Origin of the sequence: Brevundimonas sp. (assembly GCF_044239655.1) — a bacterium.
Taxonomy (GTDB): Bacteria; Pseudomonadota; Alphaproteobacteria; order Caulobacterales; family Caulobacteraceae; genus Brevundimonas.
Genome location: NZ_JBIIAY010000011.1, coordinates 1 through 41,872 on the forward strand (window position 1 = coordinate 1; position 41,872 = coordinate 41,872).

44 protein-coding genes are annotated in these 41,872 nt (G+C 68.2%); 18 read left to right on the forward strand and 26 right to left on the reverse strand.

Annotated elements, in window-relative coordinates; genetic code table 11:
• Positions 1-13: 13 nt before the first annotated feature.
• Positions 14-2,068 carry a TonB-dependent receptor gene (locus tag ACILQR_RS02735; protein ID WP_395649979.1) on the reverse strand — a complete coding sequence of 685 codons (2,055 nt, stop codon included), beginning with the start codon at positions 2,066-2,068 and terminating at the stop codon, positions 14-16.
• A gap of 102 nt (positions 2,069-2,170) precedes the next feature.
• Here ACILQR_RS02735 and ACILQR_RS02740 point away from each other — a divergent pair, with 102 nt between their 5' ends.
• Both ACILQR_RS02740 and ACILQR_RS02745 read left to right on the forward strand, forming a co-directional pair.
• The gene (locus tag ACILQR_RS02740) at positions 2,171-2,653 is read left to right on the forward strand and encodes a Fur family transcriptional regulator (RefSeq protein ID WP_395649980.1); all 483 of its coding nucleotides are present in this window, start codon (positions 2,171-2,173) and stop codon (positions 2,651-2,653) included.
• A 46-nt stretch (positions 2,654-2,699) separates the two neighbouring features.
• Positions 2,700-3,587, forward strand: coding sequence for an alpha/beta fold hydrolase (locus ACILQR_RS02745; protein ID WP_395649981.1), 888 nt, complete (start codon positions 2,700-2,702; stop codon positions 3,585-3,587).
• Positions 3,588-3,852: 265 nt separating this feature from the next.
• Here ACILQR_RS02745 and lpdA read toward each other — a convergent pair whose 3' ends face one another.
• From lpdA to ACILQR_RS02775, 6 genes are read right to left on the reverse strand one after another with little or no spacing between them, the layout of a single operon-like run.
• Positions 3,853-5,256: a dihydrolipoyl dehydrogenase gene (lpdA, locus tag ACILQR_RS02750; protein WP_395649982.1), complete on the reverse strand. Its 1,404-nt coding sequence runs from the start codon at positions 5,254-5,256 to the stop codon at positions 3,853-3,855.
• Entirely contained in the window at positions 5,253-5,708 is a 456-nt protein-coding gene (locus ACILQR_RS02755; protein WP_395649983.1) for a hypothetical protein, read from the reverse strand. Before ACILQR_RS02755 ends, lpdA begins: the two co-directional genes overlap by 4 nt.
• Positions 5,705-6,199 carry a hypothetical protein gene (locus tag ACILQR_RS02760; protein WP_395649984.1) on the reverse strand — a complete coding sequence of 165 codons (495 nt, stop codon included), beginning with the start codon at positions 6,197-6,199 and terminating at the stop codon, positions 5,705-5,707. Before ACILQR_RS02760 ends, ACILQR_RS02755 begins: the two co-directional genes overlap by 4 nt.
• A gap of 1 nt (position 6,200) precedes the next feature.
• On the reverse strand, positions 6,201-7,958 hold the full coding sequence (locus ACILQR_RS02765) for a 2-oxo acid dehydrogenase subunit E2 (protein ID WP_395649985.1): 1,758 nt from the start codon (positions 7,956-7,958) through the stop codon (positions 6,201-6,203).
• Positions 7,958-9,025: an alpha-ketoacid dehydrogenase subunit beta gene (locus tag ACILQR_RS02770; RefSeq protein ID WP_395650018.1), complete on the reverse strand. Its 1,068-nt coding sequence runs from the start codon at positions 9,023-9,025 to the stop codon at positions 7,958-7,960. Before ACILQR_RS02770 ends, ACILQR_RS02765 begins: the two co-directional genes overlap by 1 nt.
• A gap of 53 nt (positions 9,026-9,078) precedes the next feature.
• Positions 9,079-10,332 carry a 3-methyl-2-oxobutanoate dehydrogenase (2-methylpropanoyl-transferring) subunit alpha gene (locus ACILQR_RS02775; RefSeq protein WP_395649986.1) on the reverse strand — a complete coding sequence of 418 codons (1,254 nt, stop codon included), beginning with the start codon at positions 10,330-10,332 and terminating at the stop codon, positions 9,079-9,081.
• A gap of 171 nt (positions 10,333-10,503) precedes the next feature.
• On the opposite strand from ACILQR_RS02775, the gene ACILQR_RS02780 reads away from it, so the two are divergent.
• The 4 genes from ACILQR_RS02780 (at position 10,504) to ACILQR_RS02795 (ending at position 13,959) form a co-directional block, all read left to right on the forward strand.
• A complete protein-coding gene (locus ACILQR_RS02780) occupies positions 10,504-10,992 on the forward strand; it encodes an Lrp/AsnC family transcriptional regulator (RefSeq protein ID WP_271145167.1) in 489 nt (162 codons plus the stop codon).
• A 61-nt stretch (positions 10,993-11,053) separates the two neighbouring features.
• Positions 11,054-11,839 carry a class I SAM-dependent methyltransferase gene (locus ACILQR_RS02785; protein ID WP_395649987.1) on the forward strand — a complete coding sequence of 262 codons (786 nt, stop codon included), beginning with the start codon at positions 11,054-11,056 and terminating at the stop codon, positions 11,837-11,839.
• Positions 11,827-13,431, forward strand: coding sequence for a 2-polyprenylphenol 6-hydroxylase (ubiB, locus tag ACILQR_RS02790; protein ID WP_395649988.1), 1,605 nt, complete (start codon positions 11,827-11,829; stop codon positions 13,429-13,431). The genes ACILQR_RS02785 and ubiB overlap by 13 nt, the downstream gene beginning before the upstream one ends.
• 21 nt (positions 13,432-13,452) lie before the next feature.
• Entirely contained in the window at positions 13,453-13,959 is a 507-nt protein-coding gene (locus tag ACILQR_RS02795; protein WP_395649989.1) for a hypothetical protein, read from the forward strand.
• Between the two features lie 28 nt (positions 13,960-13,987).
• On the opposite strand, the gene arfB is transcribed toward ACILQR_RS02795, so the two are convergent.
• The 4 genes from arfB to ACILQR_RS02815 all read right to left on the reverse strand — a co-directional run bounded on the left by arfB (position 13,988) and on the right by ACILQR_RS02815 (position 17,907).
• Positions 13,988-14,392 (reverse strand): alternative ribosome rescue aminoacyl-tRNA hydrolase ArfB, encoded by a 405-nt coding sequence (gene arfB / locus ACILQR_RS02800; RefSeq protein WP_395649990.1) that lies wholly within the window; start codon positions 14,390-14,392, stop codon positions 13,988-13,990.
• Complete coding sequence (locus ACILQR_RS02805) at positions 14,389-14,883, reverse strand: YaiI/YqxD family protein (protein WP_395649991.1); 495 nt, start codon at positions 14,881-14,883, stop codon at positions 14,389-14,391. Before ACILQR_RS02805 ends, arfB begins: the two co-directional genes overlap by 4 nt.
• Positions 14,884-15,058: 175 nt before the next feature.
• On the reverse strand, positions 15,059-16,426 hold the full coding sequence (locus ACILQR_RS02810; RefSeq protein WP_395649992.1) for an amidohydrolase family protein: 1,368 nt from the start codon (positions 16,424-16,426) through the stop codon (positions 15,059-15,061).
• Positions 16,426-17,907, reverse strand: coding sequence for an amidohydrolase (locus ACILQR_RS02815; protein ID WP_395649993.1), 1,482 nt, complete (start codon positions 17,905-17,907; stop codon positions 16,426-16,428). The genes ACILQR_RS02810 and ACILQR_RS02815 overlap by 1 nt, the downstream gene beginning before the upstream one ends.
• A gap of 414 nt (positions 17,908-18,321) precedes the next feature.
• On the opposite strand from ACILQR_RS02815, the gene ACILQR_RS02820 reads away from it, so the two are divergent.
• Positions 18,322-20,034 carry a PAS domain-containing methyl-accepting chemotaxis protein gene (locus ACILQR_RS02820; protein ID WP_395649994.1) on the forward strand — a complete coding sequence of 571 codons (1,713 nt, stop codon included), beginning with the start codon at positions 18,322-18,324 and terminating at the stop codon, positions 20,032-20,034.
• Between the two features lie 85 nt (positions 20,035-20,119).
• Here ACILQR_RS02820 and ACILQR_RS02825 read toward each other — a convergent pair whose 3' ends face one another.
• Together ACILQR_RS02825 and ACILQR_RS02830 are read right to left on the reverse strand one after the other, a co-directional pair.
• Positions 20,120-21,049 carry an electron transfer flavoprotein subunit alpha/FixB family protein gene (locus tag ACILQR_RS02825; protein ID WP_395649995.1) on the reverse strand — a complete coding sequence of 310 codons (930 nt, stop codon included), beginning with the start codon at positions 21,047-21,049 and terminating at the stop codon, positions 20,120-20,122.
• A 1-nt stretch (position 21,050) separates the two neighbouring features.
• A complete protein-coding gene (locus ACILQR_RS02830) occupies positions 21,051-21,815 on the reverse strand; it encodes an electron transfer flavoprotein subunit beta/FixA family protein (RefSeq protein WP_395649996.1) in 765 nt (254 codons plus the stop codon).
• A gap of 121 nt (positions 21,816-21,936) precedes the next feature.
• Between ACILQR_RS02830 and ACILQR_RS02835 the strand changes: the two genes are divergently transcribed.
• Both ACILQR_RS02835 and ACILQR_RS02840 read left to right on the forward strand, forming a co-directional pair.
• On the forward strand, positions 21,937-22,278 hold the full coding sequence (locus ACILQR_RS02835) for a hypothetical protein (RefSeq protein ID WP_271145179.1): 342 nt from the start codon (positions 21,937-21,939) through the stop codon (positions 22,276-22,278).
• The gene (locus ACILQR_RS02840; protein WP_395649997.1) at positions 22,278-22,496 is read left to right on the forward strand and encodes a DUF4287 domain-containing protein; all 219 of its coding nucleotides are present in this window, start codon (positions 22,278-22,280) and stop codon (positions 22,494-22,496) included. The genes ACILQR_RS02835 and ACILQR_RS02840 overlap by 1 nt, the downstream gene beginning before the upstream one ends.
• Positions 22,497-22,503: 7 nt before the next feature.
• Here ACILQR_RS02840 and chrA read toward each other — a convergent pair whose 3' ends face one another.
• The 4 genes from chrA to ACILQR_RS02860 all read right to left on the reverse strand — a co-directional run bounded on the left by chrA (position 22,504) and on the right by ACILQR_RS02860 (position 25,230).
• Positions 22,504-23,715 (reverse strand): chromate efflux transporter, encoded by a 1,212-nt coding sequence (gene chrA / locus ACILQR_RS02845; RefSeq protein WP_395649998.1) that lies wholly within the window; start codon positions 23,713-23,715, stop codon positions 22,504-22,506.
• A 132-nt stretch (positions 23,716-23,847) separates the two neighbouring features.
• Positions 23,848-24,420: a cob(I)yrinic acid a,c-diamide adenosyltransferase gene (locus ACILQR_RS02850; protein WP_395649999.1), complete on the reverse strand. Its 573-nt coding sequence runs from the start codon at positions 24,418-24,420 to the stop codon at positions 23,848-23,850.
• 32 nt (positions 24,421-24,452) lie between these two features.
• On the reverse strand, positions 24,453-24,659 hold the full coding sequence (locus tag ACILQR_RS02855; RefSeq protein WP_271145183.1) for a twin transmembrane helix small protein: 207 nt from the start codon (positions 24,657-24,659) through the stop codon (positions 24,453-24,455).
• 61 nt (positions 24,660-24,720) lie between these two features.
• A complete protein-coding gene (locus ACILQR_RS02860; RefSeq protein ID WP_395650000.1) occupies positions 24,721-25,230 on the reverse strand; it encodes a GNAT family N-acetyltransferase in 510 nt (169 codons plus the stop codon).
• A gap of 137 nt (positions 25,231-25,367) precedes the next feature.
• Between ACILQR_RS02860 and ACILQR_RS02865 the strand changes: the two genes are divergently transcribed.
• A complete protein-coding gene (locus ACILQR_RS02865) occupies positions 25,368-26,495 on the forward strand; it encodes a hypothetical protein (protein ID WP_395650001.1) in 1,128 nt (375 codons plus the stop codon).
• 101 nt (positions 26,496-26,596) lie between these two features.
• On the opposite strand, the gene ahcY is transcribed toward ACILQR_RS02865, so the two are convergent.
• Positions 26,597-27,988 carry an adenosylhomocysteinase gene (gene ahcY / locus ACILQR_RS02870; protein WP_395650002.1) on the reverse strand — a complete coding sequence of 464 codons (1,392 nt, stop codon included), beginning with the start codon at positions 27,986-27,988 and terminating at the stop codon, positions 26,597-26,599.
• A gap of 175 nt (positions 27,989-28,163) precedes the next feature.
• Here ahcY and ACILQR_RS02875 point away from each other — a divergent pair, with 175 nt between their 5' ends.
• The 6 genes from ACILQR_RS02875 (at position 28,164) to ACILQR_RS02900 (ending at position 32,726) form a co-directional block, all read left to right on the forward strand.
• Positions 28,164-29,507, forward strand: a complete 1,344-nt coding sequence (locus ACILQR_RS02875; RefSeq protein ID WP_395650003.1) for an amidohydrolase family protein — start codon at positions 28,164-28,166, stop codon at positions 29,505-29,507.
• A 9-nt stretch (positions 29,508-29,516) separates the two neighbouring features.
• Entirely contained in the window at positions 29,517-30,533 is a 1,017-nt protein-coding gene (gene bioB, locus ACILQR_RS02880; RefSeq protein WP_395650004.1) for a biotin synthase BioB, read from the forward strand.
• Between the two features lie 34 nt (positions 30,534-30,567).
• A complete protein-coding gene (locus ACILQR_RS02885) occupies positions 30,568-30,981 on the forward strand; it encodes a Tat pathway signal protein (protein ID WP_395650005.1) in 414 nt (137 codons plus the stop codon).
• Positions 30,982-31,076: 95 nt separating this feature from the next.
• Complete coding sequence (locus tag ACILQR_RS02890; protein WP_395650006.1) at positions 31,077-31,376, forward strand: hypothetical protein; 300 nt, start codon at positions 31,077-31,079, stop codon at positions 31,374-31,376.
• Positions 31,377-31,525: 149 nt separating this feature from the next.
• Positions 31,526-32,098 (forward strand): sigma-70 family RNA polymerase sigma factor, encoded by a 573-nt coding sequence (locus ACILQR_RS02895; RefSeq protein ID WP_395650007.1) that lies wholly within the window; start codon positions 31,526-31,528, stop codon positions 32,096-32,098.
• A complete protein-coding gene (locus tag ACILQR_RS02900) occupies positions 32,085-32,726 on the forward strand; it encodes an NrsF family protein (RefSeq protein WP_395650008.1) in 642 nt (213 codons plus the stop codon). Before ACILQR_RS02895 ends, ACILQR_RS02900 begins: the two co-directional genes overlap by 14 nt.
• A 1-nt stretch (position 32,727) precedes the next feature.
• Here the strand turns inward: ACILQR_RS02900 and ACILQR_RS02905 are convergent, their stop codons facing one another.
• Entirely contained in the window at positions 32,728-33,540 is an 813-nt protein-coding gene (locus ACILQR_RS02905) for an SDR family NAD(P)-dependent oxidoreductase (protein WP_395650009.1), read from the reverse strand.
• Position 33,541: 1 nt separating this feature from the next.
• Complete coding sequence (locus tag ACILQR_RS02910; RefSeq protein WP_395650010.1) at positions 33,542-34,012, reverse strand: Rrf2 family transcriptional regulator; 471 nt, start codon at positions 34,010-34,012, stop codon at positions 33,542-33,544.
• A gap of 177 nt (positions 34,013-34,189) precedes the next feature.
• Here ACILQR_RS02910 and ACILQR_RS02915 point away from each other — a divergent pair, with 177 nt between their 5' ends.
• Positions 34,190-36,166, forward strand: a complete 1,977-nt coding sequence (locus ACILQR_RS02915; protein ID WP_395650011.1) for a potassium transporter Kup — start codon at positions 34,190-34,192, stop codon at positions 36,164-36,166.
• A complete protein-coding gene (locus ACILQR_RS02920; RefSeq protein WP_395650012.1) occupies positions 36,163-37,557 on the forward strand; it encodes an RsmB/NOP family class I SAM-dependent RNA methyltransferase in 1,395 nt (464 codons plus the stop codon). Before ACILQR_RS02915 ends, ACILQR_RS02920 begins: the two co-directional genes overlap by 4 nt.
• A gap of 149 nt (positions 37,558-37,706) precedes the next feature.
• On the opposite strand, the gene glp is transcribed toward ACILQR_RS02920, so the two are convergent.
• From glp to moaA, 6 genes are read right to left on the reverse strand one after another with little or no spacing between them, the layout of a single operon-like run.
• Positions 37,707-38,906 carry a gephyrin-like molybdotransferase Glp gene (gene glp, locus ACILQR_RS02925; protein ID WP_395650013.1) on the reverse strand — a complete coding sequence of 400 codons (1,200 nt, stop codon included), beginning with the start codon at positions 38,904-38,906 and terminating at the stop codon, positions 37,707-37,709.
• Positions 38,903-39,379, reverse strand: a complete 477-nt coding sequence (gene moaC, locus ACILQR_RS02930) for a cyclic pyranopterin monophosphate synthase MoaC (RefSeq protein WP_395650014.1) — start codon at positions 39,377-39,379, stop codon at positions 38,903-38,905. Before moaC ends, glp begins: the two co-directional genes overlap by 4 nt.
• Positions 39,379-39,933 carry a molybdenum cofactor biosynthesis protein B gene (gene moaB / locus ACILQR_RS02935; RefSeq protein ID WP_395650015.1) on the reverse strand — a complete coding sequence of 185 codons (555 nt, stop codon included), beginning with the start codon at positions 39,931-39,933 and terminating at the stop codon, positions 39,379-39,381. The genes moaC and moaB overlap by 1 nt, the downstream gene beginning before the upstream one ends.
• Positions 39,930-40,391: a molybdenum cofactor biosynthesis protein MoaE gene (locus tag ACILQR_RS02940; RefSeq protein WP_395650016.1), complete on the reverse strand. Its 462-nt coding sequence runs from the start codon at positions 40,389-40,391 to the stop codon at positions 39,930-39,932. The genes moaB and ACILQR_RS02940 overlap by 4 nt, the downstream gene beginning before the upstream one ends.
• A 3-nt stretch (positions 40,392-40,394) precedes the next feature.
• Positions 40,395-40,634 carry a MoaD/ThiS family protein gene (locus ACILQR_RS02945; protein WP_395650017.1) on the reverse strand — a complete coding sequence of 80 codons (240 nt, stop codon included), beginning with the start codon at positions 40,632-40,634 and terminating at the stop codon, positions 40,395-40,397.
• Complete coding sequence (moaA, locus tag ACILQR_RS02950; protein WP_395650019.1) at positions 40,634-41,680, reverse strand: GTP 3',8-cyclase MoaA; 1,047 nt, start codon at positions 41,678-41,680, stop codon at positions 40,634-40,636. The genes ACILQR_RS02945 and moaA overlap by 1 nt, the downstream gene beginning before the upstream one ends.
• Positions 41,681-41,872: the final 192 nt, after the last annotated feature.

The window sequence follows — 41,872 nt, forward strand, 5'->3', positions numbered from 1 at the left end:
GGAAAGCCAACGCCTAGAACCTGTACGCCACCCCGACCCGGAAATTCCGGCCCGGCATCGGCGCGATGTCCTTCAGGAAGGACACATGCTCCCGCGCCTCCTCGTCGGTCAGGTTCCGCGCCTCGGCAAAGACGGTGACGTTGCGATCCGCCAGCGGTCGCCACGCCCCCGACAGATTGACCAGGGTGTAGGCGTCGGTCGGCCGTTCCAGGTCGGCGACCCGGTCCTGTTCGGCGACCCGACGGACCTCCAGGGTCGCGTCCAGCGGCTTCGAGCTCCAGGCCAGTCGCCCGGTCACCGACCAGGGCGGGATCCGCGCTGCGGGCCCCAGGTCGGTCTCGGCGTGGACGTAGTCGACCGCCCCCTCCAGAGCCAGTTTCGATGCCCCCGCCTCCCACAGCGCATATTCGCCCTCGGCCTCGAAGCCGTAGAAGGTCGCGTCGGTCTGCACGAACTGGAAGATCGGGAACTCTTCGCCCTCGTCGGAGGTGAAGACCCCGCCGGTCGGCCGCTCGTCGATGAAGCCGTCGTATTTCGAGCCGTAGACGTGCAGGTCGCCCGAGACGCGTCCGCCGTCATAGTGAACCGTCCCCTCCAGGGTGTTGACCTTCTCGGTGTCGAGCGTCAGGTCGCCGGTCTCATAGGCGGCGGTGGCGATGTGCAGGCCGTCGGCAAACAGCTCGACCTCGGACGGCGCCCGCTCGTTGTGCGCCAGGCTGAGGCCCAGGAACAGGCCGGGCGCCGGCCGCAGGAAGCCGGCGATCGAGGCCGAAACATTGTCGAACTCCCGCTCCAGCTCGGTCACGCCGCCCAGAGGCGTCGCCGACACCGTATGCCGGTCGTAACGCAACCCGCCCTCGAATCCGACCGGTCCGCGATCGATGCGCTGGACCGTATAGATCCCGGCCTCGTCGGTCGTGGAGGTGGGCACGAAGGCCTCTTCGCCGATCGCCTCGAAAGTCCGCGACAGGCCCTGGAAGCCGATCGCCCCGTTCCACTCGCCGCCGAACAACGAACTCTTGCGCTGGATCAGATCGACCCGGCCCTCCTGGCCGTCGGAGTTGAAGACGGTGCCCGGCTCACCGGGCCCCTCGAACTCGGTGTGGGTGTATTCGGCGTGGCCATAGCTGCCGCGCAGGGCGCGGAACGGCCCGGTGTCGAAATTATACTCGCCGCGCACGTCCTCGCGCGTCTGATGCAGCTGGATGAAGACCGTCGGCTCGGCCACCGTGCCGTATTCGCTCTCGGTGTCCTTGTAGGAGACGCCGAAGAAGCCCTTGTCCCCGATATAGCTGCCGCCCACGCCCCAGGCCTTTAGGTCCGTGTAGGAATTGGGCTGTGTTCCGCCCGGCCCGCGCGGCTCGCCGTCCTCGTCCGCGAGCCGCTGGGAGCGTGCGGGCGACGGAATGTCATAGTCGTCGCTGGACCGGCTGACCCCGTCGATGTTGAAGGCGAACGGGCCGGCACCGACCGTCACCCGGCCGAAGATCGACCGGCCGTCATCCACGCTGGAGGCCTGGGTCGAGATCACCCCGTCGATGCCGCCCTCGGGTTGTTCCGTCGGGATCCGGTTGTCGATGATGTTGACCACCCCGCCGATGGCGGAGCCGCCATAGATCAGGGTGGAGGGGCCCCGCACCACCTCGATACGGCTGGCCTCGGCCGGGTCGGTGGCCACGGCGTGGTCGGGCGACACCGACGAGGCGTCGATCAGGCCGATGCCGTTGGTCAGGACCTGGACGCGCGGTCCCGACAGGCCCCGGATCACCGGCCGGCTGGCCCCCGGCGCGAAACTGGTCGAGCGCAGGCCCGGCTGGCCGGCCAGCAGATCGCCCAGGGACTGGGCCGGGGCGGTGGCCAGGGCCTGTTCGTCGATGACGTCGGTGGCGATGGTCGAGGCGCGCTGGCTGACCCCGAACGGGGATGCGGTCACCACCACGTCGTCGAGCACGGCGTCGGGCTGGGCGGGCGGGTTCGACTGGGCCGCAGCGGCACCGGCCAGGGCGGACGCGGCCGCGGTGAGCAGGAGAAGACGGGCCGTCGAGACGGCGGGGCGATACACGGACATGGGAACCTCGGTCGGGGAGACGATCAAGTGTTATGAGATAACATCACATGACGTCAAGCACCTTCGGTTGCGGCGAGGCGGCGGAGCCCCTAGCTTCCACCCATGAGCTGCGGCCACGACCACGACCACGATCAACTCGACGCCGCCACGATCGACCGGACCCTGGGGGCGGCCGAGGCCCGCTGCACGGCCGAGGGCGAGCGGATGACCGCGCCGCGCCGCCGGGTGCTGGAGCTGCTGCTGGCGGCCGGCGAACCGGTCAAGGCCTACGACCTGATCGCCCGCTACGGCACCGACGGCCAGGCCGCCAAGCCGCCGACCGTCTATCGCGCGCTGGAGTTCCTCGAGCGCAAGGGGATGGCCCACCGCATCGCCTCGATCAGCGCCTATGTCGCCTGTGCGGGCTCGGGCGACGCGGCCGACCACGCCGCCGCCTTCCTGATCTGCGACTGCTGCGGCGCGGCCCAGGAGGTCACCACCCCCGTCGGCCAGACCTTCGCCCTGGCCGCCGACGCCGCCGGCTATGCGATCGAGCGCATCACCATCGAGGGCCACGGCCGCTGTTCCGACTGCCGGACCGCCTGATCCGGCGATGCTGGCGCACACGACTCCGCGCGCCTAGATTAGGCCCATGGACGCCGCCCTCCTGACCCCGCCCCGCCGCATGACCATCCCGGTCAGCCACCGCTGGGGGGCCGGCGAGATGTCGGTGCTGGATTTCGGCGATGCGCGCCGCCCCGTCGATCTGGTCTTCGTCCACGCCAACGGTTTCAACGCCGCCACCTATCGGTCATTGCTGGCCCCCCTGTCGGCCTCGTTGCGCATCCTGGCCCCCGATCTGCGCGGCCACGGCCAGACCGCCCTGCCGACCGAAACCCGCAACCGCTGGACCTGGCACGACCACCGCGAGGATCTGGTCGCCCTGCTCGACAGCCTGGACGGCCCGCCGGTCGCCCTGGCCGGCCATTCGATGGGCGGAACCTCCTCCCTGCTGGCCGCCGCCGAACGGCCGGACAAGGTCGCGCGCCTGGTCATGTTCGACCCCGTTGTCCTGCCGCGCGGGGTGAACCTGATGATGGCCATCCCGGGTCTTCGCCAGTGGACGCGCCACTGGCCGATCACCAAGGGCGCGATCCGACGCCGCAACCGCTTCGAGACCCCGCAGCAGGCGCTGGACTCCTGGCGCGGTCGCGGGGCCTTCAAGGGCTGGTCCGACATGATGCTGGCCGACTATGTCTCCGGGGCCTTCACCCCGGACGAGGACGGCGTGCGCCTGGCCTGTCCGCCCGAATGGGAAGCCTCCAACTATGCCGCCCAGGGCCACGACCCGTGGCGGGCGCTTCGCCGCTTCGACAAACCCGTCCGTGTGCTGAAGGCCGACAAGGGCTCGGTCTGCAGCCTCGCCCCCGACCCGCGCCGCCTGCCCCATCTCACGGTGGACACGGTCGCCGGCGGCCACCTGTTTCCCATGACCCACCCCGACATCGCCAGAGACGCCTTGTTCGACGCGGCCGTGTAATTCTCCTCCCCGTCGCGGAGCGATGGGGAGGTGGCGCGGCCCTGCTTAGGGCCGTGACGGAGGGGGCGACCGGGTTTCAAAGGTAAGGAATTCTGCGGCCTATACCGTGTCGCGCCCTCCGTCTCCTCGCAAGCGCTCGGATCCACCTCCCCCTTCGCCAAGCGGCGAACGCGGAGGAGAAGGCACCGCCCCCCTTGCGCTCAAGCAGCGAGGCTCCGCGAGCCGACCGGTAGCGCCCTTGCGAAGGGCGTCTTCCTGCCCTTCGTCAGATATGTATCGCGTGTCCCAGGGCCCTCAGCGTCGCCTCGTGGAAGGCCTCACCCAGGGTCGGGTGGACGTGGATCACGCCCGCCACATCCTCCAGCACCGCCCCCATCTCCAGCATCTGGGCGAAGCTGTTGGACAGTTCGGCGACGTGCTGGCCGACGGCCTGGACGCCCAGAAGCCGGTGATCGGCCTTCGACGCCAGCACCCGCACGAAGCCGCCGTCCTCGCCCGCCTCGATGGCCAGGGCCCGGCCGATGGCGGCCAGGGGGAAGACGGAGGTGATCACGTCGTCGCGGCCCTCGACATCCAGCGGCCCGAGACCGGCCGAGACGATCTCCGGCTCGGTGAAACAGACGGCAGCGATGGTCACGGGGTCGAAGCGTCGGTCGTGACCGGCGATGATCTCGGCCACCACCTCGCCCTGGGCCGAGCCCTTGTGGGCCAGCATGGGTTCGCCGGTCAGGTCGCCGACGGCCCAGACGTTCTTCATATTGGTGGCGCAGCGATCGTCGATCTTCACGAACGGCCCGGCCATGGCCACGCCCATGTTTTCGAGGCCCCAGCCCTTCGTCCGTGGACGGCGACCGACCGTGACCAGCACCTTGTCCGCCTCGAGTTGCAGCGGTTCGCCGTCCCGGGTCGTGACGTTCAGCTTGCCGTCTCCGAAACCTCCGGCGCGCGCGCCCAGATGCATCTCGACGCCGTGACCCGTCAGCCACTTCATCACCGGATCGGTCAGGGCCTTGTCGTAGAGCGGCAGGATGCGGTCGGCCATCTCCACGATCGCCACCTCGGCTCCCAGCTTGCGATAGGCGATGCCGAGCTCCAGCCCGATATAGCCGCCGCCGACCACGACCAGCCTGTTCGGCACGGCGTCCAGCGACAGGGCCTCGGTCGAGGAGATCACGTCGCCCCCGAACGGCAGGAAGGGCAGTTCCACAGGCTCGGAGCCTGTGGCCAGGATCACATGTTCGGCCGTGATGCTGATCGGCCCGTCGTCGGTCTCGACGCGACAGGTCTTGGCGTCGGCGAAGGTCGCCCAGCCCTTGATGACCTTGACCCTGGCCTTCTTCAGCAAGGCCGCGACGCCGACGTTCAGTTTACGGACGATCCCGTCCTTCCAGGCGACGGTCTGGGACAGATCGATCGCAGCCTGCGACGCGGTGATCCCCAGCGTGCCGTCGCCTGCGGCCTTGACCACCGTCTCGAACTTGCCCGCCGCATGGATGATCGCCTTGGACGGGATGCAACCCACGTTCAGGCACGTCCCGCCGAGCCCCGCTGACCCGTCCACCAGCACAGTGTCGAGGCCGAGCTGTCCGCAGCGGATGCCGGCGACATAGCCACCGGTCCCCGCGCCGATGATGAGGACTTTGGTCTTGATCTGCTGGGTCTGGGTCATTTCGGGAGTGTCTGCTGCTTCTCGAAAAGGGGGGCGAAACGCGATCCAGCCGCCCATGCACTGCGGAACAATCGCGTCGTCTCGCCGGACTGGATCACGAGGACGGTGTCACCGGGCTGGTAGACCTCTGCATACAGGCAAAGCGCCATTGCGCTGGGGCCCGGATCGAAAACGTCTACGACGATTTCTGCGTCAATGGAGGTTGGCCCTGAACGGGCCTCGAACGACCTCAGCCGCTCGATGTGGATAGTCGCTCGCCGCACATCGAAGCCGTGTTCCGTCGAAACGGGCAGAGGCGTTAGCGAGGTAACCCGGCCAACAAATATGTCATCATTGCCATCGACCCAGCCTTCCCAGTCCGGTCCCGGCGATGGACTGCACGCCGAGGCGTTGAGATCCGTCACGTTCGCCATCATCAGCGCCAACCCCAAACTGATGAGCCAACGCGTCATGGGACCGGATGCACCTTCGAGGCGAGATCAAGCAGGGCGCTGACCATTACGTCGCTCTGATCCTGCGGATCGACCGCGACATTGCCTCCGTCACCGATGAAGCGGGGGTCTGCGGGGACGGTGGCCAGAACCGTCTGACCGAACGTCGGGGTCCAGCCGACGTAGCAGAGCGGATGGGCGTTCCAGTTGACGGTCAGGGGCGCGGCCGAAACCTCGCCCTTGACGGTATGCAGGGCCTCCAGCGTCGCCCGCCCGAAGGCCTCGCACGCAGTGGCCCCCGGCATCCCCGGCTCAATCCGCGCCCGCGCCAGACCCGCGCGACAGGCGGCGACGTCCCCCGCCTCGACCGCCGTCACCCGCCCCACGAACACCGTCCGCGCCTGCTCGATCTCGGCCGCCGTGTCGCGCGGCATCGGCACGCAGGCCAGAGCCGAGGTGGCGAACAGGGAGGCGGCGACGAGGGCGGCGGTGCCCGAGGCGAAGGTCTTCATCTCACCCCATCCACAGGGTCGCGGGCTGTTCCAGCAGCCCCTTGATACGCTGGACGAAGACCGCCGCGTCGTGGCCGTCGACGATGCGGTGATCGAAGCTGGACGACAGGTTCATCATCTTGCGGATGACCATCTGGCCGTCCTTGACCATGACCCGTTCGGCGATCTTGTTGGGGCCGACGATGGCGACCTCGGGGTGGTTGATGATCGGGGTGTGGACCACCCCGCCCAGCGTGCCCAGGGAGGTAATGGTGATGGTCGAGCCGGACAGTTCCTCACGCTTGGCCGAGCCGTCCTTGGCCGCGCCACTGACCCGCGCGATCTCCAGCGCGGTCGCCCAGGCGTCCAGCGCCTCGGCGTGACGCACCACCGGCACCATCAGCCCGTTCGGCGTCTGGGCGGCGATACCCAGATGCACGGCGGCATGCTGGGTCAGGACCCCGGCCTCGTCGTCATAGGTGGCGTTGATGCTGGGCTGGTCCCGCAGGGCCACGACGATGGCGCGGGCGATGAAGGGCAGGATGTTCAGCTTGGGCTGATCCTTCTGCTTCGTCGCGTTCAGGTGGACGCGAAGCTCTTCCAGCGCCGTCATGTCGATTTCCTCGACATAGGTGATGTGCGGGATGCGCCGCACGCTCTCGGCCATCTTCTCCGCGATCTTGCGACGCAGGCCGATGATGCGGACCTCGGTCGTGCCTTCGGCTTTCGCGAACATCGTCGGGGCTGACGATCCGGGCACGGACGGCCCCGTTGCACCGTGGGCGAGGAAGGCATCCAGGTCGTCATGGCCGATCCGTCCGGCGGGGCCGGAGCCGGGCACGAAGACCAGGTTGATGCCCATGTCGCGGGCGCGGTTGCGCACGGCCGGCGTGGCCAGGGGACGGACGCCGGGGGTCTGGGGGGTGCGGGCGACGGCGGGAGCGGACTTGCCCCCCTCCCCCGCTTCGCGGGTACTCCCCCCAGAGGGGGGAGATTTGGTCGTCGGCGTCGTCGCCACAGATCCTCCCCCGTTGGGGGAGGTGGCGCGGCGCTCTTGCGCCGTGACGGAGGGGGCCACCGCGCGCTCGGTTGCTGCAGGAGCCGCCGCCACATTCCCCGCCCCTTCGACGCTGAAGGTCACCAGCGGGCCACCAACCGGCGACTGCGTCCCGGGCTGGCCGTGCAGGGTGGCGACAACACCCGCGACCGGGCTGGTCAGTTCGACCGTGGCCTTGTCCGTCATGATCTCGGCCAGCAGTTGGTCCTCCTCGACCGCGTCCCCGACCGCGACGTGCCAGGCGACGAGCTCCGCCTCGGCCGTGCCCTCGCCGACGTCAGGCAGGCGGAAGATGTAGGTTCCGCCTGCGGTGTCCGGGGCCGGCAGCCCCTCCACCCCTTCGGGGTCCCCCTCCCCGCTGTCGCGGGGAGGAGACGTGTCGTCGTTCTCCTCCCCGTCGGCGTCAGCCGATGGGGAGGTGGATCCGAGCTGTTGCGAGGAGACGGAGGGGCTGTCGGCCACAGGCTCGCTGTTCCCCGCCCCCTCGACCTCGAACTCCACCAGCGGCCCGCCAACCGGCGACTGCACCCCCGGCTCGCCGTGCAGGACCGTGACCACGCCGGACACCGGGGAGGTCAGCTCGACCGTCGCCTTGTCGGTCATGACCTCGGCCAGCAGCTGGTCTTCCTCGACCGTGTCGCCGACCGCGACATGCCATGCGACCAGTTCTGCCTCGGCGGTGCCTTCGCCCACGTCGGGCAGTTTGAAGACGAAACGGCCCATCAGCGGGGCCCTCCGGTCATCACCGATTTCAGGGCGGCACCCACGCGTTCCGGCCCCGGGAAATATTCCCACTCGAAGGCATGCGGATAGGGCGTGTCCCATCCGGCGACCCGCGCGATCGGCGCCTCCAGATGATAGAAGCACCGCTCCTGGACCAGGGCCGACAGCTCCGCTCCGTACCCGGACGTTTTCGGGGCCTCATGCACGATGACGCAGCGACCTGTCTTCTTCACGCTGGCCTCGATTGTGGCGATGTCGAGCGGCACCAGGGTACGCAGGTCGATCACCTCGGCGTCCACGCCCGCGTATACGGCGGCCGCTAGCGACACCCAGACCATGGTGCCGTAGCACAGGACGGTGACGTCGGAGCCTTCGCGGACCACCTTCGCCTCGCCGATCGGCACGACGTATTTGCCTGTCGGGACTTGGGCCGATTCTTGCGCCTTCCACGGCGAGACAGGGTTCTTGTGCCAGCCGTCGAAGGGTCCGTTGTAGAGCCGCTTGGGCTCGAAGAAGATGACCGGATCGTCGTCCTCGATCGCCGCGATCAACAGGCCCTTGGCGTCATAGGGATTGGACGGGATCACGACCTTCAGCCCCGCCACATGGGTGAACAGGCTCTCAGGGCTCTGTGAGTGGGTCTGGCCGCCGAAGATGCCGCCGCCGTAAGGCGACCGCACCACGATCGGTGACGTGAACTGACCGCCCGAGCGGTAGCGCAGCTTGGCCGCCTCCGACACGATCTGGTCGTAGGCGGGATAGATGTAGTCGGCGAACTGGATCTCGACGACCGGGCGCAGACCATAGGCCCCCATGCCGATGGCGGCGGCGACCAGGCCGCATTCGCTGATCGGGGTGTCGAAACTGCGGGTCAGGCCGTGCTTCTGCTGAAGCTGGTCCGTGACCCGGAACACGCCGCCGAAATAGCCGGTGTCCTCGCCGAAGCTCAGGACATTGTCGTCCTCGGCCATCTTGACGTGCAGGGCCGAGTTCAGCGCCTGGATCATGTTCATGGGCTGGACGGCGGCGCTTTCAGGCGCGGGCGCGGTGTGGGGCCCATCGGCCATGTCGGGACCGATGCCGTCGTTCTGGTCTGCGGGTGCGTATGTCTCGCTCATGGTCAGACTCCCACCTCGCCGCGCTGTTCGGTCAGCCGCCAGTCGGGGGTGGCGAACACCTCCTCGAACATCGTCTTCACCGAGGGGCGCGACTGGCCCAGGGTGCCGATGGCCTCGGACTCGCGCCCGGCCTGACGGACCTGTTCGACGGCGGCTTTCAGCGCCGCCTCGTGGCGTTCGTCGTCCCACTCGCCGATCGAATTGAGGTGCTGGCGCAGACGCTGGATCGGATCGCCCAGCGGCCATTTGTCGTGTTCGTCGGCCGGCCGGTACTTGCCCGGATCGTCGGAGGTCGAGTGGGGCGCCCCGCGATAGGTGAACAACTCGATCACCGTCGCGCCCTGGTTGGACCGTGCCCGTTCCTCGGCCCATTGGGTCGCAGCCCAGACCGCCAGGAAGTCGTTGCCGTCGACCCGCAGCGCCGGCAGGCCATAACCGATGGCCTTTGACGCGAAGGTCGTCTCATTGCCCCCGGCGATGCCCTGGAAGGAGCTGATGGCCCACTGGTTGTTGACGATGTTCAGGATCACCGGGGCACGATAGACGGCCGCAAACGTCAGGGCGTTGTGGAAGTCGCCCTCGGCCGTGGCCCCGTCGCCGGTCCAGGCGATCGCGATCTTGTCGTCACCCTTGTAGGCACTGGCCATGGCCCAGCCCACCGCTTGCGGGACTTGCGTCCCCAGATTGCCGCTGATGGTGAAGAACCCATAGTCCTTGGCCGAATACATGATCGGCAGCTGGCGGCCTTTGATCGGGTCCGAGGCGTTGGAATAGATCTGGTTCATCATGTCGGTCAGCGGATAGCCGCGCGCGATCAGAAGCCCCTGCTGGCGATAGGTCGGGAAGCCCATGTCCTCGCGCGACAGGATCATCCCCTGGGCCACCGCGATGGCCTCCTCGCCGGTGCATTTCATGTAGAAGCTGGTCTTGCCCTGACGGTGGGCCCTGTGCATCCGGTCGTCAAAGGCGCGGGTCAGGATCATGGCGTTCAGGCCGCGCCGCATCGTGTCGGCGTCCAGGCGCGGGTTCCACGGCCCGACCGCGGTGCCGTCCTCGTCCAGCACCCGGATCAGGCGAAAGGCCAGATCCATCATCTGCACCGGCCGCGCATCGACGGGCGGACGATCCACTGCGCCCGCGACGTCAAGCTTCAGGTGGCTGAAGTCGGGCGTGTCCCCCGGCCGCCCGGCCGGTTCCGGCACGCGCAGCGATAGCGGACGGCTGTTTCGGGTCGAATCGGTCTCGGGCACCGTCATTCCTGATCTTCCATCCTGCCGAATTGGGGTCTGGCGTCCGGTTGATCCGGCCACGATTGTCTTTATAGCGCCTGATAGCAGAGAGCGCAGATCAAGACTTACTGAACTTTGCCTTGCAATAGGCGGTATCAGGGTATTTTATTGCGCCATAAGAACAATTGGAGAAACGCCTTGGCGGACGAACTGGATCCCATCGACGCGCGCATTCTGGACATCCTGCAACAGGACGCAGGACTGTCGGTCGCGGAGGTCGCCGATCGGGTCGGACTGTCCGCTTCGCCGTGCTGGCGCCGGATCAAGAGACTGGAAGATTCCGGCCTGATCCGCAAGCGGGTCACCCTGCTGAACGCCCAGCTTCTGGGCCTCGACTTCGAGGTCTATGCGATCGTCAAGCTGAGCCTGCCGTCCAACGAGAACCTCGAACTGTTCGAGAAGGCCGTCGAGCAATGGCCCGAGGTCGTCCAGTGCGCGACCATCACCGGCCGCGAGGACTATGTGCTGCGGATCGTGACCTCGGACATGCACGCCTTCGACACCTTCCTGAGGAACAAGCTGCTGACCCTGGGCATCGTCTCGGACTGCGAGAGCCATATCGTCACGCGCGGGGTCAAGAACGTCACCGCCCTGCCGCTCGGCATCATCACCCCGCACGTCAAATAGGCGCGCGGCCGCGACGACGCGGCCCGGTGACGACAGGCTCGCAACGCGCTAGACGGCGGCCATGACCGACGCCTCTCACGGCCCGCACAGCTCCGGCTCCACCTCCTCCTTCGGCTTTCGCGACGTGGACGCGAAGGACAAGGTGCGGATGGTGCGGGGCGTGTTCGACAGCGTCGCCTCCAACTACGACCTGATGAACGACCTGATGAGCGCGGGCGTGCATCGGCTGTGGAAGGACGCCGCGGCCTCCAAGCTGAACTGCCGTCCGGGGGAGACCATACTCGACGTCGCCGGCGGCACCGGCGACATGGCGCGGCGCTATTCGAAGATGGCGCGCCGGGCCCAGGAGCGGAACGGCGGCGAGGACGCCTCGGTCATCGTGCTGGACTACAATGCCGAGATGATCCTGGCGGGCGTGCAAAAGGGTGGCGAGCCCGAGATGCGCTGGACCGTCGGTGACGCCATGGCCCTGCCCCTGCCCGACGCCTCGGTCGATGCCTATTCGATCAGCTTCGGCATCAGGAATGTGGCCGACATCGCCGTGGCCCTGTCCGAGGCGCGGCGGGTGCTGAAGCCGGGCGGCCGGTTCCTGTGCCTGGAGTTCTCGCGCCCCACCACCGAGGCCTTGCGCCGCGCCTATGACGCCTGGTCCTTCAACGCCATTCCGGCCATCGGCCAATGGGTCGCCAAGGATCGCGACAGCTATCAGTATCTGGTCGAGAGCATCCGCCGCTTCCCGGATCAGGCGACCTTCAAGGCGATGATCGAGACGGCCGGGTTTCGCAACGTCACGGTCACCAACCTGTCGGGCGGTGTGGCGGCCATCCATTTCGGGTGGGCGATCTGACCGCCAATCCCAACGCCTATCGCGTCGCGCCGACCCCGCCCGTCGCGGTGCGGGTGCGCGATCCCCTGGGCGCGGCCTTCCGCCTGATCGGCTGGGCCTGGGTGCTGGTCCGCCACGACGCCCTGGCCCCGCGCGAGATCACGGCCCTGCTGCCCGGCTGGCTGCGGCCCATCATCCACTTCATCCACCTGTTCGCCGGGCGCGAAGGTCGCGACGGCCGCCCCGGTCAGCGGCTGGGCAAGGCGTTCGAGCATCTGGGGCCTGTCGCCATCAAGCTGGGCCAGGTCCTGGCCACCCGCGCCGACATCTTCGGCACCGAGTTCGCCACCGATCTGGGGCGGCTCAAAGACAAGCTGCCGCCCTTTCCCACGGATCAGGCACGGCGCGAGATCGAGCGGTCGCTGGGGCGGACCATCGACAGCCTGTTCATCGATCTGGGCGACCCGATCGGGGCGGCCTCCCTCGCCCAGGCCCATCCCGCCTGGCTGGCCGACGGGCGCAAGGTGGCGGTCAAGGTCCTGCGTCCCGGCGTTGAGCGTCGCGTCATCGGCGGGCTGGAGTCGATGCGGCTGGGTGCCGGCGTCGTCCATCGGCTGGTCCCCGCCGCCCGCCGTCTGGAACCCCGTGCCTTCGTCGAGACGGTCGCCCGCTCGATGGAGCTGGAGCTCGACATGAGGCTGGAGGCCGCCGCCGCCTCCGAGCTCAAGGACGTGATGGACAAGTCGATCGCCGAGGGCGTCGGCCACATGACCGCCCCCGGCGTGGTCTGGGACGGGGTCGGCAAGCGGGTGCTGACGCTGGAATGGGCGACCGGCATCGCCATGACCGATCCGCTGGCCGCCGTTCAGCCGGGCCTCGACAAGAACGCCCTGGCCGACAACGTCGTGCGCGCCTTCCTGTCCCAGGCGCTGGACCACGGCGTCTTCCACGCCGACCTGCACGAGGGCAATCTGTTCTGCTCGGCCCCGGCCGAACTGACGGCGGTGGATTTCGGCATCGTCGGCCGCCTCGGCCCTGGCGAGCGACGCTATCTGGCCGAGATCCTCTGGGGCTTCCTGAACCGCGACTATCCCCGCATCGCCCGCGTCCATTTCGAGGCCGGGTACGTGCCCCCGCACCATTCGGTCGAGGCCTTCGCCCAGGCCCTGCGCGCGGTGGGCGAGCCCGTAATCGGCAAACAGGCGTCGCAGGTCTCCATGGGGCGGCTGCTGGGTCAGCTGTTCGAGATCACCGCCCTGTTCGACATGCATCTGCGGCCCGAGCTGATCCTGTTGCAGAAGACCATGGTCTCGGTCGAGGGCGTGGCGCGCCGCCTGAACCCCGACCACGACCTGTGGGCCGCGGCCCAGCCGGTGGTCGAGCGCTGGATCCTGCGCGAACTGGGGCCCAAGGCCCAGATCCGCGACGGGGTGCGTGAACTGATCTCGGGGGCCAAGGCCCTGTCGCGCCTCGTCCAGGACCCGCCTGTCCCCGCGCCGACCGTCGTTCAGGTCGTCCAGACGCCGCGCTGGCTGGTGGTCTGTGTCGTCATCGCAACCGCCGCATCGGTGGGTGCCCTGATCCTGTCGCTTTGGTCAGTCATTGCAGGGTAACGATTTCCCGGAGTTGCCTGCATGAAGTCCGCCCTCGCCGCCGCCGTCCTGATCTCCGCCGCCCTCGCCCTGCCGGCCGCCGCCCAGACCGCACCCCAGACCGCACCCCAGACCGGTGCCGCTGCCGGCCGCCTGCCCAACACCTTCGACCAGCCCGCAGCCCCGCAGCGCGCCGCGCCGACGCCCGCCCCGGCCGAAGTGTCAGAGCCTTCCGACCCGGCGAAGGTCGCCGCCGCCGAGGCCATGCTGCGCACCACGATCGCCGCCTTCCAGGCCGGTGCGCCCAACTATTCCGACATGACGACCGACCTGGCCGACAAGGTCCGCCAGCAGGCCCCCACCATGGCCCCGATCTTTGCGCAGCTCGGTGCGCTGGGTGACATCGCCCACGTCGCGACCCAGGACGGCGCCGAACTGTTCCTGGTCGGTTTCGAAAACGCCCCGACCCAGTGGATCCTCGGCCAGAACGATCAGGGCAAGATCGTCGCCCTCCTGTTCCGCCCGGCCCCGCCGCCACCGGCAGCCTGATTTCAGGCGACCGGCCCGGTCGCCGCGATCAATCGCCGGGCGTCGGCTTGCCGCGTCCGCTCTTGATGCCCGACCGGTGCGACTTGGCCACCAGCCGCCGCTCCTTGGACGCCTTCGTCGGCCGGGTCGGGACGCGATAGATCGGGGCCACGGCCGCCTCGTCGACCATGGCCTGCAACCGCTCAATGGCGTCGGCCCGATTGCGTTCCTGGGTCCGGTGGCGGACGGCGGTGATCAGGATGATGCCGTCCTGGGTCAGGCGACTGCCGGCCAGCTTCATCAGTCGCTGCTTCTGCCCCTCCTTCAGCGAGGGAGAGTTGACCACGTCGAACCGCATCTGGACGGCGGTCGAGACCTTGTTGACGTTCTGGCCGCCCGGACCCCCGGCGCGAAAGAACCGGAACTCGAGCTCGTCTTCGGGGATGGCCGTCATGACGGCGCGCCCGGTGGCGGCGGCGGGATCATGGCCAGCGCCTTCTTCGCCCGCACCACGGCCTGATCCAGCGCCTGGAGGAAGTTCGACCGGTCGCGCTGGCCGAACGGCGGCGGGCCGGAGGTCGCCACCCCCATCGACCGCAGATGCTCGCCCACCATCCGCCCGGCCAGGGCAGAGCCGATCGAATCCGGGGTGAAAGGCTGGCCGTTCGACTTGATCGCCTGGGCCCCGGATTTCAGGCAGCGGTCGGCCAGGGGAATGTCTGCCGTAATGACCACATCACCCGTCACCGCCCGCTCCGCGATCCAGTCGTCGGCGATATCCGGCCCCGCATCGACCACCACCTGCTCGACCCACTTTTCGCGCGGCGTGTTGATCCACGAGTTCGACACCACGAACACATGCAGGCCGTAGCGCGCCGCCACGCGATAGACCTCGTCCTTCACCGGACAGGCGTCGGCATCGATGAAGAGGCGGGGCTGGGGCATTCCTCGCATCTAACCCTTCTCCCCCTGCGGGAGAAGGTGGCAGGCGAAGCCTGACGGATGAGGGGTCACGCTGAGGAAGACGGTGAGCGATCAGCCGCCTGACGCAAACTCAACGGCCCGCGTGACCCCTCCTCCGGCCCTGCGGGCCACCTTCTCCCGCAAGGGGAGAAGGAGATTACTGCGAATACGCCGCCGGCATCCCGTTCGGCCCGGCCCCACCATTCCGATACCGGTCCCTCAGCTGGAACTGACGCGTCTGCATCGGCTGTTCGACGCCCGAGATGAAGACCTGCGAGGCCGTGGTCAAAGGCTCCAACGGGTCACCGGACCAGACCACGACATCGGCCTGGGCTCCCGCGATCAACTCGCCGAACGTCCCGCCCTCGCCGAAGATGCGGGCCGGGTTCACCGTCAGCGCCGCGATGGCCGCCGCATAGGGCAGGCCGTGTGACACGGCGTTTCCAGCATTGTAGCGGGCCTCGCGCGCCCGGTGGACCGAGCCCTCATTGCCCTTGATGGCGATGACCACGCCCGCCGCATTCAGCGCCGCCGCATTCTCCATCCGCGCCGCACGGGTCTCCAGCGAGCCCGGCAGGTTGGAGATCGGGTTCAGCAGCACCGGCGCCTTGGCCGCCGCGATCTGGGCCGCGACCAGCCAGCCTTCCTCGGCCCCGTCCAGGATGATCTTGACACCCTCTTCCTCGGCCAGGCGCAGGACCTGAAGGATGTCGGATGCCCGATGCACGGTGACGATCAGCGGCATGGTGCCATTGGCGACGGGGATCAGCGCCTCCAGGTCCGCCCGCGACAGGCTGAGATCGCGCAGGCCCGCACGGTCATAGGCCGCCTTGTTCCGCGCATAGAGCCGCACCTCGGCCAGGCTCTCCTTGAACAGGGTGAACTCGGCACCGCGGGCCCCGCCCGCGACGCCCGCCCCGGCCTCGCCGAACGGCGCGACCATGGCCACGCGCGGCTTGACCAGGATGTCGGTCCCCTGCGCCAGGGTGATGATGGCGGCCTGACCGGCGAACAGGCCCGGCGACTGGAAGCCGCCTTCGCCCGCGCCCGCGAAATCGGCCTCGCCGTCGTCCTGGTGGTTGCCGTGTCCGCCCCCGCCGCCCGGATGGGCCGGCACGACGATGGCGCGGGTGATGCCGCCCGTCCGCGCCACCGGCAAGGTGAAGGACCAGGGGTCGAGCCCATAGGAGACGTCGAACGAGGCGCTGATCGTGTTGGCGTTGTTCGACAGGTCGTTCGACCCCGCGACCGACGACACTTCCGATCCGCCGAGGCCGGAATCGACCGCGACGAAGCCCGGCGACACCGTCTTGCCCCGACCGTCGATGATGCGCGCACCCGACGGTGCCGCGCCCGTCCCGACCGAGACGATGGTCGCCCCGTCCATGACGACGGTGCCGTTCTCGATGACGGCGGTGCCGGTCAACACCCTGGCCCCGGTGATGGCGACCACCTCGGCCGAGGCGGGAAGGGCCAGCGCGGTCAGGGCCGCGCCCAGCAGGAGCGTCTTGAGCGAGATACGCATCAGCGGGCTCCTTGCGTCACGTTGGCGGCGGTCATGCCGTAACCGGGTTGGCCCAGTTCGAAGTCTGACCGGGGCTGATAGGCCGGATCGAACCGGTCATAGGCCTTGGCCCCGTCGATGAAGACCTGGTCGGCGCGGGCGTAGACGCTTAAGGGACTGGCGGACCAGATCACCACGTCGGCGCGCTTGCCGGCCTCCAGAGACCCGGTCTGATCGTCGATGCCGATGGCGCGGGCCGCATTCAGGGTGAACCAGCTGATGGCGCGCTCCTCGCTGATGTCGAGCCCGGCCGCACGACCGGCGGCCAGCGCGGCGGCCGCTTCCTGGTTCAGCCGCTGGGTCAGTTCGGGGTCGTCGGAGTGGATGACGGCGCAGGAACCCTCGGCCGCATCGACCAGGGCCGCATTGGCCTCGACCGCGTCCAGCCCCTCCATCTTGAAGCCCCACCAGCCGGTCCACATCGCCGCACAGGTGCCGTTGGCCGCCAGCATGGGGGCGACCTTGTAGGCCTCGATGGCGTGGTGGAAGGTCGTGATCTTGTATCCGAACTCCTTGGCGATATCGAACATCACCGCCATCTCGTCGGCGCGGTAGCAGTGGTTCTGGACCAGGATCGAGCCGTCCAGGACGCCCGCCAGGGTCTCGTTCTGGAGATTGCGTGTCGGCGGCGATCCCTCGCCGGTCTCGCGCCACTTGTCCCATTTGTCTTTGTAGTCGCGGGCGGCGATGAAGGCGGCGCGATAGCCGGCGACATTGCCCATTCCCGTCGCCGGGCTCTGGTTGCGCCCGCCATAGACGCGGCTGGGGTTTTCGCCACAGGCCATCTTCAGCGTGTGCGGCGCGCCCGGGAGTTTCATCCCCTGCATGGTGATCGACGGGACGTTCCTCACCGTCACGCCGCGTCCGCCGAACAGGTTCGCCGAGCCCGGCAGGATGCCCAGGGTGGTCACGCCGCCGGCGCGGGCCGTGTTGAAGCCGGGATCCTGGGGCCAGATCGAATGCTCGGCCCAGACCTGGGCGGTGTTCGGGCTGGTCGCCTCGTTGCCGTCCGACATGCCCGACACGCCCGGCGACGGATAGACACCCAGGTGGGAGTGGACGTCGATGACCCCCGGCGTCACGAACCGGCCGCGTCCGTCGATGACCGTGTATCCGGCCGGCACCGGCGTATCGGCCCCGCCGATCGCCTCGACCTTGCCGTCGGCCATCAGGACGACGCCGTTCTCGATCTTCCGGCCCGCCCCGTCGAACACGGTCGCCCCCACGATCGCCGAGTTCTGGCGCGGCAGGGGGGTGTAGGTCGAGGGGAAGGGATCGAGGTTGGCCTGAACGTCCAGCCCGGTCGCCAGCGGCTTGGCCTCGGCCTTGTCACCGGTGGTGTCATCGGCAGCGGGGGTGGACCCGGTGGTGGCGCAGGCGCCGAGCGCAAGAACACAGGCGAGGACGGCGAGGCTGGACCCTCGCAGAGGGGAACGAAACATCTGGGGACGGCTCTCCTGCTGCGCCGGCGGCGCGGATCGAGACCCGATTACAAGGCTTCACCGCCCGTCCGTCAAAGGCGGAAACATTACGGTTCGGTAAGGCGGAACGGGCATCGCCAAGGACCACAGAGACGCACTCTGGAAACGCCGTATCTCTCCACACGGATTCCTGTCGAACTGGTCCCCCTGCCGCACTGGTCCGGCGAAATATTGCGAGAGGATTGGCCGCCGATCCGGCCGTCGACGGAAAGACGGACGCCAACAGTCGCAACGCAAACATCAAGAACCGCATCCGGAATTCACGAAATTTCGAAGTAAGGGATCATTAACACGAGAAAGATACTCAGATCGTCATGATGCCATAGCATCTGCCCGGGGGCAGATTGACGGATGGATATACCAAGGTCGACTAAGATGAAGATCGGCGATCTGATGTTCTCGGGTGGCGCGTCGGCCACCATGGGGGCTCTGGGCAAGTCCTTTGCAATTATCGAGTTCGATACCACCGGCCGCATTTTGTCGGCAAACGATCTGTTCTGCGAGACAGTGGGCTACAGTCACGGCGAGTTGCAGGGCAAGCATCACAGCCTGCTCGTCAGTCCTGACGAAGTGAAAGGTGAAGCCTACCGGAATTTCTGGACCCAGCTCGCGCACGGCAAATACGACTCTGGCGTGTACAGGCGTCTGGCCAAGGGGGGGCGTGAGGTCTGGCTTCAAGCGTCCTACACGCCGGTCTGCGGTGCCGGCGGCAAGGTAGTGAAAGTGGTCAAGCTTGCGCTTGACGTCACCCGGGCCAAGGTCAAGGCCGCCGAGGACGCCAGCGTCATCCAGGCCATCTTCCGGTCACAGGCCGTCATTGAGTTCGACCTTGCCGGCATCATTCTCGAAGCCAACGATAATTTTGAACGGGTGACCGGTTACAGCCGCGCCGAACTGGTGGGCCAGCATCACAGCATCCTGGCAGAACCAGCCTACGCCGCCAGCCCCCAGTATGCCGTCTTCTGGGAGCGGCTTCGCGCTGGCGAATTTCTGTCCGACGAGTTCCGGCGCATCGGAAAGGGTGGGCGCGAGGTTTGGCTTGAAGCATCCTACAATCCCATTTTTGACGCGAACGGACACATCACGCGGGTGATGAAGTTTGCGACCGATCTGACGGACCGCATGGCCAGCGTGGCTTTTGTCGGGTCCGCGCTGGCCAAGCTGGCACATGGCGACCTTACGATCCGCGTTGGCCAGACCCTGATGCCGTCGCTGGACCAGCTTCGGCTCGATTTCAATGCTGCCGCCGATGCACTAGAGACAGCTCTGTCGCAGGTCGCCCGGGGATCCTCAGCTATCCACGCGGGTGCCGCAGACATCTCGAAAGCATCTGACGACCTTTCGCTAAGGACGGAGCAGCAGGCCGCCAGCCTCGTACAGACTGTCGCCGCGCTCAACGAGATCACAGCGACCGTCAAACGGTCAGCGCTTGGTGCGGGTGAAACGACCGCAGCGGTATCTCGAACGCGGGGAGAGGCCGAGGCGTCGGGCACCGTGGTTCTGCAGGCAGTCGAAGCGATGTCCGAGATCGAAGCCTCTTCCCGCCAGATTACCCAGATCATCGGCGTGATCGACGAGATAGCCTTCCAGACCAACCTTCTGGCCCTCAATGCTGGAGTCGAGGCCGCGCGTGCAGGTGAAGCAGGACGCGGCTTTGCCGTCGTCGCCTCCGAGGTCCGAGCCTTGGCCCAGCGTTCCGCCGAGGCCGCCAGAGAGATCAAAGCACTGATCTCGGCCTCAACCCAAGCGGTCAGCCGCGGCGTTCGGCTCGTGGACGAGACGGGCAAGGCCCTGTCATCGATCGTCGACCACATGGTCGGAATCGACGCCCTTGTTTCCGAAATCAACACGTCGGCCCAAATGCAGGCCAGCGGGCTGATCGAGGTCAATACCGCTATCAACCAGATGGACCAGGTGGTCCAGCAGAACGCGGCCATGGTCGAAGAGACGACCGCAGCCAGCCACAACCTGACCGGTGAGGCCAGTGACCTGGCGGTTGTCGTCTCGCGGTTCACGCTTCCCGGCCAGGCCCCAACGAGCCGGATCCGCCAGAACTCGGACTTCGACCAGGTCAGATCCGCTGCCTAGACCCTGATCAGCATTGGTGGAGTTTCTGCGCGATCCCGCCAATGCCGTGAATCAGGCTCCGAAGCCGACCGGCGATTGACCCGCTTCAGCCCAGGGCGGTCATCAGCTCCGGTACGACCGTCTTGTAGTCGCCGACGATGCCAAAGTCGGCGACCTGGAAGATCGGGGCGTCGGCGTCCTTGTTGATGGCGACGATGATCTTGGAGTCCTTCATCCCGGCCAGGTGCTGGATGGCGCCCGAGATGCCGACGGCGATGTAGAGGGCCGGGGCCACCACCTTGCCGGTCTGGCCGACCTGATAGTCGTTCGGCGCATAGCCCGCATCGACGGCGGCGCGCGAGGCCCCGACGGCGGCGCCCAGTTTGTCGGCCAGGGGCTCGATCACCGCGTGGAACTCTTCGGCCGAGCCCAGGGCGCGACCGCCCGAGACGATGATCTTGGCGGCACCCAGTTCGGGGCGATCCGACTTGACCAGCTCCTCTCCGACGAAGGTCGCCTTGCCCGCTTCGGCGCCGGCGACGCTCTCGACCGGGGCAGAGCCGCCTTCGGCCGCGGGGGCGAAATTGGTCGGGCGAACGGTGATGACCTTCTTGGCGTCCGACGACTGGATCGTCTCCAGCGCATTGCCCGCATAAATGGGCCGCACGAAGGTATCGGCCGAGATCACCTCGACGATGTCCGAGATCGGCGCGACGTCCAGCTTGGCGGCCAGGCGCGGCATGAAATTCTTGCCGTCATTGGTGGCGGGCGACAGGATGGCGTCATAGCCGCCGGCGAGCGTCAGAACGGTCTCCTCGACGTCCTCGGCCAGCTGGTGACCCAGGCCAGCGCTTTCGGCCAGCAGGACCTTGCGGACGCCGGCGATCTTGGCAGCCGAATCTGCGGCGGCTTTCGCCCCCGAACCGACGACCAGGACATCGACGTCCGAGCCCAGGGCCAGGGCGGCGGTCACGGTCTTGTGGGTGGTGTCGCGGACAGCCGAACCGTCGTGGTCGGCGATGACGAGAACGGCCATCTTACAGGGCTCCTGCGGTCTTGAGCTTGGACACCAGTTCGGCGGCGTCGGCCACCTTGATCCCGGCACTGCGGGTCGCGGGGGCGGTCACCTTCACGACGGTCAGGCGCGGCGCGGTATCGACGCCGTAGTCGGCGACCGCCTTCATGGCGATCTCCTTCTTCTTGGCCTTCATGATGTTGGGCAGGCTGGCATAGCGCGGGGTGTTGAGGCGCAGGTCCACGGTGACCACGGCCGGCAGGGTCGCCGCCAGGGTCTGGAGGCCGCCGTCGACTTCACGCGTCACCGTGGCCTTGCCGCCGGCGATCTCGATCTTCGAGGCGAAGGTCGCTTGCGGCCAGTCGAGCAGCGCTGCGAGCATCTGGCCCACCGCATTGTTGTCGCCGTCGATCGACTGCTTGCCCAACAGGACGAGGTCGGGCTTCTCTTCATCCACGACCGCCTTCAGCAGCTTGGCCACGGCCAAGGGCTCCAGATCGGCGTCGGACTGGATCAGGATGCCGCGATCGGCACCCATGGCCAGGGCCGTGCGGATCGTTTCCTGCGCCTGCTGCACGCCGATGGAGACGACGACGATCTCGCTGATCGTGCCGGCCGCGTGATGCTCCTTGCCCTCTTTCAGGCGCACGGCCTCCTCGACGGCGATTTCGTCGAAGGGGTTCATGCTCATCTTTACGTTGGCCAGATCGACGCCGGTCTGGTCCGCCTTGACGCGGGCCTTGACGTTGTAGTCGATGACCCGTTTGACGGGGACGAGTACCTTCATTGCGCTATCCACACGATGGCCAGAATGTTGGCGCAGGGAATGGAACGCGCCGCCCGGCCTGTCAACGTAACGCAACGTGAACTAGACCATCCATCGCACCCGTAGTGTTCAACGAGACCCCATGACCCGCTTCCTGACCACGAAACGCCTGGGCATACTGTTCGCCGGCCTGTTCGCCCTGACCCTGGTCGGGGTGTTCGGATACCAGCGGCTGTTCCTGGACCCACAGGAAAAGTGCGAGGCCAGCGGGCGCTGGTGGTACGAAGAGGGCCGGACCTGCGAGACCCCCCTCTATCTGCCGGACCTGACCGGCCGTCCTGCCGGGGTCAGCCGCGACGAATGGTCCCGGGAGCAGGCGCGCGAACTTGTCGAGATCGAACACCGCCTCGCCGCCGAGAAGGCCGCCCGCCAGGCCCAGACCGACCGCGACCGCGCCCTTGTCGAGAAGAACAGCGGCTTCTGATGTCGTTCCAGGCCTATCTCGACAACATCCAGGCCAGGACCGGCAAGACCGCCGACGACTTCGCCGCCTTGGCCACCCAGAAGGGCTTCGTCACCGACGGCGGCCTGGCCCCGGGCGTCAAGGCCGGTCAGATCGTCGACTGGCTGAAGACCGACTTCGACCTCGGTCACGGCCACGCCATGGCGCTGGTCGCCTGGTTCAAGGGCAATCGGGATTGAACCGCTCTCAGCGGAACAGCAGCCAGCCCGCCGATGCCGCTCCTGCAAGGATCACGGCCGTCGCATAGCGGCTCTTCCAGAACCAGATGGCGGCGAAGGCCAGCACGAAGATCGCGATGGTGACCGGGATAGACGGCACCCGCTGAAGCGTCGCCCAGCCCAGTTGCAGGCTGGTGGCGGCGATGATCCCAACCACGGCGGCGGCAACCCCCGCCAGCAGACGGTGCAGCCGCTCGTCGGCCACCACCGACTCGAGCCGCTCATAGAAGATCATCGAAAAGGCGAAGGCGGGCAGGAAGACCCCCGCCGTCATGGCAAGCGCTCCCGCCCAGCCGCCGACCACGAAGCCGACGAAGGTGCAGAAGATGACCAGTGGCGCCGGAATCACTCCGGCGAAGGCGACGCCGTCGAGGAAGGTGCCGTCGCCGATCAGGCCTCGCCCCACCGTATCGGCCCGCACATAGGGGATGGCCGTATAGGCCCCGCCGAACGTCAGCAGCCCCGCCTTCAGCCCGGTCCAGAACATGGCCAGCGTTCCCACCGCCGCGCCGCCCGCCACGCCCGGCTCGACCACCGGCGCGACACGGTGAAGCAGCATCGCCACGACGACGGCGGCGGCGACCACGGCCACCGCCAGAAACGGCCGACCGCCCTTGACGAACGCATAGGCCGATCCTCCCGCCAGCAGCACGATCCAGAACCCGCCCCCGACGAGCGTCGCGATCAGGCCGAGCCCTGCTATGCCCCACAGCCAGCGGTCCTCCAGGATATGGCCGCCGATCTTGGACACGGCCCGCATGATGATCGCGATCACCGCCGACTGGACGCCCAGGAAAGCTCCGGCGAGCGACCCCATCACAGGGGCCAGCGAGACATAGGCCCAGCCGATCGCCAGCATGATCGCGAACCCCGGCAGCATGAAGCCAAGCCCGGCCAGCAGCCCGCCGATCCGGCCGCGAGCCCGCATCCCCAGATGGACGCACAGTTCGTGCGCCTCCGGCCCCGGCAGGACCTGGAGCACGGCCAGAAGCCGGTTGAAGTGGCCACTGGAAATCCACCGGTCCTGATCGACCAGTTCCTTGCGGATCATGGCGATCTGGGCGACCGGCCCGCCGAAGGCCATGGCACCGAAGCGCAGGAAGCGCAGGAACAGCGCCGGATAGGTCAGGGTGGGCGGGGTGGGTTCAGGCTCGGGTATCGTCAGCTCAGGCGTCGTCACAGGTCATGCTCCAGCCCGTGCAGGTCGCACGGGAAAAGGAGCGGAGCTTGGACATGAAGGCCGTCTGACCGGGCGTCCGCGTGAGCCCGATACGCCCAAGCTAACCGGCCGGAAACGTCCTGCCAAGACGCCTCAGCGCGTGCCGCCCGGGACCCATTTGACATCATCGGCGCCGTTGGCATTGGCGCGGCGGGCGGCGACGAACAGATGGTCCGACAGCCGGTTCAGATAGCGCAGGGCCGCCGGGGTGACGGACGCTCCGGTCTCGATCAGGCGGATGGCGTCCCGCTCGGCTCGCCGCGCCACCGTCCGCGCCAGATGCAGATGTGCGGCCAGGGGCGATCCGCCCGGCAGGATGAAGCTGTCGAGCGACGACAGGCTGTCGTTCATCCAGTCGATCTCGGCCTCCAGCCGTTCGACCTGACCGTCCAGGATGCGCAAGGCTTCCCAGGTGGGGGGCGGGTCCAGTGGCGTGGCCAGGTCGGCGCCCAGGTCGAACAGCTCGTTCTGGATCCGGCCCAGCATGGCGTCGATCCGGTCGTTCTGGCCCGCGTGCAGCCGAGCGATGCCGATCACGGCGTTCAGTTCATCCACGGTCCCATAGGCCTCGACCCGGGGATCGCTCTTGGACACCCGCGCGCCGGACGCCAGGCCCGTGTCGCCCGCATCGCCGGTGCGGGTATAGATCTTGTTCAGCACCACCATCGGATCAGGTCCCCGCCGTCACGATCGACCCGTCACGATCCGTGCGTCGCCTTCCACCACAACCCCAGCATCAGCAGCACGATGGCGGTGGCCTGGAGAACGACCCGAAGCCGCATCAGCTTGTTGGAGTTGGACCGGGCATAGTCGCCGCCGCGATACAGGGAATAGATGCCGAAGCCGAGCGTGACCGACACCGCCGCCACGGCGAGCAGGATCAGGATGGTGAAGACGTTTTCCATCGGGCCAGTCTACCCCAGGATCGTCCGGGCCGTGAACGGATTCACGCGGGCGACCGGGGGCTCAATCGCCGCAGTAGCGCATGGCCACGTCGCACCGGGCGTAGCGGCATCCGAACTCGGCCTTGATGTCCGCGTCGTGGGCAAAGCCGTTCTTTTCGTACAGGTGGATGGCGGCCGCGCATCGGCTGTTTGTCAGCAGGTACAGGCTGGTCGCCCCCATTTGCCGGGCGCGGGAAATCGCGGCCTGCAACAGGGTCTCGCCGATCTTGAGGCCGCGCGCGGAATCCAGCACCCCCATCTTGGTCAGTTCGTAGCGATCCGGGCCGGTCTTCTGCAAGGCGCAGGTCCCGACCACGCCGAGGCCGGGCACACGGGCGAACAGGATGTCGCCGCCCGGGTCGATGATCCGGGCGCGCGGGTTCTCGAGCACCTCCCGATCGGTCGGTTCCAGGGTAAACATGGTCTGGATCCACTGGACGTTGATGTCGTGAAACGCGCCCGCCAGATCGTCCGAGAAGGCCAGGATCTCGACCTCGGGTCGCGCCATGGTTTCCAGAGTCTGATCCGTCATAACGACCTCCCCGTCTGCGTTCCTTCATGGCAAGGCGACACCGGGTGGGGCAAGGCCCTAACCCCTCGCTAACCCTGTTTAACGCCGATTGATCAACGCTCTCGCGCTATGGTGGCGCTTCCTCACCCGGACGCCGTATGACCGATCGCACCATCCGCAGCCTGGCCAACCTTCGGGGATCGGCCTCCACCGCGCGGGTGCTCAATCTGTCGCGCGTGCATCGCGAGCATGGGGACACCGAGGCCTGGCGAGACCAGCCGATGTTCCGCAATCCCATGCTGAACCGCTCGATGATCGTGAAGCACCGGCTGCGGCGCGACGAGATCGATCGCTTTCGCTTCCGCCGCTATGTCGCCACCAAGATCATCCTGCCGATCGACGCGGGCGATCTGAGGGCCGGGGGGCGGTATCTGTTCGTGGGCGAAGCCGGTTTCGAGACCACCATGGCCCAGGCCTTCGGCCTGCAGCCCGACCACCCCGACATCCAGACCCTGCGGATCATGGACGGCCTGCCGGGCCTCGACCCCTTCCTGTTGCGCGAGCAGTTGCGGCGCAACGGCGTGACCCCGGCCCCCTGCTATTTCAACCTGTCCGAGGCCGACCTCGGCGCCATGATCGCCTTCGTCGCCGAAGAGATCGCGCCCCTGGTCGATCTCAGCCTGGGGCCGGACTGGGATCTGACCGCAGACAACCCGGTCGCCCGACTGACCGACAAGATCCTGTCGAGCTCGGCCGGCGAGGACCTCAGCGCCCTGGGCCTGACCCTGCGTCTCGCCCCCGAGGAGTATGAGGAGGGCGTCTTCTGCTGGAAGGGCTTCCTCTACTACAAGTGGGTGCTGCGCGACGTCGTCGGCGAGATCGGCGACGTCATGGAGGCCGTCCGGGTGATCAAGCCGCGCGGCCGGCCCACGACCCAGCAATATATCACCCTGGCGCGCAGCCGCGAGACCATCCGCCGCCGCATCATCGACACCTGCGACACCACCGCCAACATGCTGCGCGTCTATGACGACGCCTTTCGCGGGCTGACCCAGGAAGGTCGCCCGACCGCCTTCCGCGACTTCCTGCGAGACGCGCCGCATCTGTTCGCCAAGCTGGGGGAACGGTTGGGCGCAATTCAGCACATCGTCAGCTTCTGGAAATACCGCACCGCGCCGGGCAAGCCCGTCCCGACCCCCGACGAACTGCTCGACATGCTCGCCGATTTCGAGGTCAGCCTGACTGGCCGGGACGACGCGCCGGGGTCATTCTCACTGGCGGCGTAGAAAAGGCCCCGCGATGTGATCGCGGGGCCTCCTCCAATCTCAAACTTCAGTCCCGGATCGCGCTCAAGCAGCGAGGCTCCGCGAGCCGAGCGGTAGCGCCCTCAATACCGGTAGGCTTCCGGCTTGAACGGGCCTTCGGTCGGGACGCCGATATAGGCGGCCTGTTCCTTGTTGAGCACGGTCAGCTTGGCACCCAGCTTGGCCAGGTGGAGCATGGCGACCTTTTCGTCGAGGTGCTTGGGCAGGGTGTAGACCTGGTTCTCGTAGGCCTTGATGTTGGTCCACAGTTCGATCTGGGCCAGGGTCTGGTTGGTGAAGGAGGCCGACATCACGAACGAGGGGTGACCCGTGGCGTTGCCCAGGTTCACCAGACGGCCTTCCGACAGCAGGATGATCTTCTTGCCGTCCGGGAACTCGACGTGGTGGACCTGCGGCTTGATCTCGTCCCACTTGAAGTTCTTCAGGCCGGCGACCTGAATCTCCGAGTCGAAGTGACCGATGTTGCAGACGATGGCGTTATTCTTCATCGCGCGCATGTGCTCGACCGTCAGGACGTCCAGGTTGCCCGTGGCGGTGACGAAGATGTCGGCTTCATGGGCCACGTCCTCGACGGTGACGACCTCATAGCCTTCCATGGCGGCCTGCAGGGCGCAGATCGGATCGACTTCCGTCACCTTCACGCGGGCACCGCCCTGGCGCAGCGAGGCGGCCGAGCCCTTGCCCACGTCGCCATAGCCGCAGACCACGGCGACCTTGCCCGACAGCATGACGTCGGTGCCGCGACGGATGGCGTCGACCAGGGATTCACGGCAGCCGTACAGGTTGTCGAACTTGGACTTGGTGACGCTGTCGTTGACGTTGATGGCGGGGAAAGGGAGGTCGCCCTTCTTGGCCATTTCGTACAGACGGTGAACGCCGGTGGTGGTCTCTTCCGACACGCCGCCGATGGCGTCGCGGATGGCCGAATAGAAGCCGGGCTTCTCGGCGATGTAACGCTTCATGACCTTGAAGAGGGCTTCCTCTTCTTCGTTCTGCGGGTTCGAGATGACCGACAGGTCCTTCTCGGCCTTGGGGCCGAGCACGCACAGCAGGGTGGCGTCGCCGCCGTCGTCGAGGATCAGGTTCGGATAGCCGCCGTCGGCCCATTCGAAGATCTTGTGGGCATAGTCCCAGTATTCTTCCAGCGTCTCGCCCTTGGTGGCGAACACCGGGGTGCCGTTGGCGGCGATGGCGGCCGCGGCGTGGTCCTGGGTCGAGAAGATGTTGCACGAGGCCCAGCGGACGTCGGCACCGAGGGCTTCCAGCGTCTGGATCAGCACGGCGGTCTGGATCGTCATGTGCAGGGACCCAGCGATGCGGGCACCTTTCAGGATCTGCGACGGGCCGAACTCTTCGCGCAGCGCCATCAGGCCCGGCATTTCGGTCTCGGCGATGGCGATTTCCTTGTTGCCGAAGGGGGCAAGCGAGATGTCGCGAACGATATAGTCGACCATGGTGGGCGCTCCTCAAGCGTCGGCGCAGGGCCGGATCGCGGATTGTCGGTTGCCGCGCCTATAGCCCGGTCCCCGGCTTAGAGCAACAAACATATAAGGATGTCCTTATATGATCCGGGCTGGCGGTCGCGTCCGCACCATGGCTAATCTCACCGCCTCTCAAGGAGCCATGCGTATGAAGTTCCCGGTTCTCGCAGCGGCACTGGCCGCGTCTCTGGCCCTGACGGCCCCCGCACAGGCGCAGGAGGCCGCCGCTGGAACCGTTCTGGTCCAGGCCGGACATCTGCTGGACCGCCCCGGACGGGCCCCGCGCGGACCATCCACGATCGTGATCCGGCAGGGGGTGGTCGTCGAAATCCGCGACGGTATCGTCGGCACCGAGGCCTTTCCCGGCGCGCGGGTGATCGACCTCCAGGACCGCTTCGTCCTGCCGGGCCTGATCGACAGCCATGTGCATCTGGTCTCCGACCGCGCAGGTCAGGAAGGCCTGCTGTCAGAGTTCACCGACAGCCTGCCGGCCCGGGCCTATGAGGCGGCCGAGAACGCCAGGAAGACCCTGATGGCCGGCTTCACCACCGTGCGGAACCTGGGCGATACCGGAGGCGTCACCCTGGCGCTCCGGGACGCGGTGGCCCGCGGTGCCGTTCCGGGGCCGCGCATCCTCGATGCCGGCACCTCGATCTCGACCACCTCGGGGCACATGGATGGCCGCAACGGGCTGAACGACGAGATTCGCGAACACACCGATCACGACAATGTCTGCGATGACATCGGCTCCTGCCGTGAGGCGGTTCGGCTCCAGATCAGTCGGGGCGTGGACGTCATCAAGATCGCCACCACCGGCGGCGTCAACAGCCGGATCGGGGCCGGCCTGGGTGCCCAGATGTTCGAGGACGAGGCCCGCGCCCTGATCGACACCGCCCACCTGTATGGCAAGAAGGTCGCCGTCCACGCCCACGGGGCCGACGGCATCGACCTGGCCCTTCGACTGGGCGCCGACTCGATCGAGCACGGCACCATCTTCGACGACGATACCATCGGCCTGTTCCGCACTTCGGGCGCCTATTATGTCCCGACCCTGTCGACGGTGAACGGCTACCGCGAGCGCCTGGCCGCCAACCCCGACGCCTATCCGCCCGAGGTCCTGCCCAAGATCATGTGGCGCATCTCCATTACCGGCCAGTCGCTGCAACGCGCCGTCCCGGCGGGCGTCAGGATCGCCTTCGGTACAGACGCCGGCGTTTCCAAGCACGGCCGCAATGCCGACGAGTTCGAGCTGATGGTCGCCAACGGCATGACGCCCGCGACGGCCATCGAAGCAGCGACCGTCAACGCCGCAGACCTTCTGGGGCTCTCTCAACTGGTCGGCAGCCTGGAACCCGGCAAACAGGCCGACCTGATCGCCGTCGACGGGGACCCTCTGACCGACGTGACCACCCTGAAGTCGGTCGACTTTGTCATGAAGGGCGGCGAAGTGTTCAAGGGCGAAGGGCTTGGCGCTAGCCCTACCGGCGAGTAGAGCGTCACCATGGCCGATGACGCATCCCCCATCCGTTCCGCCTTCGCCGACCCGGCCCAGCCCCGTCACGACTGGACGCTGGATGGGGTCGAGGCCCTGTTTGCGCGGCCCTTCATGGAGCTGGTGTTCGAGGCGGCGACGGTCCACCGCCGCTGGTTCGATCCATCGGAGGTGCAGAAGTCCCAGCTGCTGTCGATCAAGACAGGGGGCTGCGCCGAAAACTGCGGCTATTGCTCGCAATCGGCCACCTTCGACACCGGGCTGAAGGCCGAGAAGCTGATGGACGCCACGTCGGTCATCGCCGAGGCCATGGCTGCCAAGGCCGGTGGGGCCTCCCGCTTCTGCATGGGGGCCGCCTGGCGCGAGCTCAAGGATCGCGACACGCCGAAACTGGTGACCATGATCGCGGGGGTGAAGGCGCTCGGCCTCGAGACCTGCGCCACGCTGGGGATGCTGACCGCCGACCAGGCCCGCCAGCTGAAGGACGCCGGCCTCGACTACTATAATCACAACCTGGACACCGGGCCGGAATACTATGCCCAGGTCGTCACGACGCGGACCTATCAGGACCGTCTCGACACCCTGCAACACGTTCGCGACGTCGGCATGAGCACCTGCTGCGGCGGGATCGTCGGCATGGGCGAGAGCCGGCGCGACCGGGCCTCGCTGCTGCACGCCCTGGCCACCCTGCCCGAACATCCCGACAGTTTGCCGGTCAACGCCCTGGTGCCGGTCACGGGAACGCCGTTGGGCGAGCGTGTGTTGCAAGAGGGCGAGATCGATCCGATCGAGTTCGTCCGCACCGTCGCCGTCGCCCGCCTGGTCTGCCCGCGCGCCATGGTCCGGCTGTCGGCGGGGCGCGAGACCATGAGCCCCGAGATGCAGGCGCTGTGCTTCCTGGCCGGCGCCAACTCCATCTTCGTCGGCGGCAAGCTGCTGACCACGCCGAACCCGGAACAGGACGAGGACGCGAAACTGTTCGCCCTGCTGGACCTGAAGGCGATGGAGCCCGTGGCCCGGGCGTAACCCGACCTTAAAGCGTGACCGCTAGAATGACGCCATGGATCGTCGTCAGCTGTTTTCCCTCGCCCCGCTCGCCGGTGCCGTTCTGGCGGCCGCTGCCGTCGCGCCCGCCCAGGCCAGCGGCAGCAGCGGCGGCGGCAAGTCCGCCGGTGGCTATATCCGTTTCGGCACCATCACCTCGACCATCATCCGGCCCGACGGCCGTCGTGGCGTCCTTACGGTCGAGACCGGTCTGGACGTTCCCGACCCCGAGCTCAACGCACAGGCCACCCTGGAAGGCCCGCGCCTGCGCGCCGCTTTCAACACCGTGGTCCAGGGGTTTGCGGCAGGCCTGTTGCCCGGTGCCGTGCCCGATGTCGACCGCCTGCACCGCGCCCTCCAGGTCGCCACCTTCCGCACCCTGAGGAAGCGCGGCGCCGTGCTCCTGCTGGGCACGGTCATGGTCGCCTGACGACGGGAAAACTCGGCGTGTAACCTTCGTCGAGCTCCCGGCGTAATCGGCTTCAGGGGGGACAGACCCCCGGTTTGATCCCAGGGGTTTCCACCATGATCCGCAATATCCTCGCCGCGTCCGCCGTCGCCGCCCTTTCGCTGTTCGCCGCCGCCTGCCAGCCCGCGCCCGATACCAAGGCCGACGCCATGGCTCCCGCCGACAGCGCCATGGCGCCCGCGGACGGTGCGATGGCACCGGCCACCAGCGGCGCGATGGCTCCGTCCGACGGCGCGATGGCCCCCGCAGCCGACGCCATGGCCCCGGCCGACAAGATGGCTCCCGCCGCTGACAAGATGGCCCCGGCCGCCGATGCCATGGCGCCCGCCGCCGACAAGATGAGCGCACAGCACTGACCCGACGAAGGGCGATGGCGCCCTCTCCAGACGTTGGAGCGCCGTCGCCCGCATCGCCGCCGCGTGATCTCCGACCGCATTTTCCGCAGGCCCGACGCCCGCCCGCGTGCCAGACTGGGCGCGGGTCGCGATGACGGCCGGGAGCGGCCGTGATCGACCGGGAAGCGCATTTCAAGGCTCTGATGCTGCGCGGCCTCGACGGCGACGCGGCCGCGTGGCGCGTGCTGCTGACGGATCTGGGCGCGCATCTGAGGGCCTGGTTCGGCCGCCAGCTGTTCGACGGCGGGGCGGATGCGGAGGACCTCGTGCAGGAGACCCTGATCGCCATCCACGCCAAGCGGGCGACCTGGGATCCGGCGCGACCCTTCACCGGCTGGGCCTGGGCCATCGCCCGGCACAAGCTGATCGACCATCTGCGCAGCCGACGCCGACGGCCCACCCGGCCGATCGAGGAGGCGGAGTCCCTGTGGGCCGACCACACGGTCGAGGACGGCGCCACCCGGGCCGATCTGGGGCGTTGCCTGTCGGCCCTGCCGGTTCGCCAGCGGCGGCTGATCGAGGACGTTCGCCTGTCCGGCCTCAGCGTCGCCGAGGCGGCCGAACGCCACGGCTATTCGGTGACCGCCGCCAAGGTCAGCCTGCATCGCAGCCTGAAGACACTCAACGCCCGGTTCGCCGGGACCGACACAGCGCCCGGGAGGGTCGACCATGAAGACGGATGACCTGATCGCGGCCCTGGCCGCCGACACCGCCCCGACCGGCGCGGGAACCCTGCGCCGTCGCGCAGGCCTGGCCCTGATCCCGGCGGCCCTGCTGATCCTGGCCGGCGTGATCCTGTCGCTGGGCCTGAGGCCGGACCTGATGATCGCAATGGGCGGTCCGACCTTCTGGGCCAAGGCGGCCTATACGGCGGCGCTGGCCTGTGCCGGCTTCTGGCTGCTGGACCGGGCCGGACGGCCGGGCGCCGACGTCCGCGTGCCGCTGGCCGTCTTCGGGGCCGTCGTCGTGATCGCGATCCTGTCCGGTGCCGTCAGCCTGATGACGACCCCCGAAGCGGCACGGGTGGAGGCCCTGATGGGCCAGTCGGCACGGGTCTGTCCCACCAATATCGCAGGCCTCAGCCTGCTGGCGGCCCCCCTGATCCTGTTCGCGGTTCGCGGATTCGCGCCCCTTCGTCCTGCCCTGGCCGGGGCGGCCGCGGGGCTGATGCTCGGGGGACTGGCCGCGACCCTCTACGGCCTGCACTGCCCCGAGCACACCGCCGCCTTCGTCGCCGTCTGGTACACCCTGGGCATGGCCATCCCGGTCGTGGTCGGGGCGGTGATCGGTCGCTGGGTCTGGCGCTGGTAGGTCAGATCCGCTTCAGCCGCCGCGCATGGCCGCCGATGATCTTGAGCGCCACGGCGTCGGGCAGCAGTTTCGGAATGGCGGCCAGCAGGGTGTTGCGCCAGCCCGGCACGACCCGCGTCCGGTTGGCCTCGACGGCGGCGTAACCCACCCGCGCCACATGGCCCGCCGTCTGCCACATCCAGGCCGGATATGCCGAGGACACCTGCTCACGCGACCCGTTGACGTCGTGGAACTCGGTCAAGGTATAGCCGGGGCACAGGGCGGTGACGTGAACGCCCGTCCCCTGAAGTTCCAGATGCAGTCCGGCCGAGGCCTTGATCAGGAAGCCCTTGATCGGCCCGTACAGGGTGTCGCCCCCGGTCGCCGGCATTAGCCCGGCCAGCGACGCCACGTTCAGCACCCGCCCGAAGCCGCGATCCACCATGCCGGGGATCAGCAGCCGCGACAGCTCGATCGGCGCGCTCAGCATGACCCGCACCATGGCCGCATGGTCCGCCGGGTCGGTGGCCAGAAACCCCGTGGTGCGCGAGAAGCCTGCGTTGTTGACCAGAGCGTCGATGGTCAGGCCCTGTGCCGCCATGGCCTCGACCATCCCTGCCGCCGCATCGGGCTCGGCGAGATCGGCGGGGATCACGGTGACCTCGATACCGTGGTCGCGCCGCAAGGACTCAGCCAGCGCCTCCAGCGGGCCCGCCCGGCGCGCGGTCACAACCAGATTCCAGCCCTTCTCCGCATAGGTCCGCGCCAGGGCCGCACCGATTCCTGCGGAAGCGCCGGTGATCAGGGCGGTTCGCCCCCGTTCGCCGACGCTCATGTCAGGCGGCAACCGGACAGCTGGCGTGGGGGGCATGGGCCGCCAGCGAGGTTGCGTTCTCGGCCAGCAGATCGGCGATGGTGATGTGGGACAGGGCCTCGTGGGCGGCGGTGTCGGCGGCGGTCAGGGCCTTGGCGACCTGGCGCGGGATATGTTCGGACACCGGACAGCCCTTGGCCCCCTGGGGCGGCGAGCCCAGGTGGGCGCAACCGTTGACGGCGCGCAGCACCTCGTCCAGCCGGATGTCCTCGGGTCGGCGCAGCAACCATGAACCGCCCGACGCACCCGGCCGTGTCGCGATCAGCCCGGCCTTGGCCAGCAGGGCGGTCACGCGCCGGATCACCACCGGATTGGTCGGGATCGAGGCCGCCAGAACGGCGCTGGCCGCCGCGCGCGAGGCGTCGTACGCGTCCCTGTGAGCCAGATAGGCCAGGGCGTGGGCGGCGACGGGAAAGCGTTGGCTGTCAGACATGAGGCGTGGTTCCAGCGCACAAGGTAGTGCGCGCGCGGAAGATTCACAAATCCTGTGCCGAAGGCGAAAACGATACGCCGCAACCGAATCCTCGGCGCACGATTGAACCTTGCCCGGATTGGGCCTACAGGCGCTCCGCTTTGTTGGGCCCGCACGCGCGCCGCCCGGAGGATACTCATGGCAGGGGATGCATCCCCCGGCGACAGCGCTCCCCCCGCCTCGCCCACCCCATCCGGTGCCAATCCGCCACCGGCCCACCCGCACCCTTCGGCGACGGGCGAGGACGGCCACGCCAAGACCGGCAAGCGGGCGCTGATCATCGGCGCGATCGGCGTCGTGTTCGGCGACATCGGTACCAGCCCGCTCTACGCCATGCGCGAGGCGCTGCATCATTCGCGCAGCGGCGGCACGGCCGACCTGGCCGTTCTGGGGGTCGTGTCGCTCGTGTTCTGGGCGCTGATCCTGGTCGTGACGCTGAAGTACGTCGTCTTCCTGATGCGGGCCGACAACAAGGGCGAGGGCGGCACCCTGGCCCTGATGGCCCTGGCCCAGCACGCCGTCGGCCGTCGTTCGGGCCTGATCTTCGTGCTCGGCGTCTGTGGCGCGGCGCTGTTCTATGGCGACGGCGTGATCACGCCGGCGATCTCGGTCCTGTCGGCCATCGAGGGTCTGAAGGATGCGCCGGGTATCGGCCCGTCGCTCGCGCCCTTCGTCCTGCCGATCGCCGCCGGCATCCTGATCGCGCTGTTCATGATCCAGTCGCGCGGGACCGCCAGCATGGCCCGCTACTTCGGACCCCTGACCCTGGTGTGGTTCCTGATCCTGGCCGGGCTGGGACTCTATCACATCTTCGACGACATCTCGATCCTGCGGGCCCTGTCGCCCCACTACGGGGTCGTCTTCCTGCTCGACAACGGCTTTCTCGGCTTCGTCATCCTGGGCAGCGTCTTCCTCGCCGTCACGGGGGCGGAGGCGCTCTATGCGGACATGGGCCATTTCGGCAAGTCGCCGATCCGGATAGGCTGGCTGTGGGTCGTCCTGCCCTGCCTGACGCTGAACTATCTGGGCCAGGGGGCCTTCGTCCTGGCCCATCGCGAGGCGGCGGCAAATCCGTTCTGGATGATGGTGCCCGAGATCGCCTACTGGCCGGTCCTGATCATGGCCACGGTCGCCACGGTGATCGCCAGCCAGGCGGTCATCACGGGCGCCTTCTCGGTCACCCAGCAGGCGGTTCAGCTGGGCCTGCTGCCCCGCATGGCCATCCTGAACACCTCCGAGAGCCAGGCCGGCCAGATCTATGTCCCCTCCATCAACTCGATGCTGATGGTGGGCGTGCTGGTGCTGCTGGTCACCTTCCAGACCTCGTCGGCGCTGGCCGCCGCCTATGGGATCGCCGTGACCGGGTCGATGTTCGTGGACAGCCTGCTGGCCTGGTTCATCGTGCGCAACATGTGGAAATGGTCGATCCCGGCCAGTCTGGCGGCGATCACCCCGCTGGTCGCTCTCGACCTGGTGTTCATGACGTCCAACATGCTGAAGATCCCGCAAGGGGCCTGGATGCCGCTGGTGCTCGGCGCGGGTCTGGTCCTGATCATGTGGACCTGGACGCGGGGGTCGCAGATCCTGTCGGACAAGGCCAAGAAGGACAGCCTGCCCCTGACCGACCTGATCGAGATGCTGCGCGCCCGCCCGCCGCATCGCGCGCCCGGCACGGCCATCTTCCTGACCTCCGATCCCGATGTCGCCCCGGTCGCCCTGATGCACAATCTCAAGCACAACAAGGTGCTGCACGAGAAGAACGTCATCCTGACCGTGCGCACCGCCGACCGGCCTCGCGTGCCTGACAGCCACCGCGTCAAGATCGAGCCGATCAACGACGACTTCAAGAAGATCACCCTGACCTACGGCTTCATGGAGAGCCCGGTCGTGCCTCGCGCGCTCAGCCTGTGCCGCAAACAGGGGGTGAAGTTCGACATCATGTCGACCAGCTTCTTCCTCGGTCGTCGCTCGGTCGTGCCGTCGGCATCGCAGGGGATGCCCCTGTGGCAGGACAAGCTCTATATCTTCCTGATGCGTAACGCGGCCAACCCGACCGACTTCTTCCACATCCCGCCTGGACGGGTGGTCGAGCTCGGCACCCAGGTGTCCGTTTGAGCGGGGGCGCCCCCAAGGGCAAGGACTCGGGCGCACGCGGCCGTCGCCTCGCCGACAAGGCGCGCGGCCCGCGGCGTGAGCCCAAGCCGCAGGCCGAGCGCGTCCCTGACGAGGCCGCCGACATCGGCGTGGAGGCCCGGATCGCCGCCGGTGTGCTGCTCAACGCCGCCCTGATCCGGCGCGGCGGGCTGGACGAGGCCCTGGCCCTGCCCGCCGTGACGGCGCTTCCGGGGCCCGACCGCGCCTTCGCCCGCGCCGTGGCCATGGCCGCCCTGCGTCGGCTCGGCGAGATCGACCAGATTCTGGACCGCAAGCTCCAGAAGCGCCCGCCCGAGACCATCCGCACCCTGCTGCGCATCGCCCTGGCCCAGACCCTGGTGTTGGGCACCCCGGCCTTCGCCGCCGTCTCCACCGCTGTGAAACTGGCCGAGCGTGACCCCAAGACCCGGCCCTACAAGGCGCTGGTCAACGCCGTTCTGCGTGGCATCGAGCGCGAAGGCCCCGGCCTGACCACGGCCGAGTCGAACCTGCCCGACTGGATCGCCGCCCGGTGGAAACAGACCTATGGCGACGCCGCCCTGGCCGGGCTGGCGCTGGCCGCCCGCGAGGAGCCCGCGACCGACCTCAGCCTCAAACCCGACGCCGACCCGGCCGCCCTGGCTGCGGATGTCGAGGGCGAAGTCCTGCCCGGCGGCACAGTCCGCACCTTCAAGCGCGGCGACGTTGCGAGCTGGCCCGGTTTCGAAGACGGGTCGTGGTGGGTGCAGGACGCGGCCGCCGCCGTTCCCGTCCGCCTGCTGGCCCCGAAATCCGGCGAGACCGCGCTCGACATGTGCGCGGCCCCCGGCGGCAAGACGCTCCAGATCGCGGCCTCGGGCGCTTCGGTCGTCGCGCTTGATCGTTCGGACGCCCGGCTGAAACGCCTGCGCCAGAACCTGGCCCGCACGGGTCTGGAGGCCGAGATCGCGGTCATGCCGGCCGAGGACTGGCTGGACAGCCGCACCTTCGACGCCGTGCTGCTGGACGCCCCCTGCACGGCGACCGGCACCTTCCGCCGCAACCCGGAAGTCCTGCGCGCCACCAAGCCCGCTGAGGTGGCCAAGCTGGCCGACGTCCAGCACCGGCTGCTCGATGCCGCAGCCCTGCGCGTCGCCCCCGGCGGCCGGCTGGTCTACTGCGTCTGTTCGCTGGAACGCGAGGAGGGCGAGACCCAGATCATCGCCTTCCTGCGCCGCAACCCCGGCTTCCGCACCGCTCCCGCCGTTCCCGCCGAGATCGGCGCACCCGACGAGGCCCTGACCCCCGAAGGCTGGCTCCGCATCCTGCCCTCGATGTGGGCCGAGAAGGGTGGCGTCGACGGGTTCTTCGCGGCGAGGTTGGAACGCGTGTGAAACTCTCCCTCCCCCGAGGGGGAGGGTGGTCGAAGCGCAGCGGAGAACGGGTGGGGAGGGCAAGGCGATACCGCGCTGATTTGCCTTGCCGCCCCCACCCGATCGCTTCGCGATCTGCCCTCCCCCGAGGGGGAGGGACACGTCCCTCGCTACAGCGAAGGCCCCAGCACGCTCACCGTCTCCCCGTCAGTCACGGCGGGCGCATGGGGCAGGCGGCGGATCAGGGCGTTGGCGGCCGCCATCACACTGACCAGAGACGAATCCTGATCGGCGAAGGGGGTGACCCGCCTCGCTCCGTCGGGACCGGGGGCCGCAACGGCCCGGATGTAGTGATCACGCGGTCCGTTGGCCGGTAGCGTCCCGCTCAGGGTCGCCGTCTCGAACCGCTCGCCCAGCGTCCCGCCCTGTAACCGCGCCAGCACGGGGGCGAGGAACAACTCGGCGCCGACCAGCGCGGACGCCGGATTTCCGGGCAGGCCCAGCACAGCCCGTCCATCGGGCAGGGTGGCGAACCACACCGGCTTGCCTGGCCGCATTGCAACCCCCTCGACGTGCAGGACGGCCCCCAGGTCTCGCAGCGCCGGCTTGACCAGGTCGTGGTCGCCGACCGAGGCCCCGCCGATGGTGACCAGTACGTCAAAGGTCGCCCCCGACACCGCCGCAGCGATTGCGCCCCGGTCGTCGCCGCTGGACGGCAGGACCCGAGCCACCCCACCCTGCCGCGCGACGAAGGCCGCCAGAGACGGTGCGCCAGAGTTGTAGATCTGGTCCGGCCCCGCAGTCTGTCCCGGCTCGACCAGTTCGTCGCCGGTGGCCAGGATCGCCACCGTCGGCCCCCGCCCGCACCTCAGTGTCGCCACCCCCGCCGAGGCCGCCAGCGCCAGCCGCCAGGGATTCACCCGCGTGCCGACCTCCAGCAGGACCTCGCCCTCGCGAAAGTCACAGCCCCGACGACGGATGTTGCGCCCCTCGCTCGCTGTCGGCCTGAACATGGCGAGGTCGCCGCGCCGCTCGACCTCTTCCTGAACCACGACCCGGTCTGCACCGGTCGGCACGGGCGCGCCGGTGAAGATGCGCGCCGTCTCTCCGGCCTCGACGCCGTGCGCCATGCCTCGTCCCGCGACGCTCTCGCCGACGATCCGCAGGGTCGCTGCGTCCCGCACATCGGCATCCCGCACCGCCCAGCCGTCCATGGCCGAGGCCTCGAACGGCGGCTGGTCCCGCCCGGCCGCCACGGGCTCGGCCAGCCAGCGCCCGTCGGCCTGGGCCAGGGCGACGTCCTCGGCACCGAGCGACCCGACCTGGGCCAGGACGACCTCCAGCGCCGCCTCGACCGTCGGCAGTTTCACACCCGCACCCAGTCGCCCGCGGCCCCGCCCGACTTCGATACCAGCCGGACCGCCTCGATCGTCATGCCCCGGTCCACTGCCTTGAGCATGTCGTAGAGGGTCAGCAGGGCCACGCTCGCCGCCGTCAGCGCCTCCATCTCCACCCCGGTCTGGCCCGTCGTCCGCACCCGCGCCGTCACGCCCAGTCCCGTTCCATCGGCCAGGGGTTCGACCGCCACCTTGACCGAGCTGAGCATCAGGGGATGGCACATCGGGATCAGGTCCGAGGTCCGCTTGGCGGCCATGACCCCCGCGATCTCTGCGACCGCCCGCACGTCGCCCTTCCTGCCGGCACCCGACAGGGCCAGGGTCAGGGTCGCGGGCAGCATGGTCAGCCGCCCTTCCGCGACGGCCTCGCGCGTCGTCGTCGCCTTGTCGGAGACATCGACCATCCGGGCCCGGCCGTCGGCGTCGATGTGCGTAAGGTCGGACATCAGACTTCCAGCAGGCGCGGCATCAGCTCGACCATGTTGCAGGGCCGGTGGCGACTATCGAGCTGCCAACGGATCACACTGTCCCAGCCGTCCCTCACCGCACCGTTGGACCCCGGCAGGCAGAAGACGAACACCCCGCCGATGATCCCCGCCGTCGCCCGCGACTGCAAAGTCGACAGGCCGATGGTCTGGTAGCTGACGGTGTGAAAGATCACCGAGAAGCCGTCGATCCGCTTGTCGAACAGGGGCTCCAGCGCCTCGGGCGTGACGTCGCGCCCGGTCAGGCCGGTGCCGCCCGTGGTGATGATCGCATCGACGTCCCCGCCCGCGATCCAGCCCCGGACCTGGGCCCGGATTTCCTCGATGTCGTCGGCCACGATGGCGCGGCCGACGCAGGCATGACCCGCCGCCGTGATCCGGTCGGCCAGGATGCTCCCTGAGGTGTCGCTGTCCTCGTCGCGCGTGTCGGACACGGTCAGGACCGCGATCCGGATCGGGGTGATCGGCCCATCGATCAGCTTGCCGCCCGGTGCCGGCAGAATGTCGTCGGTCATGTCGTCTCTCCGGTCGTCCAGCGGGCGGCGTCGGCGTGATCCCCTGACCGCGCCTCGATCCAGCGGGTCCCGTCCGGCCCCGTCTCCTTCTTCCAGAAGGGGGCCCGTGTCTTCAACTGATCCATCAGGAAATCGGCGGCCTGAAACGCGTCCCGGCGATGCTCGGCGGCCACGGCGACGAAGACGATGGGCTGCCCCACCTCCAGATCGCCCCAGCGGTGGGCCACCAGCACGTCGATCACCCGGAACCGCGCCCGGGTCTCGGCCTCCAGTTCGGCCACGACCTTTTCCGTATAGCCGGGATAGGCCTCAAGGCTCAGCCGCGACACCACGGCTCCGTCGGTCGCCCCGCGCGTCAGGCCGGTGAAGCTGACCACGCCGCCGACATCGGTGCGACCGCGACAGAAGCCGGCCAGCAGGGCACCCGGATCGATGGCCTCGGTCTGGACCCGGATCACGGCTCAGCCCCCGCTGACCGGCGGGATGAAGGCGACCTCGTCGGCGGCGCTCAAGGGCCTGTCGCCGCGCACCATTTCGGCATTGAGGATGGCGCAGGTTCCCGGACCCGACAGCCGCTCTCCCAGCCCCGCGTCCTCGGCGGCCAGCATCGCCCGCAATGCACCCAGCGACCCGGCATCAATGACCCGCTCGCGCCAGCCCGCCGCCTCGGCGAGGGCTCCGAACATCAACACCCGGGCCATCAGCCGCCCGTCATCGACATCGGCCGCGACACCGCCGGTGCCGCGCCCCGGCGAGTGATCTCGAAATCGTGGCCCCTGGGCTTGCGTGAGATGGCCTCGCGGATCGCGGCCTGGAGCGGGGCGTCGTCGCCGGGATTATCGCGCAGCACGGCCCGGAGGTCGGCGTGATCGTCCTGGCCCAGACAGACGAACAGGGTGCCGGTGCAGGTCACCCGCACCCGGTTGCAGGTCTCGCAGAAATTGTGGGTCATCGGGGTGATCAAGCCCAGCGTACCGCCCGTCTGTTCGACCCTGACATAGCGCGCCGGCCCGCCAGTCTTCAGCGGCAGCGGCGTCAGGGTCCAGTCCCGCTCCAGCGCGGCCCGCACCGTCGTCAGCGGCAGATACTGATCCGTCCGATCCGCCTCGATCAGCCCCAGCGGCATGGTCTCGATCAGGGTCAGCTCCATGCCGCGCTCGTGGGCCCAGGCGATCATCCCGGACAGGGCCTCGGCATTGTCGGCCTTGAGCGCCACGGTGTTGATCTTGACCCGGATGCCGGCGGCCTGGGCGGCGTCGATCCCGGCGATGACCTCGGTCAGGTTTCCGCCTCGCGTGATCCGGCGATAGTCGTCGGGGTCGAGGGTGTCGATCGACACATTGATCCGCCTGACACCGTATCCCGCCAGAGCCTGGGCGTAGCGGGCCAGCTGGGTGCCGTTGGTGGTCAGGGTCAGTTCGTGCAGCCGCCCGCTGTTCAGATGGCGCGACAGGTCGGCGACCAGGTCCATGAACCCCTTGCGGATCAGCGGCTCGCCCCCCGTCAGCCTCAGCCGCGTGGTCCCCAGGTCGATAAAGGTCGCACACAGCCGACCCAGTTCCTCGATCGTCAGCAGTTCGGCGCGCGGCAGAAACGTCTGACGCTCAGCCATGCAATAGGTGCAGCGCAGGTCGCAGCGGTCCGTCACCGACACCCGCACATAGTCGATCGCCCGACCGAACGGATCGATCAGCGGCGAGGCTGACGGCTCAGGGTGGCCGCTGGATGACAGGGCGGGTCCCACGATGAGGGGTCTCTGCTGGCAGGATCAGGACGAGACCACAGGTGTCGCACCATCCTGGCCGTCCCGCCAGAGCGCGACGATATCCCGGGGCAGATATCGGCGATGCGGGAGGTACGTCTCGCGACGGGGAGACCCGGCGTCAGGCGAAAGGACTGCTCGCCACCGACGGCCCGGCCAGCATCTCCGCGATCGTCG

What these genes read in the sequence shown, in the direction of transcription:
- ACILQR_RS02735 (WP_395649979.1), bottom strand. Translation starts at nt 2,068, where the DNA reads ATGTCCGTGTATCGCCCCGCCGTCTCGACGGCCCGTCTTCTCCTGCTC.
- ACILQR_RS02740 (WP_395649980.1), top strand. Translation starts at nt 2,171, where the DNA reads ATGAGCTGCGGCCACGACCACGACCACGATCAACTCGACGCCGCCACG.
- ACILQR_RS02745 (WP_395649981.1), top strand. Translation starts at nt 2,700, where the DNA reads ATGGACGCCGCCCTCCTGACCCCGCCCCGCCGCATGACCATCCCGGTC.
- lpdA (WP_395649982.1), bottom strand. Translation starts at nt 5,256, where the DNA reads ATGACCCAGACCCAGCAGATCAAGACCAAAGTCCTCATCATCGGCGCG.
- ACILQR_RS02755 (WP_395649983.1), bottom strand. Translation starts at nt 5,708, where the DNA reads ATGACGCGTTGGCTCATCAGTTTGGGGTTGGCGCTGATGATGGCGAAC.
- ACILQR_RS02760 (WP_395649984.1), bottom strand. Translation starts at nt 6,199, where the DNA reads ATGAAGACCTTCGCCTCGGGCACCGCCGCCCTCGTCGCCGCCTCCCTG.
- ACILQR_RS02765 (WP_395649985.1), bottom strand. Translation starts at nt 7,958, where the DNA reads ATGGGCCGTTTCGTCTTCAAACTGCCCGACGTGGGCGAAGGCACCGCC.
- ACILQR_RS02770 (WP_395650018.1), bottom strand. Translation starts at nt 9,025, where the DNA reads ATGGCCGATGGGCCCCACACCGCGCCCGCGCCTGAAAGCGCCGCCGTC.
- ACILQR_RS02775 (WP_395649986.1), bottom strand. Translation starts at nt 10,332, where the DNA reads ATGACGGTGCCCGAGACCGATTCGACCCGAAACAGCCGTCCGCTATCG.
- ACILQR_RS02785 (WP_395649987.1), top strand. Translation starts at nt 11,054, where the DNA reads ATGACCGACGCCTCTCACGGCCCGCACAGCTCCGGCTCCACCTCCTCC.
- ACILQR_RS02795 (WP_395649989.1), top strand. Translation starts at nt 13,453, where the DNA reads ATGAAGTCCGCCCTCGCCGCCGCCGTCCTGATCTCCGCCGCCCTCGCC.
- arfB (WP_395649990.1), bottom strand. Translation starts at nt 14,392, where the DNA reads ATGACGGCCATCCCCGAAGACGAGCTCGAGTTCCGGTTCTTTCGCGCC.
- ACILQR_RS02805 (WP_395649991.1), bottom strand. Translation starts at nt 14,883, where the DNA reads ATGCCCCAGCCCCGCCTCTTCATCGATGCCGACGCCTGTCCGGTGAAG.
- ACILQR_RS02810 (WP_395649992.1), bottom strand. Translation starts at nt 16,426, where the DNA reads ATGCGTATCTCGCTCAAGACGCTCCTGCTGGGCGCGGCCCTGACCGCG.
- ACILQR_RS02815 (WP_395649993.1), bottom strand. Translation starts at nt 17,907, where the DNA reads ATGTTTCGTTCCCCTCTGCGAGGGTCCAGCCTCGCCGTCCTCGCCTGT.
- ACILQR_RS02820 (WP_395649994.1), top strand. Translation starts at nt 18,322, where the DNA reads ATGAAGATCGGCGATCTGATGTTCTCGGGTGGCGCGTCGGCCACCATG.
- ACILQR_RS02825 (WP_395649995.1), bottom strand. Translation starts at nt 21,049, where the DNA reads ATGGCCGTTCTCGTCATCGCCGACCACGACGGTTCGGCTGTCCGCGAC.
- ACILQR_RS02830 (WP_395649996.1), bottom strand. Translation starts at nt 21,815, where the DNA reads ATGAAGGTACTCGTCCCCGTCAAACGGGTCATCGACTACAACGTCAAG.
- ACILQR_RS02835 (WP_271145179.1), top strand. Translation starts at nt 21,937, where the DNA reads ATGACCCGCTTCCTGACCACGAAACGCCTGGGCATACTGTTCGCCGGC.
- ACILQR_RS02840 (WP_395649997.1), top strand. Translation starts at nt 22,278, where the DNA reads ATGTCGTTCCAGGCCTATCTCGACAACATCCAGGCCAGGACCGGCAAG.
- ACILQR_RS02850 (WP_395649999.1), bottom strand. Translation starts at nt 24,420, where the DNA reads ATGGTGGTGCTGAACAAGATCTATACCCGCACCGGCGATGCGGGCGAC.
- ACILQR_RS02855 (WP_271145183.1), bottom strand. Translation starts at nt 24,659, where the DNA reads ATGGAAAACGTCTTCACCATCCTGATCCTGCTCGCCGTGGCGGCGGTG.
- ACILQR_RS02860 (WP_395650000.1), bottom strand. Translation starts at nt 25,230, where the DNA reads ATGACGGATCAGACTCTGGAAACCATGGCGCGACCCGAGGTCGAGATC.
- ACILQR_RS02865 (WP_395650001.1), top strand. Translation starts at nt 25,368, where the DNA reads ATGACCGATCGCACCATCCGCAGCCTGGCCAACCTTCGGGGATCGGCC.
- ahcY (WP_395650002.1), bottom strand. Translation starts at nt 27,988, where the DNA reads ATGGTCGACTATATCGTTCGCGACATCTCGCTTGCCCCCTTCGGCAAC.
- ACILQR_RS02875 (WP_395650003.1), top strand. Translation starts at nt 28,164, where the DNA reads ATGAAGTTCCCGGTTCTCGCAGCGGCACTGGCCGCGTCTCTGGCCCTG.
- bioB (WP_395650004.1), top strand. Translation starts at nt 29,517, where the DNA reads ATGGCCGATGACGCATCCCCCATCCGTTCCGCCTTCGCCGACCCGGCC.
- ACILQR_RS02885 (WP_395650005.1), top strand. Translation starts at nt 30,568, where the DNA reads ATGGATCGTCGTCAGCTGTTTTCCCTCGCCCCGCTCGCCGGTGCCGTT.
- ACILQR_RS02890 (WP_395650006.1), top strand. Translation starts at nt 31,077, where the DNA reads ATGATCCGCAATATCCTCGCCGCGTCCGCCGTCGCCGCCCTTTCGCTG.
- ACILQR_RS02900 (WP_395650008.1), top strand. Translation starts at nt 32,085, where the DNA reads ATGAAGACGGATGACCTGATCGCGGCCCTGGCCGCCGACACCGCCCCG.
- ACILQR_RS02905 (WP_395650009.1), bottom strand. Translation starts at nt 33,540, where the DNA reads ATGAGCGTCGGCGAACGGGGGCGAACCGCCCTGATCACCGGCGCTTCC.
- ACILQR_RS02910 (WP_395650010.1), bottom strand. Translation starts at nt 34,012, where the DNA reads ATGTCTGACAGCCAACGCTTTCCCGTCGCCGCCCACGCCCTGGCCTAT.
- ACILQR_RS02915 (WP_395650011.1), top strand. Translation starts at nt 34,190, where the DNA reads ATGGCAGGGGATGCATCCCCCGGCGACAGCGCTCCCCCCGCCTCGCCC.
- moaC (WP_395650014.1), bottom strand. Translation starts at nt 39,379, where the DNA reads ATGTCCGACCTTACGCACATCGACGCCGACGGCCGGGCCCGGATGGTC.
- moaB (WP_395650015.1), bottom strand. Translation starts at nt 39,933, where the DNA reads ATGACCGACGACATTCTGCCGGCACCGGGCGGCAAGCTGATCGATGGG.
- ACILQR_RS02945 (WP_395650017.1), bottom strand. Translation starts at nt 40,634, where the DNA reads ATGGCCCGGGTGTTGATGTTCGGAGCCCTCGCCGAGGCGGCGGGCTGG.